The 57,671-nt window shown below is 74.2% G+C and carries 41 protein-coding genes, 1 rRNA gene and 1 pseudogene (2 of these 43 running past the window's edge); 26 read left to right on the top strand and 17 right to left on the bottom strand.

All coding sequences use genetic code 11. The annotated features are described in order from the left end of the window. Window positions 1–300, top strand: the end of a protein-coding gene (locus tag CXR04_RS07990; RefSeq protein WP_101421168.1) for an acyl-CoA dehydrogenase family protein. Its footprint begins 1,659 nt before the window's first position; only the last 300 of its 1,959 coding nucleotides appear in the window; the start codon falls outside the window, past its left edge; it ends in the stop codon at window positions 298–300. A gap of 72 nt (window positions 301–372) precedes the next feature. Here the strand turns inward: CXR04_RS07990 and CXR04_RS07985 are convergent, their stop codons facing one another. Continuing rightward, complete coding sequence (locus tag CXR04_RS07985) at window positions 373–1,164, bottom strand: ArsR/SmtB family transcription factor (protein ID WP_101421167.1); 792 nt, start codon at window positions 1,162–1,164, stop codon at window positions 373–375. 144 nt (window positions 1,165–1,308) lie between these two features. Between CXR04_RS07985 and CXR04_RS07980 the strand changes: the two genes are divergently transcribed. From CXR04_RS07980 to CXR04_RS07950, 7 genes are all read left to right on the top strand, one after another. Next, on the top strand, window positions 1,309–2,247 hold the full coding sequence (locus CXR04_RS07980) for a sulfite exporter TauE/SafE family protein (RefSeq protein WP_234380112.1): 939 nt from the start codon (window positions 1,309–1,311) through the stop codon (window positions 2,245–2,247). 17 nt (window positions 2,248–2,264) lie between these two features. Next, the gene (gene dxr / locus CXR04_RS07975) at window positions 2,265–3,524 is read left to right on the top strand and encodes a 1-deoxy-D-xylulose-5-phosphate reductoisomerase (protein WP_101421166.1); all 1,260 of its coding nucleotides are present in this window, start codon (window positions 2,265–2,267) and stop codon (window positions 3,522–3,524) included. Between the two features lie 30 nt (window positions 3,525–3,554). Continuing rightward, a complete protein-coding gene (locus tag CXR04_RS07970) occupies window positions 3,555–4,871 on the top strand; it encodes a M50 family metallopeptidase (RefSeq protein WP_101421165.1) in 1,317 nt (438 codons plus the stop codon). Window positions 4,872–5,135: 264 nt separating this feature from the next. Next, entirely contained in the window at window positions 5,136–6,290 is a 1,155-nt protein-coding gene (ispG, locus tag CXR04_RS07965; RefSeq protein WP_101421164.1) for a flavodoxin-dependent (E)-4-hydroxy-3-methylbut-2-enyl-diphosphate synthase, read from the top strand. Window positions 6,291–6,352: 62 nt separating this feature from the next. Then, window positions 6,353–7,198, top strand: coding sequence for a GNAT family N-acetyltransferase (locus tag CXR04_RS07960; RefSeq protein WP_101421163.1), 846 nt, complete (start codon window positions 6,353–6,355; stop codon window positions 7,196–7,198). Between the two features lie 133 nt (window positions 7,199–7,331). Further along, on the top strand, window positions 7,332–7,865 hold the full coding sequence (locus tag CXR04_RS07955) for a GNAT family N-acetyltransferase (RefSeq protein WP_047018391.1): 534 nt from the start codon (window positions 7,332–7,334) through the stop codon (window positions 7,863–7,865). A gap of 81 nt (window positions 7,866–7,946) precedes the next feature. After that, window positions 7,947–9,662 carry a proline--tRNA ligase gene (locus CXR04_RS07950; RefSeq protein WP_101421162.1) on the top strand — a complete coding sequence of 572 codons (1,716 nt, stop codon included), beginning with the start codon at window positions 7,947–7,949 and terminating at the stop codon, window positions 9,660–9,662. Between the two features lie 111 nt (window positions 9,663–9,773). Here the strand turns inward: CXR04_RS07950 and CXR04_RS07945 are convergent, their stop codons facing one another. From CXR04_RS07945 to CXR04_RS07930, 4 genes are all read right to left on the bottom strand, one after another. Further along, complete coding sequence (locus CXR04_RS07945) at window positions 9,774–11,717, bottom strand: penicillin-binding transpeptidase domain-containing protein (protein ID WP_101421161.1); 1,944 nt, start codon at window positions 11,715–11,717, stop codon at window positions 9,774–9,776. 92 nt (window positions 11,718–11,809) lie between these two features. After that, a complete protein-coding gene (locus CXR04_RS07940) occupies window positions 11,810–12,730 on the bottom strand; it encodes an aminoglycoside phosphotransferase family protein (protein ID WP_234380111.1) in 921 nt (306 codons plus the stop codon). A 41-nt stretch (window positions 12,731–12,771) separates the two neighbouring features. Beyond that, entirely contained in the window at window positions 12,772–13,248 is a 477-nt protein-coding gene (locus CXR04_RS07935) for a ferritin-like domain-containing protein (protein ID WP_101421159.1), read from the bottom strand. A 97-nt stretch (window positions 13,249–13,345) separates the two neighbouring features. Continuing rightward, entirely contained in the window at window positions 13,346–13,900 is a 555-nt protein-coding gene (locus CXR04_RS07930) for a hypothetical protein (RefSeq protein ID WP_234380110.1), read from the bottom strand. A gap of 103 nt (window positions 13,901–14,003) precedes the next feature. Between CXR04_RS07930 and rimP the strand changes: the two genes are divergently transcribed. From rimP to CXR04_RS07880, 9 genes and pseudogenes are all read left to right on the top strand, one after another. Further along, complete coding sequence (gene rimP / locus CXR04_RS07925; protein WP_101421157.1) at window positions 14,004–14,504, top strand: ribosome maturation factor RimP; 501 nt, start codon at window positions 14,004–14,006, stop codon at window positions 14,502–14,504. A 2-nt stretch (window positions 14,505–14,506) separates the two neighbouring features. After that, entirely contained in the window at window positions 14,507–15,493 is a 987-nt protein-coding gene (gene nusA / locus CXR04_RS07920) for a transcription termination factor NusA (protein WP_101421156.1), read from the top strand. A gap of 202 nt (window positions 15,494–15,695) precedes the next feature. Beyond that, a pseudogene (locus tag CXR04_RS07915) lies at window positions 15,696–15,962 on the top strand (YlxR family protein); the annotation flags it as partial. Window positions 15,963–16,145: 183 nt separating this feature from the next. After that, window positions 16,146–19,175: a translation initiation factor IF-2 gene (gene infB / locus CXR04_RS07910; RefSeq protein WP_101421155.1), complete on the top strand. Its 3,030-nt coding sequence runs from the start codon at window positions 16,146–16,148 to the stop codon at window positions 19,173–19,175. Between the two features lie 99 nt (window positions 19,176–19,274). Further along, window positions 19,275–19,571 (top strand): DUF503 domain-containing protein, encoded by a 297-nt coding sequence (locus CXR04_RS07905; RefSeq protein WP_101421154.1) that lies wholly within the window; start codon window positions 19,275–19,277, stop codon window positions 19,569–19,571. 25 nt (window positions 19,572–19,596) lie between these two features. After that, window positions 19,597–20,121, top strand: coding sequence for a 30S ribosome-binding factor RbfA (gene rbfA / locus CXR04_RS07900; RefSeq protein WP_101421153.1), 525 nt, complete (start codon window positions 19,597–19,599; stop codon window positions 20,119–20,121). Further along, complete coding sequence (gene truB / locus CXR04_RS07895) at window positions 20,118–21,020, top strand: tRNA pseudouridine(55) synthase TruB (protein ID WP_101421152.1); 903 nt, start codon at window positions 20,118–20,120, stop codon at window positions 21,018–21,020. Before rbfA ends, truB begins: the two co-directional genes overlap by 4 nt. 194 nt (window positions 21,021–21,214) lie before the next feature. Beyond that, the gene (locus CXR04_RS35670; RefSeq protein WP_234380109.1) at window positions 21,215–25,309 is read left to right on the top strand and encodes a trypsin-like peptidase domain-containing protein; all 4,095 of its coding nucleotides are present in this window, start codon (window positions 21,215–21,217) and stop codon (window positions 25,307–25,309) included. 185 nt (window positions 25,310–25,494) lie between these two features. Further along, entirely contained in the window at window positions 25,495–26,439 is a 945-nt protein-coding gene (locus tag CXR04_RS07880; RefSeq protein WP_101421151.1) for a bifunctional riboflavin kinase/FAD synthetase, read from the top strand. 40 nt (window positions 26,440–26,479) lie between these two features. Here CXR04_RS07880 and CXR04_RS07875 read toward each other — a convergent pair whose 3' ends face one another. The 10 genes from CXR04_RS07875 to CXR04_RS07830 all read right to left on the bottom strand — a co-directional run bounded on the left by CXR04_RS07875 (window position 26,480) and on the right by CXR04_RS07830 (window position 46,155). Further along, on the bottom strand, window positions 26,480–27,649 hold the full coding sequence (locus CXR04_RS07875) for an ABC transporter ATP-binding protein (protein ID WP_442802361.1): 1,170 nt from the start codon (window positions 27,647–27,649) through the stop codon (window positions 26,480–26,482). Further along, on the bottom strand, window positions 27,646–28,623 hold the full coding sequence (locus CXR04_RS07870) for an ABC transporter ATP-binding protein (protein WP_101421150.1): 978 nt from the start codon (window positions 28,621–28,623) through the stop codon (window positions 27,646–27,648). Before CXR04_RS07870 ends, CXR04_RS07875 begins: the two co-directional genes overlap by 4 nt. Beyond that, a complete protein-coding gene (locus tag CXR04_RS07865) occupies window positions 28,620–29,627 on the bottom strand; it encodes an ABC transporter permease (RefSeq protein ID WP_101421149.1) in 1,008 nt (335 codons plus the stop codon). The genes CXR04_RS07870 and CXR04_RS07865 overlap by 4 nt, the downstream gene beginning before the upstream one ends. Then, window positions 29,624–30,679 carry an ABC transporter permease gene (locus CXR04_RS07860; RefSeq protein ID WP_101421148.1) on the bottom strand — a complete coding sequence of 352 codons (1,056 nt, stop codon included), beginning with the start codon at window positions 30,677–30,679 and terminating at the stop codon, window positions 29,624–29,626. Before CXR04_RS07860 ends, CXR04_RS07865 begins: the two co-directional genes overlap by 4 nt. 163 nt (window positions 30,680–30,842) lie before the next feature. Next, window positions 30,843–32,729 (bottom strand): ABC transporter substrate-binding protein, encoded by a 1,887-nt coding sequence (locus CXR04_RS07855; protein WP_101421147.1) that lies wholly within the window; start codon window positions 32,727–32,729, stop codon window positions 30,843–30,845. A 332-nt stretch (window positions 32,730–33,061) separates the two neighbouring features. Continuing rightward, window positions 33,062–36,922 carry an SCO5717 family growth-regulating ATPase gene (locus CXR04_RS07850; protein WP_101421146.1) on the bottom strand — a complete coding sequence of 1,287 codons (3,861 nt, stop codon included), beginning with the start codon at window positions 36,920–36,922 and terminating at the stop codon, window positions 33,062–33,064. A 199-nt stretch (window positions 36,923–37,121) separates the two neighbouring features. Then, on the bottom strand, window positions 37,122–39,194 hold the full coding sequence (locus CXR04_RS07845) for a protein kinase domain-containing protein (protein ID WP_101421145.1): 2,073 nt from the start codon (window positions 39,192–39,194) through the stop codon (window positions 37,122–37,124). 26 nt (window positions 39,195–39,220) lie between these two features. Further along, the gene (locus CXR04_RS07840; RefSeq protein WP_101421144.1) at window positions 39,221–41,464 is read right to left on the bottom strand and encodes a protein kinase domain-containing protein; all 2,244 of its coding nucleotides are present in this window, start codon (window positions 41,462–41,464) and stop codon (window positions 39,221–39,223) included. Between the two features lie 4 nt (window positions 41,465–41,468). Then, the gene (locus CXR04_RS07835; RefSeq protein WP_101421143.1) at window positions 41,469–43,715 is read right to left on the bottom strand and encodes an outer membrane protein assembly factor BamB family protein; all 2,247 of its coding nucleotides are present in this window, start codon (window positions 43,713–43,715) and stop codon (window positions 41,469–41,471) included. Between the two features lie 28 nt (window positions 43,716–43,743). Continuing rightward, complete coding sequence (locus tag CXR04_RS07830; RefSeq protein ID WP_101421142.1) at window positions 43,744–46,155, bottom strand: outer membrane protein assembly factor BamB family protein; 2,412 nt, start codon at window positions 46,153–46,155, stop codon at window positions 43,744–43,746. A gap of 495 nt (window positions 46,156–46,650) precedes the next feature. On the opposite strand from CXR04_RS07830, the gene CXR04_RS07825 reads away from it, so the two are divergent. The 6 genes from CXR04_RS07825 (at window position 46,651) to CXR04_RS07800 (ending at window position 53,042) form a co-directional block, all read left to right on the top strand. Beyond that, a complete protein-coding gene (locus CXR04_RS07825) occupies window positions 46,651–47,169 on the top strand; it encodes a M23 family metallopeptidase (protein ID WP_101421141.1) in 519 nt (172 codons plus the stop codon). Between the two features lie 202 nt (window positions 47,170–47,371). Next, window positions 47,372–47,659, top strand: coding sequence for a 30S ribosomal protein S15 (rpsO, locus tag CXR04_RS07820; protein ID WP_027743620.1), 288 nt, complete (start codon window positions 47,372–47,374; stop codon window positions 47,657–47,659). A 409-nt stretch (window positions 47,660–48,068) separates the two neighbouring features. Further along, window positions 48,069–50,300 carry a polyribonucleotide nucleotidyltransferase gene (locus CXR04_RS07815; RefSeq protein WP_101421140.1) on the top strand — a complete coding sequence of 744 codons (2,232 nt, stop codon included), beginning with the start codon at window positions 48,069–48,071 and terminating at the stop codon, window positions 50,298–50,300. Beyond that, entirely contained in the window at window positions 50,297–51,709 is a 1,413-nt protein-coding gene (locus CXR04_RS07810; protein ID WP_101421139.1) for a M16 family metallopeptidase, read from the top strand. Before CXR04_RS07815 ends, CXR04_RS07810 begins: the two co-directional genes overlap by 4 nt. A gap of 111 nt (window positions 51,710–51,820) precedes the next feature. Then, window positions 51,821–52,576 carry a 4-hydroxy-tetrahydrodipicolinate reductase gene (dapB, locus tag CXR04_RS07805; RefSeq protein ID WP_101421138.1) on the top strand — a complete coding sequence of 252 codons (756 nt, stop codon included), beginning with the start codon at window positions 51,821–51,823 and terminating at the stop codon, window positions 52,574–52,576. A gap of 22 nt (window positions 52,577–52,598) precedes the next feature. After that, window positions 52,599–53,042, top strand: a complete 444-nt coding sequence (locus CXR04_RS07800) for a hypothetical protein (protein WP_101421137.1) — start codon at window positions 52,599–52,601, stop codon at window positions 53,040–53,042. A gap of 58 nt (window positions 53,043–53,100) precedes the next feature. Here CXR04_RS07800 and CXR04_RS07795 read toward each other — a convergent pair whose 3' ends face one another. Both CXR04_RS07795 and CXR04_RS07790 read right to left on the bottom strand, forming a co-directional pair. After that, window positions 53,101–53,667 (bottom strand): hypothetical protein, encoded by a 567-nt coding sequence (locus tag CXR04_RS07795; protein ID WP_101421136.1) that lies wholly within the window; start codon window positions 53,665–53,667, stop codon window positions 53,101–53,103. Between the two features lie 102 nt (window positions 53,668–53,769). Beyond that, a complete protein-coding gene (locus CXR04_RS07790; RefSeq protein WP_101426249.1) occupies window positions 53,770–54,000 on the bottom strand; it encodes a hypothetical protein in 231 nt (76 codons plus the stop codon). A gap of 344 nt (window positions 54,001–54,344) precedes the next feature. Between CXR04_RS07790 and dapA the strand changes: the two genes are divergently transcribed. The 3 genes from dapA to CXR04_RS07775 all read left to right on the top strand — a co-directional run. Continuing rightward, window positions 54,345–55,244 carry a 4-hydroxy-tetrahydrodipicolinate synthase gene (dapA, locus tag CXR04_RS07785; protein WP_101421135.1) on the top strand — a complete coding sequence of 300 codons (900 nt, stop codon included), beginning with the start codon at window positions 54,345–54,347 and terminating at the stop codon, window positions 55,242–55,244. A 181-nt stretch (window positions 55,245–55,425) separates the two neighbouring features. Beyond that, window positions 55,426–57,111: a ribonuclease J gene (locus CXR04_RS07780; protein WP_101421134.1), complete on the top strand. Its 1,686-nt coding sequence runs from the start codon at window positions 55,426–55,428 to the stop codon at window positions 57,109–57,111. A gap of 383 nt (window positions 57,112–57,494) precedes the next feature. After that, window positions 57,495–57,671, top strand: a 16S ribosomal RNA gene (locus CXR04_RS07775) (it continues 1,350 nt past the right edge of the window).

Raw genomic sequence — 57,671 nt, 5'->3', positions numbered from 1 at the left:
GCCGCGTGCGTACGGGCCGAGATGCTGCGCGCCGCTCCCGGCCGGGGCGGGCACGGCAAGGAGGCGTACGAGCTGGCCGACGCCTTCTGCCGGCAGGCCCGCATCCGGGTCGAGGAGCTGTTCGGCCGGCTGTGGACGAACACCGACGACCTGGACGGAAGGGTGGTCAGGCAGGTGCTGGACGACGCGTACACCTGGCTGGAGGAGGGCATCGTCGACCCGTCGGGCGACGGGCCGTGGATCGCCGAGGCCGAGCCGGGCCCGGCGAAGAGGCCGAACCTGCACCGGCCGATCACCTAGCGGCGGACGGCGGACGGCGGGCGGCGGACGGCGGTCGCGCGGACGGCGGTGCGGGCCGTCCGCGCGCCGCGGTCAGGCCGGCTGCCGCTCCAGGATCGACTTGAGCTGCGAGGCGAGCATGACCCAGCCGCCGCTGACGCTCTCCAGCATCCTGCTCTCCGCGCTGTCGAAGTGGTCGTGGGTGATGATCAGCTTCACGCCCAGCTTCGGGATCTCGGCCGGCCCGATGTCGAAGGCGACCTGCGACCGCTCCTTGCTCGCTTCGGCGAACTCCGCGTCCGACATGCCCAGCATCTCCTGGTGCATCGGCTGCAGCGTGTGCCACGTGTACACCAGCCGCTTGCCGGGCTCGGCCACCAGGACGCGCTGGCCCAGGTCCAGGGGCTCGCCCTTCTCCTCCAGCGGCCAGTAGACGGTCGAGCCCGCCTGCCAGTCGGAGCGGGGCGCCCAGCCGCCGTGGTACTGCTTGAGGAACTCCGGCGTCGTCAGCGCCTCGTAGAGCTTCTCGGCCGTGGTCTCGATGTAGATCGTGTAGACGAACGCGGGCTTCTTCAAGGGATTTCCTTCCAACGCTTGCTTGAGCGCGGACAGCGCCGTCAGGCGCCCGCGCTCGTACCGGCCGATCCAGCGGTCGGCCACCTCGTGGATCGGCACGGGGTTGAGGTAGTGCAGCTTCTCCCGGCCGTGCCGCACGGCGGTGACCAGGCCGGCGGCCTCCAGCACCGCCAGGTGCTTGCTCACCGCCTGCCTGCTCATCTCCAGTCCCGTGCACAACTCCCGCAGGGTCTGGCCGTTCCGCTCGTTGAGGCGGTCGAGCAGCTCTCTGCGGCTGCCGTCGGCGAGCGCCCGGAAGACGTCGTCCATGGTCACCACCTCGGCTGGCAGATTGGCAACCAAATGGTTGCCTGTCAAGGCGGGGCTGTCGAGTGGCGCAGCTCACGGTCGTCGGTGAAAATCGGAGAAAGCTATCCCTAGCATCCCGATAGGAAATCCCTAGTATCCATGTCTATGGACTTTTCGTGGTCGATGGTCGTGGCCGGCGCCCTCGTGGGCTGCATGGTCGGCCTCACAGGCATGGGCGGCGGCGCCCTCATGACCCCCATCATGGTGACGGTCTTCGGTGTCAACCCCACCCAGGCCATCGGCAGCGACCTCGCCACCTCGGTCTTCATGAAGCCCTTCGGCGCCGCCGTGCACCAGAAGGCGGGCACCGTCCGCTGGGACGTGGTGCGCTGGCTGCTGCCCACCGGGGTCCCGGCCGCGTTCTGCGGCGCCTTCCTGCTCCAGTTCCTCGGCGAGGGCGAGGACCTGCAGAGCCGGGTGAAGATCGTCATCGGCGCGGCGCTGCTGCTCGCCGTCACCGGCATGCTCGCCCGGATGTGGCTGGACCGGCGGCGCGCCGCGCAGGGCGAGGAGACCGAGGACGCGCACGTGCCGGTACGTCCCGTGCCCACGCTGGTCATAGGGCTCGTCGGCGGCCTCGTCGTCGGCATGACCTCGGTCGGCTCCGGCTCGCTGATCATCGTGATGCTGATGCTGGTGCACCCCCGGCTCAAGGCCAACCACCTCGTCGGCACCGACCTCGTCCAGGCCATCCCCATCGTGGCCGCCGCCGCGGTCGGCCACTTCCTCGTCGGCGACGCCAGCCTGGGGCTCGCGGCCGTGCTCCTCCTCGGCGCCATTCCCGGCGTGCTGGTCGGCGCCGTGCTCTCCACCCGCGCCCCCGGCGCCGTGCTGCGCTGGGTGCTGGCGATCATCCTGCTCGCCACCGGGCTGTCCCTGGTGCACGTGCCGGAGACCGTCATCGTCCCGGCCTGCGTCGTGCTCGCCGCGTACGCCGTGATCAGCAGCCGCCCCCGCCGCGGCGCCCCGGCAGTGGACGGCGAAGCGACGGGCGAGCCAACGGCGGACGGCATCGATAGGGCATCTGCTCGGCGCCAAGTGTGAGCCGACACAATGGGGCGATGACCGAGACCTCTGCTGCTCCGCTCGCCGATCCGCACCTGCGTCCCGCGCCCGCAGACGACGGCCCCCGCGAGATCGTCATCCTCGGCTCGACCGGATCCATCGGCACCCAGGCCATCGACATCGTGCTGCGCAACCCCGACCGGTTCCGGGTCACCGCCCTGTCCGCGGCGGGCGGCCGGGTGGAGCTGCTGGCCGAGCAGGCGCACAAGCTGCGGGTACGCCGCGTCGCGGTCGCCCGCGCCGACAAGGCCGGCGAGCTGCGCGAGGCGCTGGCCGCGCGGTACGGGGCCGGGGAGCCGCTGCCCGAGGTGCTGGCGGGTCCTGACGCCGCCACCGAGGTCGCCGCCGACGAGTGCCACACCGTGCTCAACGGCATCACCGGCTCCATCGGCCTCGCGCCCACCCTCGCCGCCCTCAAGGCGGGGCGGATGCTGGCGCTGGCCAACAAGGAGTCCCTGATCGTCGGCGGTCCGCTGGTCAAGGACGTGGCCCGGCACGGCCAGATCGTGCCCGTGGACTCCGAGCACTCCGCCCTCTACCAGGCCCTGCTCGGCGGCACCCGCGGCGAGGTGCGCAAGCTGCTCGTCACCGCCTCCGGCGGCCCGTTCCGCGGCCGGACCCGCGAGGAGCTGACGGAGGTCACCCCGGAGCAGGCCCTCGCGCACCCCACCTGGGACATGGGCCCGGTCGTCACCATCAACTCCTCCACCCTGGTCAACAAGGGCCTGGAGGTCATCGAGGCGCACCTGCTCTACGACGTCCCCTTCGACCGCATCGAGGTCGTCGTCCACCCGCAGTCCTACGTGCACTCCATGGTCGAGTTCACCGACGGCTCCACCCTGGCCCAGGCCAGCCCGCCCGACATGCGGATGCCGATCGCGCTGGCGCTCGGCTGGCCCGACCGGGTGCCGGAGGCCGCGCCCGCCTTCGACTGGTCGGCCGCCGGCACCTGGGAGTTCTTCCCGCTCGACGAGAAGGCGTTCCCCTCCGTGCCGCTGGCCTGCCACGTCGGCGCCCTCGGCGGCACCGCCCCGGCGGTCTTCAACGCGGCGAACGAGGAGTGTGTCGACGGCTTCCTCACCGGCAAGCTCCCGTTCCTTGGCATCATGGACACGGTCAGCCAGGTCGTCGCGGAACACGGCACGGACGATCCGGGAACCCGGCTGACGGTCGCGGACGTCCTCGAAGCCGAGACCTGGGCGCGCGCCCGGGCCAGGGAGCTGGCCGGGCTGCCTGCCGACCAGCACGACAAGTGACGATCGACAACTGATGACGAAGGTGCGCCCATGACGACACTCATGACGATTCTCGGCATCGTCGTCTTCGCCTTCGGGCTCCTCGTCTCCATCGCCTGGCACGAGTTCGGCCACCTCAGCACGGCCAAGATGTTCGGCATCCGCGTCCCGCAGTACATGGTCGGCTTCGGCCCCACGATGTTCTCCCGGAAGAAGGGGGACACGGAGTACGGCATCAAGTGGATCCCGCTCGGCGGCTACATCCGCATGATCGGGATGTTCCCGCCCGGCGAGGACGGGCGGGTGCAGCAGCGCTCCACCTCGCCGTTCCGCGGGATGATCGAGGACGCCAGGCAGGCGGCGTACGAGGAGTTGGAGCCCGGCGACGAGAAGCGGCTGTTCTACACGCGGGCCCCGTGGAAGCGGGTCGTCGTGATGTTCGCCGGGCCGTTCATGAACCTGGTGCTGGCCGTCGTGGTGTTCGTCGGCGTGATGATGACATTCGGCATCGCGACCCAGACCACGACCGTCGGCTCGGTCTCGGACTGCGTGATCAAGGCCGAGTCGGTCGCCGAGAACCCGGACCGCAAGTGCAACGACGCCGACCCCGCCGCGCCCGCGAAGAAGGCCGGGCTGGAGCGCGGCGACGAGATCGTGGCGTTCAACGGCCGCCCGGTCGGCGACTGGGAGACCCTGCAGAGCAGTATCCGCGAGACCATCGGCCCGGCCACCGTCACCGTCGAGCGCGACGGCAAGCGCGTCGACCTGCACCCCACGCTCACCGAGAACACGGTCAGCAAGAGCGACGGCGACGGCGGCTACGTCGACGGCGAGTACGTGAAGGCCGGCTTCCTCGGCTTCACCCCCGCCACCGGCGTGGTCAAGCAGGACTTCGGCCAGTCCGTGGACCGCATGGGCGACATGGTGGTCAACGGCTTCGACGCGCTGATCGCGCTGCCGTCGAAGGTCCCCGACCTGTGGAACGCGGCGTTCCAGGGCGAGGAGCGCAAGGAGGACTCGCCGGTCGGCGTCGTCGGCGCGGCCCGGGTCGGCGGCGAGGTGCTGAACCTCGACATCCCGCCGGAGCAGCGGGTGGCGTCGATGCTGCTGCTGGTGGCGGGCTTCAATCTGTCGCTGTTCCTGTTCAACATGCTGCCGCTGCTGCCGCTGGACGGCGGGCACATCGCGGGGGCGCTGTGGGAGTCGGTGCGGCGCGCGTTCGCGCGGGTCTTCCGGCGACCCGACCCGGGGCCCTTCGACGTCGCCAAGCTGATGCCGGTGGCGTACGTGGTCGCCGGGGTGTTCATCTGCTTCACCCTGCTCGTCCTGGTGGCGGACGTGGTGAACCCGGTGAAGCTCACGGGCTGACCCGGGCGGCGGAGCGGGGCGCGGACCACGTCGTACGCGCCCGCCCGCCGCCTGTCCGCCATGTGCCGCCGCCTGCACCGGTCCGCACGGTGCGCCCAGGTCGCAGGCCCTGCGCACCGTGCGGTAAACGTACGGTGCCGGTTTATCGACACTTCCGGTGACCACCCCGGCACCGGGCGGGGCCCGGCGCCCGGGTGCCGTAATCTCGGTAGCCGGGCCCTCATCGGCGGGGGCCATGATCCGTACAACAGGGGTTGCCGCCAGATGACTGCCGTTTCGCTGGGAATGCCGTCCGTTCCGCTGAAGATGGCCGAGCGCAGGGCGAGTCGTACGCTGCAGGTCGGGTCCGTCGCCGTCGGCGGCGAGGCACCGGTCTCCGTCCAGTCGATGACCACCACCCGCACCTCCGACATCGGCGCCACCCTCCAGCAGATCGCCGAGCTGACCGCCTCCGGCTGCCAGATCGTCCGGGTGGCCTGCCCCACGCAGGACGACGCCGACGCGCTGCCCGTGATCGCCAGGAAGTCGCAGATCCCCGTCATCGCGGACATCCACTTCCAGCCGAAGTACGTCTACGCCGCGATCGACGCCGGCTGCGCCGCGGTCCGGGTGAACCCGGGCAACATCAAGAAGTTCGACGACCAGGTCAAGCAGATCGCCCAGGCGGCCTCCGCCGCCGGCACCCCGATCCGTATCGGGGTGAACGCCGGCTCGCTCGACCGGCGGCTGCTCGCGAAGTACGGCAAGGCCACCCCGGAGGCGCTGGTCGAGTCCGCGCTGTGGGAGTGCTCGCTGTTCGAGGAGCACGGCTTCACGGACATCAAGATCTCGGTGAAGCACAACGACCCGGTCGTCATGGTCAACGCCTACCGGCAGCTCGCCGCCCAGTGCGACTACCCGCTGCACCTCGGCGTCACCGAGGCCGGACCCGCCTTCCAGGGCACCATCAAGTCCGCCGTCGCCTTCGGTTCGCTGCTCGGCGAGGGCATCGGCGACACGATCCGCGTCTCCCTCTCCGCCCCACCGGTGGAGGAGGTCAAGGTCGGCATCCAGATCCTGGAGTCCCTCGGGCTGCGCGAGCGTCGTCTCGAGATCGTCTCCTGCCCCTCCTGCGGCCGCGCCCAGGTCGACGTCTACAAGCTCGCCGACGAGGTCACCGCCGGTCTGGACGGCATGGAGGTGCCGCTGCGCGTCGCCGTCATGGGCTGCGTCGTCAACGGCCCGGGCGAGGCCCGCGAGGCCGACCTCGGCGTCGCCTCCGGCAACGGCAAGGGCCAGATCTTCGTCAAGGGAGAGGTCATCAAGACCGTCCCCGAGTCGAAGATCGTCGAGACGCTGATCGAGGAGGCGATGAAGATCGCCGACCGGATGGAGGCCGACGGCGCCGCCGCCGGCGAGCCGGAGGTCACCGTCGGCTGACCGCCGGGCACGGCGCGTACCCGCAGGAAGCGGGCAGACGCGCGCACAGGTACAGTGCCGCTGTGTTGACGACCACCACCACCCGGCTGCTGGAGCCCGCGGAGCTCGACGCCGCCCGCGCCGTGCTCGACCGGGAACCGGTCGCCAACGCGTTCGTCGCCTCCCGCGTCGCCGTCGCGGGGCTCGACCCCTGGCGGCTCGGCGGTGAACTGTGGGGCTGGTACGCGGGCGGGCGGCTGGAGTCCCTCTGCTACGCCGGCGCCAACCTCGTGCCCGTCTGCGCCACCCCCGAGGCGGTACGCGGCTTCGCCGAGCGCGCCCGGCGCGCCGGGCGGCGCTGCTCGTCGATCGTCGGCCCGGCCGAGCCCACCGCCGAGTTGTGGTCCCTGCTGGAGCCCGCCTGGGGGCCCGCGCGCGAGGTGCGGACGCGCCAGCCGCTGATGGTCACCACCTCGATGCCCGCGGAGGTCGAGCCGGACCCGCTGGTCCGCCGCATCCGCAAGGACGAGATGGACCTGATCATGCCGGCGTGCGTGGCCATGTTCACCGAGGAGGTCGGCATCTCGCCGCTCGCCGGCGACGGCGGGCTGCTGTACCAGGCCCGGGTCGCGGAACTGGTGGGCGGCGGCCGGTCCTTCGCGCGCGTGGAGGACGGCGAGGTCGTCTTCAAGGCGGAGATCGGCGCGGCGACGGCGCACGCATGCCAGATCCAGGGCGTGTGGGTGGCGCCGGAGCACCGCGGGCGCGGGCTGTCGGAGATCGGCCTCGCGGCGGTCCTGCGGTACGCGCTGCGCGAGGTGGCGCCGGTGGTCAGCCTGTACGTGAACGACTTCAACACGGTGGCGCGCGCGGCGTATCGCCGGGTGGGCTTCCGCGAGGTCGGGGCGTTCATGAGCGTGCTGTTCTGAGAGCCGGGTCCGCGGCGGCGCGGGCGGGTGCGGGCCGCGTACGGGCGTCGTCTCCGCGGCGTTCCGGCCTCGCGGCGGGGCGTGGCCAGGGGGTGGGCCGGCGGGCCGCGGGTGCAGGGTAGGGTGCGCAGCCATGGATGACGTCGTCGTCGGCCCTCTCGACCTCGCCGCCCGCGTGGACGACGCGCTTGCCGTACAGGCCGTCGCCTTCGGGCTCACCGACGACGAGATCGCCGTCCGCCGCCATGTCGTGCTGCGGCACCTGACCAACACGGGCGCCCGCGCGCTGGGCGCCACCACCGCCACCGGGCGGCTCGCCGGGTTCGTCTACGGCATGCCGAACAACCGCGTGTACTGGTGGTCCACGGTCGTCCAGCCCTATCTGCGCGCTGCCGGCGAGGACCGCTGGCTCGACGACGCCTTCGTCATCACCGAACTCCACGTGCACCCCGCGTTCCAGCAGCGGGGCATCGGCCGCGAGCTGATCACGCGGATCACCGACTCCGCCGCGGAGCCCAGGAGCCTGCTCTCGGCGATCGACGTCGAGAGCCCCGCACGCCACCTGTACCGGCAGCTCGGCTACCGCGACCTCGCCCGCCGCGTGGTCTTCCCCGGCGCCCCCAGCCCGTACGTGGTGATGGGCGCGGAGCTGCCGCTGCTGCGCTGAGTTGTCCACAACCGGCGAGTTGTCCACAGCTTCGGCGGACGAATTTCCGGCGGGCCCGCGTCCGGCGCTAGAGTCCGGGGCATGAGCCAGCACAGCCACGTTCAGCGCATGTCCCGGATGATGCTCAAGACGCTGCGCGACGACCCCGCCGACGCCGAGACCGCGAGCCACAAGCTGCTCGTCCGCGCGGGCTATGTCCGCCGCTCGTCCGCCGGGGTGTGGACGTGGCTGCCGCTCGGCAAGCGGGTCCTGGAGAACGTGGCGCGGGTCGTCCGCGAGGAGATGGACGCGATCGGCGGCCAGGAGGTGCTGCTGCCGGCCCTGCTGCCCCGCGAGCTGTACGAGACGACGGGCCGCGCCGAGGAGTACGGCGACCTGCTCTTCTCCCTCAAGGACCGCAAGGGCGTCGACTACGTGCTGGGTCCCACGCACGAGGAGCTGTTCGCCCAGGTCGTCAAGGATCAGTGCTCGTCCTACAAGGACATGCCCGTGATCCTCTACCAGATCCAGATCAAGTACCGGGACGAGGCGCGGCCCCGCTCCGGCGTGCTGCGCGGCCGCGAGTTCCACATGAAGGACTCGTACTCCTTCGACACCTCAGACGAGGGCCTGGCCGCCGCCTACGGGCTGCACCGCGAGGCGTACCAGCGGATCTTCGAGCGGCTCGGCTTCGACTTCCGGATCGTCTCCGCCGTCTCCGGCGCCATGGGCGGCTCGGCCAGCGAGGAGTTCCTGGCCCCGGCCGCCGCCGGCGAGGACACCTATGTGCAGTGCCCCTCCTGCGGATTCGCCGCGAACACCGAGGCGCTGACGACGACGGTGGCGCCCTCCCCGGTCGAGGGGCACCCGCCGGTCGAGGAGCTGGACACCCCCGACACCCCGACGATCGAGACCCTCGCGGCGCACCTGGGCATCCCCGCGTCCGCGACGCTGAAGAACCTGCTGGTGAAGGTCGACGGCGAGATCACCGCGGTCGGCGTTCCCGGCGACCGCGAGGTGGACCTGGGCAAGCTCGCCGAGCACCTGGCCCCGGCCGAGGTCGAGGTCGTCACCGCCGAGGACTTCGCCGGCCGCCCCGACCTGGTCCGGGGGTACGTCGGCCCGCAGGGCATGGCAGGCAAGGCGTTCCGCTACCTGGCCGACCCCCGGATCGCCCCGGGCACCTCGTGGGTGACCGGCGCCAACAAGCCCGACTCGCACGCGCGCCACGTGGTGTGCGGCCGCGACTTCGAGGTCGACCAGTACCTCGACGTGGTCGTCGTCGAGCCCGGCGACCCCTGCCCGCGCTGCGGCGCGGGCATCGAGCTGGACCGGGCCATCGAGATCGGCCACATCTTCCAGCTCGGCCGCAAGTACGCCGACGCCTTCGAGCTGGACGTCCTCGGCCAGAACGGCAAGCCGGTGCGGGTGACCATGGGTTCGTACGGGATCGGGGTCTCCCGGGCCGTCGCCGCGCTCGCCGAGCAGACGCACGACGAGCTGGGGCTGTGCTGGCCGCGCGAGGTGGCCCCGGCGGACGTGCACATCGTCGCGGCGGGCAAGGCCAAGCAGACGGAGCTGGCGCTGGAGCTGGCGGAGAAGCTGGGCGCGGCGGGCGTGCGGGTGCTGGTGGACGACCGGGCGTCGGTGTCGCCCGGCGTGAAGTTCACCGACGCCGAGCTGATCGGAGTGCCGCAGATCCTGGTCGCCGGGCGGCGCGCGGGCGACGGCGTGGTGGAGCTGAAGGACCGCCGCACCGGCGAGCGCGAGGAACTGCCGGTGGACGAGGCGCTGGCACGGCTGACGGCGGCGGGCTGAGCGCCGCGGCGCCGGCCGCGGAGAGCCGGCGGAGCCGACGGGCGGCGCCGGCAGAGCTGACGGGCGGCGGTGACTGTCGCCTTCGGGGTGGTACCGGGCCGGGCAGCGGCGTTACCGGCCGGAGTCGCCCTTTCCGGGCGCCGCCGCGCGGAGGAAGTCGGCGGCGACCGGGCCCGCGTCCTTGCCGCCGGAGCCGCCGTCCTCGATGAGCACGCTGAACGCGAGGTCGGCGCCCTCCAGATAGCCGGTCATCCAGGCGTGGGTGCGCGGAGGGCTCTGGGTGCCGAACTCGGCGGTGCCCGTCTTGGCGTGCGGCCGGCCCGGGAGCCCCGCGAGCGCCGAGCCCGAGCCGTCGGTGACGACGCCGCGCATCAGCGAGCGCAACTGCTCATAGGTGCGCGTGTCGAGCATCTCCGGCGCCCGGTACGGCTCGTCCACCGCGTCCGGCACCAGCACCGGCTGGCGGAACCGGCCGTCCTTCACCGTCGCCGCCACCGACGCCATCACCAGTGGGCTCGCCTCCACCCGGCCCTGCCCGATCATCGCCGCCGCCTTGTCGTTCTCACTCTCGGCCGCCGGCACGCTGCCGTCGAAGGTGGCCGCGCCCACCTGCCAGGTGCCGCCGATGCCGAAGGCGCGGGCGGTGCGCGTCAGGGTCCGCTCGTCCAACTCGTCGCGCAGGCCGACGAAGGCGGTGTTGCAGGACTGCGCGAACGCCTCCGCGAAGGTGGCGCCCGGCGGCAGGCCGAACTCGTCCTGGTTCTCGAAGCGTTGCCCCGCCACGTTCGCCGCCGCCGGGCAGGCCACCCGGTCCCCGGCGGCAAGACCGCCCTCCAGAAGCGCCGCGGCGGTGACCGTCTTGAAGGTGGAGCCGGGCGGGAAGCGGCCGGTCAGCGCGTGGCTCTCGCCGGCGTCAGGGCTGTCCGCGACGGCCAGCACCCGGCCCGTACCGGGGTCGATCGCGACGATCGAGGCGCTCTTGCCGAGCCCGCCGACCGCCTCCTCCGCGGCCTGCTGCACACCCGGGTCGATCGTCGTACGCACCGGCTTGCCCGCGCCCGGCTTCTTGCGGGCCAGGGTGCGCACCGGGGCGCCCGTCGCCCGGTCGGCGATCACCACCTCGGCGCCGGGCGCCGCGTACAGCCGCTTGTCGTAGCGGGCCTGCAGCGCCGAGGCGCCCCTGCCGGAGTCCGGCGCGACGGCGCCGACCAGGGAGCGGGCCAGGTGCGCGACGGGTCGCCGGGAGTCGACGAACTGCAGCCCGGGAACGGCCAGCAGCCGGTCGCGCTGCTGCCGGTAGACCTCGTCCCGCAGCGTGACCACCGGCACCGACTCGTCGGGGTCCGCGGCGGCCACGTGCTTCTTCAGCCGCGGGACGTCGAGGTCCGCGCCGAGCGCGGGGTCGGCGAGGGCCGCGTACGCGCGGCCGGGGTCCGACAGCTTCGCGGGCCAGATGGAGACGGCCCACACCCTGGCGTCACCGGCCAGTTCTGAGCCGTCGGCGGCGAGTATCGGGGCGCGCTCGGCGCGCCGGGTGGTGGTGACGAGGGTCTGGTGGCGGCGCAGCGCGGGGTGCACGAGCCGGGGCTCCCAGCGCACCTGCCAGCCACTGCCCGCCCCGTTGCCGCCGGTCCCCCCGTCGTCGCCCTTGCCGTGAGACGGGGGCAGGGCCACCGCGCGGGTCTCGTACTCCCAGGTGCCGAAGTCCGGCAGCCGGAGCCGGACGGAGAACGGCACGGTGTACGTGCCGTCGCCGCCCTTCTCGGCGTCGTCGAGGGAGACGAGCACGTCCTTCGGGTCCAGCCCGCGGTGTACGGAGTCCAGCAGGTCGGCGGCGGCCCGGGGCCGGTCGGTGTGGCTCGCGGCCCCCTCGCTGTCGCCGCGCGCCCAGGCGGCCACGTACGCCCGCACCTCCTCCTGCGCGTCGGCGGCGGCGTCGTCGTCACCGCCCATCACGTACGCGATGCTCCCGGCCAGCACCCCGGCCGCGACCACGACAGCCCCGGCGACCAGGGCCCACTGGGACCGTGTGCGTGAGGGCGGGGCCAGATCCATGCGGGCATCCTAGGGCGTCGCCCCCGCCGCCCAGAGGACGCCAACAGGCCGTCCGCGGACGGCTGTCGGCCACCGCCGGCGGCCCGGGGCGGTCAGAGCCAGCCCGCGTACTCCAGGTGCAGTTCGCCGCCGTTGCGGTCGCCGCGGGCCAGGGCCGTCACGCCCGTCGCGACGCAGCGGAACAGCGTCCAGCCCCGCAGCCGGTCGCGGTCGACGTCCAGCGCGTCCGCCAGCTTCGTCAGCCGCCGCCGGGTCGCCGCAGCCGCGCCCGGCGCGGCCACCAGGGTGTCGACGCGGTCCCGCGCCGGCCAGGCCAGGTCGTACGCCCGCTCGCCCACCAGCGGCCGCGGCCCCACCGCGAGCCACGGCATCCGCTCGGCGGCCAGCACGTGCCCCTGGTGGTAGTCCCCGTGCAGCAGCACGTCGGGCCCCGCCGCCGCCCGGTCGCCGAGCAGCGCCTCGCGCCGGTCCAGCGCCGCGTCGACCAGCTCCGCGTACGGCTCGGTGCGCAGCGCGCGCAGCCGGTCCGCGAGCCGCCCGGTGTGCTCGGCCACGGTCGGCAGCGGGTGGTCCGGGGGCGGCACGGTCCACAGCCGCTGCAGTGTCGCCGCCGCCTCCAACTGCGCCTTCGCCTCCGCCAGCGAACGGAGGCTGACGTCCGCCTGGAGCCGTTCCAGCAGCAGTGCCCCCGAGGCGGCCTCCGCGCGCAGCAGCCGCACGGCGCCGACGCCGTTCCAGTGTTCCAGCGCGCGCTGCTCGGCCGCGATCCGCTCCGGCTCGTACGCGACCTTGAGCGCCGCCGGAGTGCCGTCCTCCTGCCGTACGAGGACGAGGACGCTGGTCCTGCCGCCCGGCGCGTGCACCCGCTCCGGGACCAGCTCCCAGCGCCGCAGGAGCCCCTCCACCAGCCCGGACAGCCCCGCGAGCCAGGCGCGGCCCGGGTCGCCGTGGGCGGAGACGTGGCGCACCAGGCGCTCCGGCGGCTCGGCCCTGTACTGCGGTGCAGATGCCATGCGGGCGGTGTCCTCTTGCTGGGTCGGGCCGGGCGGGCGGGTCAGTCCTCGCGGCCGGCGCCCTCCTGCCGGCCCGCGGGTGCGGTGTCGGGCGTGCGTTCGGCCAGCCCAGGGAAGGCTACGCTCCCGCCGCGCCAGCGTGCCGCCCGGACCGCCGCCTCGCGCAGTGCGGCCGCCGCGTCGCGGCGCAGCTCGCCCTCCGCGGCGCGGACGAGGTCGGCGTAGCTGCCCGCGATCCGGTCCTCCAGCTCGGTCGCCAGCCGTACGGCGGCGGCCTCGTCCGGCACCTCGAACGGCAGCGCGTACGCGGCGGCGGCGGGCTGCGGCCGGTCGCCGAGGTCGCTGACGACGCGGCTGAGGGCGTCGCGGCGGGCGCGGTGGGCGTCGTAGCCGGCGCGTGCCTGGTCGGCCAGGCCGCCGGCGCGGGCGCCGACGACGCCGTAGCCGTAGACGGCGGCGTGCTCGGCGGCCAGTGCGCGCTGCGCCGCGGCGCGGGCCTCGTCGGACGGTTCGCTCACGGTGCCTCCTGGGGTACGGGACGGGGGCGGCCCGCCGCCCGGCCGCCGCGCTGGGTACGGCGCCCGCCGCGGCGCCGGAGGGCGGGCCCCGTAGCACTCACGCCATCGCCCCGAGGAGGTAGACGTGGGCCGCGCCCGCCGCAGCGACCGAGGCCAGCAGGCCCGCGAACTCCCCCGGGGCCGCGGTCAGGGCGGCGGTGTGGGCGTCGGCGGTGCGTTTCTCCGCGGTTGCCAACTCGGCGACGGCCTGCGCCGGTTCCGCGGGCACCGGCTCGCCGCCGCGCTTCTTCGCGGGCGGCGGGGGAGCGGCGTCCGCGCGGTCGCCGGGCCCTTCCGCCCCCCGTTCCGGGGACGCGGCGCGGGTGTCCGCGGGCAGGCCGCGGGCCAGGGCGGCCACGTGCTGGGCCACCTCCGCGCGCAGCGGGCCGAGCGCGTCGGCCAGGCGGGGGTGGGCCGCCGTCGTCGCGTCGTAGCGCCGCAGGAGTAAGCGCGATTCGTCCGCGGCGCGGCGCCGGAGCCGTTCGGTGCGCGCGGGGTCGGGATCCCCGTCGCCGCCGCCGTCTCCGGAACAACTCGTGGTGGTGCCTGTCGCCGCCAGCAGGGCGGCACCGGCCAGCACGGTCCTTCTCGCCGGGAGTCCCTTGATCCGCACGAGCCGAGCGTACCGGTGGGCAACGCACAGGTCGTGGAGCGGATACGCTTTGACCGGACACGTGACGTCACACAACAGCACACGCGGCCGAGGAGTCACCCGGATGAGCACCACCCAGAACGAGAGGCTGCGGGATCTGCTGGAGCCGCTCGTCAAGGAACGCGACCTCGATCTGGAGGAGATCGCGCTCACCCAGGCGGGCAGGCGGCGTGTCCTGCGGGTCGTGGTCGACGCCGACGACGGCGTGGGCCTCGACACCTGCGCCGACTTGAGCCGGCGCATCGCCGAGGAGCTGGACGCCTCCGACGCCATGGGCGACCGCCCGTACGTCCTGGAAGTCACCTCTCCCGGTACGGACCGCCCGCTGACCCTGCCGCGCCACTACCGTCGTGCCGCGGACCGTTTGGTCAAGGTGCAGCTACGGGAGGGCGGCGAGGTCGTGGGACGGATCACCGCGGTGGACGACGCGGGACTGGACCTGGAGGTGCCGGGGGTGAAGGGTCGTAAGCCCGGTGCCCGGCGACTGGAGTTCGGCGAGATCGCCACGGCCCGGGTCGAGATCGAGTTCAACCGCAAGGTGACGAAGGACGAGGAGGGTTCGTAGCAGTGGACATCGACATGAGCGCGCTGCGCGGCTTGGTGCGGGAGAAGGAGATCTCCTTCGACCTGCTGGTCGAGGCCATCGAGTCGGCCCTCCTCATCGCGTACCACCGCACCGAGGGCAGCCGCCAGCAGGCCCGCGTGGAGCTGAACCGGGAGACCGGGCACGTCACGGTGTGGGCCAAGGAGGACCCGGACGACGTGCCGGAGGGCGGGGAGGCGCGCGAGTTCGACGACACCCCGTCGGGTTTCGGCCGGATCGCCGCCACCACCGCGAAGCAGGTCATCCTGCAGCGGCTGCGGGACGCCGAGGAGGAAATCACCTTCGGTGAGTACGCGGGCCGCGAGGGTGACATCGTCACGGGCGTCGTGCAACAGGGCAAGGACCCGAACAACGTGCTGGTCGACATCGGCCGGCTGGAGGCCATCCTGCCGGTGCAGGAGCAGGTGCCGGGCGAGGAGTACAAGCACGGCACCCGGCTGCGCACGTACGTGGTGCGGGTGACCAAGGGCGTACGCGGCCCGTCCGTGACCCTGTCGCGCACACATCCGAACCTGGTGAAGAAGCTCTTCGCGCTGGAGGTGCCGGAGATCGCCGACGGCTCGGTGGAGATCGCGGCCATCGCCCGCGAGGCCGGGCACCGCACGAAGATCGCGGTACGGTCCACGCGCTCCGGGCTGAACCCGAAGGGCGCCTGTATCGGGCCGATGGGCGGCCGGGTGCGCAACGTGATGGCGGAGCTGGGCGGCGAGAAGATCGACATCGTCGACTGGTCGGACGAGCCGGGCGAGCTGGTCGCCAACGCGCTGTCGCCGGCGCGGGTGACCAAGGTCGACATCGTGGACCTGGCGGCCCGCTCGGCGCGGGTGACGGTGCCGGACTACCAGCTCTCGCTGGCGATCGGCAAGGAGGGCCAGAACGCCCGCCTGGCGGCCAGGCTGACGGGCTGGCGCATCGACATCCGCCCCGACACCGAGCAGCCGGCGGACTGACGCCGGGGTCCGGTACGCGGGCCGGGCGCCGTCCGCGCCCGGCTCCGGGGCTGGCGGCCGGCCGGCGAAAACCGGGTCGCACCGCCGGGCGTAGATCACGTATCGTCGGGCCCGCCGTGGGCTGTGCCTTGCCGTGGGCGAAAACAGCCGTTCGATCGGTACCCCGAGGCGGTGCCTGTCGGCCGTGGAGGTAGACTTGAGCGTGTCTGGCCGGACGCGCGCCCGGGGCTGCCCCGAGCGCACCTGCGTGGGGTGCCGGGTGCGTGCGACCAAAGGCGATCTGCTGCGTGTGGTGGAGGTCGGGGGCGCATGCGTCCCTGATCCCCGCGGTACGCTGCCCGGCCGGGGCGCATATCTGCACCCCGTCAAGGCATGCCTCGACCTGGCGGTCCGCCGCCGGGCGTTCGTCCGGGCCCTGCGGGCCCAGGGCCCGCTCGGCACCGCGGACGTGGACCGTTTCGTGGAGCAGCAGGCCGTGGAGGCAGACATGAGCACGAAGAACACGAGCGCCGCGCGGAACCCCGCGCAGCCAGGTACCTCGCGAGTCGGAAGTGGGTCGAGATTGCGATGAGCACTCGATGAGTACGCGATGAGTACGCCCATGCAGAAGTAGCGAAGGTCCGGCGGACACCCCCGGACCAGAAGGAGCGAAGTGGCTAAGGTCCGGGTATACGAACTCGCCAAGGAGTTCGGCGTCGAGAGCAAGGTCGTCATGGCCAAGCTCCAAGAACTTGGCGAATTCGTCCGCTCGGCGTCCTCGACCATCGAGGCGCCGGTTGTACGCAAACTGACTGACGCATTCCAGTCCGGCAACGGCTCGGCTGCGGCCAAGCCCGCCGGCAAGCCCGCAGCGCCGAAGAAGGCCGCCGCCAAGCCCGGCGTCCCCGGCGCACCCGCGGCGAAGCCCGCCCCCGTCAAGCCCGAGCAGGCCGCGGAGCGCAAGCCCGCGCCGCGCCCCGGCGCCGACGCCGGCAGGCCCGCACCCGGTCCGGGCCCCCGCCCGGCTCCGGGCCCGACCCCCCCGGCGCAGAAGGCCCCGGCGCCCGAGGCGCCGGAGTTCACCGCACCGCCTGCCGCGGACCGCGGCGGCGCCCCCAAGCCCGGCGTGAAGCCGGGCCCGCGCCCGCCCGCCCCCGCGCGTGGCGGCGGCGGCCAGGGCGGCGGCCGGCCCGACAGCGGCGGCGGCCGTCCCGGCGGCGGGCGCTCCGGTGCGCCCAGCCCGCGTCCCGGCGGCAGGCCCGCGGGCCCGCGTCCGGGTAACAACCCCTTCACGTCCAGCGGCTCCACCGGCATGGCCCGCCCGCAGGCCCCGCGCCCGCAGGCCCCCCGCCCCGGCGGCGGCGGTCAGGGCGGTGCGCAGGGCGGCGGTCCGCGCCCGCAGGCGCCGGGCGGCTCCCGGCCCACCCCGGGCGGCATGCCCCGGCCGCAGGGCGGTCAGGGCGGCGGCGCGCGTCCCGGCGGCCCGCGCCCGAACCCCGGCATGATGCCGCAGCGCCCCGCTCCCAGCGGGCGCCCCGGCGCCCCGGCCGGCGGTCGTCCCGGCGGCGGTGGCCGTCCTGGCGGCGGCGGTCCCGGCGGTCGTCCGGGCGGCGGCGGTGGCGGCGGTCGTCCCGGCGGCGGTGGCGGCGGCTTCGGCGGTCGTCCCGGTGGCGGCGGTGGCGGTGGCGGCGGCTTCGGCGGTCGTCCCGGCGGCGGTGGCGGCGGTGGCCGTCCCGGCTTCGGCGGCCGTCCCGGCGGTCCCGGTGGCCGCGGCGGCACGCAGGGCGCCTTCGGGCGTCCGGGCGGTCCGGCGCGCCGCGGTCGCAAGTCGAAGCGGCAGCGCCGCCAGGAGTACGAGCAGATGCAGGCGCCGTCCATCGGCGGCGTGATGCTCCCGCGCGGCAAGGGCGAGACGGTCCGTCTCTCCCGCGGCGCGTCGCTCACCGACTTCGCGGAGAAGATCAACGCCAACCCGGCGTCCCTGGTCCAGGTGATGTTCAACCTGGGCGAGATGGTCACCGCGACGCAGTCCGTCTCCGACGAGACGCTGAACCTCCTGGGCGAGGAGATGAACTACACCGTCCAGGTCGTCAGCCCGGAGGAGGAGGACCGCGAGCTCCTCGACTCGTTCGACATCGAGTTCGGCGAGGACGAGGGCGGCGAGGAAGCGCTCGTGGCCCGGCCCCCGGTGGTCACCGTCATGGGTCACGTCGACCACGGCAAGACGCGCCTGCTGGACGCGATCCGCAAGACCAACGTCCTGGAGGGCGAGGCCGGCGGTATCACCCAGCACATCGGCGCGTACCAGGTGGCGACCGAAGTCAACGGCGACGAGCGCCGGATCACCTTCATCGACACCCCGGGTCACGAGGCGTTCACCGCCATGCGTGCCCGCGGTGCGAAGGCGACCGACATCGCGATCCTCGTGGTCGCGGCCAACGACGGCGTGATGCCGCAGACGGTCGAGGCGCTGAACCACGCCAAGGCGGCCGACGTGCCGATCGTCGTCGCGGTCAACAAGATCGACGTCGAGGGCGCGGACCCGACGAAGGTGCGCGGCCAGCTCACCGAGTACGGGCTGGTGGCCGAGGAGTACGGCGGCGAGACGATGTTCGTCGACATCTCCGCCAAGCAGGGTCTGCACATCGAGAACCTGCTGGAGGCCGTCGTCCTCACCGCGGACGCCAGCCTGGACCTGCGCGCGAACCCGAAGCAGGACGCCGAGGGCATCGCGATCGAGGCCCACCTCGACCGCGGCCGCGGCGCCCTGGCGACCGTGCTGGTCCAGCGCGGCACGCTGCGGATCGGCGACACGATGGTCGTCGGCGACGCCTACGGCCGCGTGCGCGCCATGCTCGACGACCTGGGCAACCCCCTGGACGAGGTCGGTCCCTCGACCCCCGCCCAGGTGCTCGGTCTGACCAGCGTCCCCGGCGCCGGGGACAACTTCCTGGTGGTCGAGGAGGACCGTACGGCCCGCCAGATCGCCGAGAAGCGCGCCGCGCGCGAGCGCAACGCCGCCTTCGCCAAGCGCACCCGCAGGGTGTCGCTGGAGGACCTGGACAAGGTGCTCAAGGCCGGCGAGGTGCAGCAGCTCAACCTCATCATCAAGGGCGACGCGGCGGGTTCCGTCGAGGCGCTCGAGTCCTCGCTCATGCAACTGGACGTCGGTGAAGAGGTCGACCTGCGCGTGCTGCACCGCGGCGTCGGTGCGGTCACCGAGACCGACATCGACCTGGCCACGGGCTCGGACGCGATCGTGATCGGCTTCAACGTCCGCGCCGAGGGCCGGGCGACGCAGATGGCCGAGCGTGAGGGCGTCGACGTCCGGTACTACTCGGTGATCTACCAGGTCATCGAGGAGATCGAGGCCGCGCTGAAGGGCATGCTCAAGCCGGAGTACGAGGAGGTGGAGCTCGGCACCGCCGAGATCCGCGAGGTCTTCCGCTCCTCCAAGCTGGGCAACATCGCCGGTGTGCTCATCCGCTCCGGCGAGGTCAAGCGCAACACCAAGGCCCGGGTCATCCGCGACGGCAAGGTGGTCGCGGAGAACCTCAACATCGAGGGTCTGCGCCGCTTCAAGGACGACGTCACCGAGATCCGCGAAGGCTTCGAGGGCGGTATCAACCTCGGAAACTACAACGACATCAAGGTGGACGACGTCATCGCGACGTACGAGATGCGCGAGAAGCCGCGCGCCTGATCAGCAGCACCGCCGGCCGGGGGCGGCCCTTCACGAAGGGCCGCCCCCGCGCCGCCTTCCATCCCGTATATCCCGTACCGGCGGGTGATCCGGACACACGTGTACGTAGGGACGCTTTCCTGCGACTTCCTCCTCGGCGACGTACGGTCGCTGAAGGAGAAGCGCTCCGTCGTCCGCCCGATCGTCGCGGAGCTGATCCGCAAATACGCGGTGACCGCCGCGGAGGTCGGGCACCAGGATCTGCACCGCCGGACCGTGATCGGGCTGGCAACCATCTCCGGGGACGCCGGGCACCTCACCGACATGCTGGACCGGTGCGAGCGGATGCTCGCCGCCCGGCCGGAGGTGGAGCTGCTGTCCGTACGGCGGCGGATCCACCACGAAGACGACGAGTAGACAAAGTGGGCAAGGAGACGGACCAGTGGCCGACAACGCACGGGCGAAGCGCTTGGCGGACCTCATCCGTGAGGTCGTGGCCGAGAAGCTGCAGCGGGGGATCAAGGACCCGCGGCTCGGCTCCCGGGTGACCATCACCGACACGCGTGTGACCGGGGACCTCCGGGAGGCGACCGTCTTCTACACGGTGTACGGCGACGACGAGGAGCGGGCGCAGGCCGCGAAGGGGCTGGAGAGCGCCAAGGGCGTGCTCCGCTCGGCGGTCGGCGCCGCCGCCGGGGTGAAGTTCACCCCGACGCTCGCGTTCGTGCCGGACGCGCTGCCCGAGAACGCCAAGAACATCGACGACGTCCTGGAGCGCGCCCGGCTCCAGGACGAGCAGGTGCGCAGCACCGCCGCGGGCGCGGAGTACGCGGCGGGGGCGGACCCGTACAAGCGGGACCGCGACGAGGACGACGAGGACGACAGCGCGGACGGCAAGGCGGACCCGGGCGAGCCGGGCCCCGGCGCGGCGCGCGATGATGCGGACGGGGGCCCGGCGGGGTCATGAGGGGGAAGCCGACCGGCCCGGACGGCCTTGTCATCGTCGACAAGCCGGCCGGGCTGACCTCGCACGACGTCGTCGGCCGGCTGCGTCGGCTGGCCCGTACCCGGCGTGTGGGCCACGCCGGGACGCTGGACCCGATGGCGACGGGCGTACTCGTCCTCGGCGTGGAGAAGGCGACCCGGCTGCTGGGCCACCTCGCGCTCACCGACAAGGAGTACCGGGCCACGATCCGGCTCGGCCAGACGACGGTGACCGACGACGCCGAGGGCGACGTCACCGCCACCGCCGACGCCGGTGACCTGCCGCCGGGCGCGGTCGATGCCGGCATCGCCGGGCTGACCGGCGACATCATGCAGGTGCCGTCCGCCGTCAGCGCGATCAAGGTGGACGGCAAGCGGTCGTACAAGCGGGTGCTCGACGGCGAGGCCGTGGAACTGCCGGCGCGGCCGGTGACCGTCAGCACCTTCGTGCTGCACGACGTGCGGACGGCGACGGCCGCGGACGGCACCCGGGTGACGGACCTGGACGTCACGGTCGAGTGCTCCTCGGGCACGTACATCCGCGCCCTGGCCCGCGACCTCGGCGCAGGACTCGGCGTCGGCGGCCACCTCACCGCGCTGCGCCGCACCCGCGTCGGCCCGTACGGGCTGGACGGGGCGCGGACGCTGGAGCAGTTGGAGGAGCGGCTCGGCGTGCTGCCGATCGGGGACGCCGCGGCGGCGGCCTTCCCGCGCTGGGACGTGGACGCCGAGCAGGCGCGGCTGCTGTCGCACGGGGTGCGGGTGGTGGTGCCGGAGGGGCTGGCGGAGGGGCCGCACGCGGTGTTCGGCCCGGACGGGCGGTTCCTGGCGCTGGTGGAGCCGGCCGGGGGGCGGGCGAAGGCGCTGGCGGTGTTCGCGTAGTCAGCGGTGCCGTTCGCGTGGTCCGCCGGGCCGCGGGGCGGTCGTGCGGGGGTACGTGACCGCCGCTCCGGTCCTCCGCGGTGGCGTGGATTCCGCCGAACGGGTGTCCCGGGGGGCGCATCGCGCCATTCGTCGTTTCCCGTGATCAGGCGGTGGCAAGCCATGCCCTGGGGCTCACCCGGGGAGGCTGGCCGTTGCCGTATTCATCGCCGCCGCCGCGCGCGCCCGGCACCGTCGTCCGCATCCGCGACCTGGCCGGGCGCCCGCGGGGCACCGGATTCCTCGTGGACGCCGAGGGCACGGTGCTCACGAGTCACGAGGCCGTGGACGGACTCGCCCGGCTGGTGCTGCACGCGCCCGGCGACGCGCACACCTGGCTGGTCGAGTCCGCGGACGTCACCTCGCTGCCGGGTGCGGACCTGGCTGTCGTACGGGCCCCGGGGCTGGCCGGCGCCCGGGCCTTCGCGCTCGCCGCCGCGGTGCCCGAAGACGGCACGGAGGTGGCCGTCGCGCTGCCCCTGGCGCGGGTGCCCGGGCGGGTGGTGGCCGCGGCGGCGGCCACGTACACCGCGACCGACCGCTACCACCTCGTCGACGGAGTGCTGCAACTCGCCCTGGCCCCGCACGAGTCGCTGCGCGCGGGCGGCGAGGCGAGCGGCGCGCCGGTCGTGGACGCCGCGAGCGGGGCGGTGGTCGCCGTGGTCGGCACCGCGCTGCACGCGGACCGCGGCGGGGTGGCCCACGCGGTGCCGCTGCGCGGGGCGGCGGACGATGCGGCGGGGACGCTGGGCGCGGCGCTGGACCGGGGCGGGGCGCAGGTGGCCGCGTACGGGCGGGACTTGAACCTGGCGGGGGCGGTCGAGCTGGGGGAGGCGGGCGGTGGTGCGGCCGCGGGAGCCGGAGGCTTCTGGGGAGCCGCGGGAGCCGGGGGAGTTGCGGCTGCGGACCGGGTCGCGTGGGCCGCAGCCGCCACGGTCACTCGCGGTGCGGCGGGGCCCGGGGGAGCGGCGGTCGCGGGCGTCGCGGAGGGCCTGGGTGCCTGCGTCGGCGCGGCACTTCCGGGTGGCTCCTGCGCGCATGTGTGGGGGCCGCCGGTGGAACGGCGAGGGGTGGGGACGGAGTTCGGGCGGTTCTTCGGCGGTGGGGCGCACGTTCTCGCGCTCGCCGGCGGGCCCGGCACCGGGCGGTCGACCGAACTTGCCGGGCTCGCGGCCCGCCGCGCCGCGGAAGGCGCGCCCTCGGTGCGCCTGCGCGGCGCGGATCTGAAGGTCGCGGACGCCGGTGTACGGGATGCCGTGGCCCGGGCGCTGCGCGACGCCGCGCGGGTGGTGGCCGCGGCGGCGGGCGCCGCCGGCTGCGCGGGCGACCCGGCGTCGGCCACCGCGGAGGCGGTCGCCGCGCAAGCGCACGTCGCGGGGCGGCCGTTGCTGGTCCTGCTCGACGGTCCCGAGGAGATGCCGCCGGTGCTGGCGGCGGCGCTGGGGGAGTGGACGGCGCACACGGCGGAGTGGCTGGGCGAGCACGGCGTACGGCTGGTGCTCGCGTGCCGGCCGGAGTACTGGGAACGGGCGGGTGCGCTGTTCCCCGCGGGGATGCTGCACGCGGGGCGGTCGGGTCCCGACGCGCTGCCGCCGTGTGTCCCGCTGGGGGACTTCACCCCGGCAGAGGCGGCACGCGCCCGCACCCACTACGGCCTCCCGGCCACCGCCCTCCACGGGGCGGAGTCCCGCCACCCGCTGACGCTGCGGCTGCTGGCGGAAGTCCGCGCGGCGCTGCCGCGGGAGGGCGAGGCGGCGGAGCCGGGCGGGGGAGGGGCGGACCGGGGCGGGACGCAGGAGGCGCGCGGGGGCGCGGCGGCCCCGGCGCAGGCCCCGGGCGCGGGCGCCGGGCTGGTGCCCGCAGCGCCGTTGCCGGGTGAGCCGGGCGCGGCAGCGGGTTCCGCCGGGTACGGGACGGAGCGGACGGGTGCCGGGCAGGGAGCGGGGCCCGCGGGCGCCGGACCGGGGTCCGCGGCACCGCTGGCGGGCGGGGCGGGTCCGGACCTGGGCGATAGTGCCTCCGCGCCGGGCGGGTCCGGGGCGGCAGCGGCTTCGCCGCGGGCCGGGGTGGGAGCGGGTGCCGCAGCGGCCCCGGGGCCGGCTGCCGCTGCTGCGGGGCCGGGCCGTTCCGCTACCGCGCCGGGTGGTGCCGGGGCGCGGCGGTGGGAGGTTTTCGAGGCTTACCTTGCGCTTGTCTCTTTGCGCATCGCCTCCCGGCTCGTCCGCGGCGCCGGTCCCGGCGGGCCCCGGGGGGCCGCCGTCTCGCGGCTGGCCGTGTACGTCGCCGGGCAGGTGCATGAGGCGGCGCGGCGGTGTCTGGGGCCCGGGCAGGGGGAGTTGGAGCGGGCGGCGTTCGAGGAGCTGTTTCCCTGGCGGGTGCCGGACCATCTCGCCGGTCTCACCGGGTGGGCCTCCGCGGTGCTCGCCGAGGGGCTGCTGGTGCCCGCGGGTGCCGGGTACCGGTTCGCGCACGAGGAGTTCGCCGACTGGCTGCAGGGCGCCCACCTCGACGTCGACGCCGCCCTCGCCGTGCTCGTCCACCGCACCTCCGAGCGCTGGCGCCCCGGAGACCTGCCGTCCTCCGCGGACGGCGGCGCCGCGCGGCGCGCGCTGCCGGTGCCGCCGCACCGGATCGGGGCGTGCGTCGAGGCGCTGCTCCTGCTGGAGCGGCGGCACGGCGGTACGGAGCTGGGCCGCCGGCTGACGGACCTGCTGGGCGCCGCCGACGCCGCGGTCAGCCGCCGCACGTCGTTCCCGGAGCCGGGCCACGGTTTGCCCCCCGGGGCCGACGGCGGCTGGTGGGCCGCCCATCTGCTCGGCGAGACCCTGCTGCGGGTGCCCGACGCCCGCCCGTACCGGCGGGTGCTCCGGCGCCTCGCCGCCTGCCTCGCCGGGCACGCCGCCCGCTTCGGCGGCACCGCGCAACTCCCCGCCGTGCTCGCCCTCTTCGGCCCGTCGTTCTTCACCCGGCTGCCCCTCCCGCTCGCCGACCGCCTCGACCTGCTGCGCCGCCTCGTGCCCGCCGACACCCGCCGCCCGTCCACGTACCTGACCGCCGCCGGGGAGCTGCTGCACGCCGACCCCACCCCCGCGCAGCGGCTCCTCGTCGGCTGGTTCGACGACGAGCGCGCGCTGCCCGCCGAGGGCGCCACCGTCGCCGACGCCGCCCAGGCGCTCCTCCACACCCACCGTGCCCGCGCCGTGGACGACCTCGCCGACGCCCTCGTCGCCACCGCCCACCCTCGTGCCGGCGAACTTCTCGCCGCGCTCGCCGAGGACGAGCCGTCCGCCCTGTGCCGCGCCGTGGACCGCTGGGCCCGCGACCCCCGCCCGGAGCGGCGGGTTGCCGCCGCGGCGTACGCGCCGAAGACCGCCCGGCACGCGCGCGGCGCCGCCGACCGCGCGCTGCTGCGCTACGCCGCGCAGGCCCTGCTCGCCCACGCCGGCGACGACACCCTCCACGGCCCCGCCCTCGCCGTGCTCCTCCGCGACCCCGAGAGCCGCCCCGCGCACCTCGACCGCGCCCTCGCACTCCTCGCCGGCGACGACCCGCACCTCGCCCCCGCCGACTTCGCCCCCGCGCTCGCCACCCACCCCGGGCCCGTGCTCGACGCCTTCCGGGACCGCCTCCACCAGTCCGGCAACGGCGCCGCCGACGTGCTGCGCACCCTCGCCCGCGTCCGCGCCGACGCCCCCGCGCTGGCGCGCAGCGCCGCGGACCTCGTCCGCGAGTACGTCGGGCACCACCCCGAAGGCGCCGCGGCCGCCGCCGACTTCGTGGACCGGCGGCTGGAGCACGGGCAGGGCGACCGCGCCGTACTCCTCCCGCTCGCCGTCGAGCTGCTGACCGCGCACTCGCCGGTGGTGCGCCGCGCGCTCGCGCCCGTCGTCGCGGACCCCGGCACCCGCACCTCCGGTGCCCTGCGCAGCGAACTGCTCGCCGTGCTCCTGGACCGCGAGCGCGAGCCCGCCGTGCTCGACGCCCTGCTCGCCGCCGTCGGCCGCGCCACCGGGCGGCGCACGGAGTGCGGCACCCGGGACCTCGTCCGGCGCATCGGGCTGCTGCTGTCCCGTACCCCGGAGGGGGCGGCGGTCTTCGACCGGCGGCTGGTGGCCCTCGCCGCCGAGCTGCCCGCGTTCGCGGCGCAACTGCGCGGCTGGCTGGCCGCGGACCGGGACGGCTGGGCGGTGCTGCTGGGGCCGAGCGCGCAGCTCGCCGTGGGCACGGCGCACCCGCGGCGCGCGTCCTGAGCCCGCGGGCGTGCGGCAGAAGACGGCGGAGTCGGTACGGACCGCCCGTACCGCCGCACGAAACCGGCCGTCCCGCCGGGCGGACCGGCGCCCGGCTCCTGCGCTCGACCGCGAGCATGGCAGTCTTGTGTTCCACAATCCTGTACGGGGCAGGCACGACAACGGCGGACCGAGGAGCGGGCAGAGTGCAGCGCTGGCGTGGCTTGGAGGACATCCCCGAGGGGTGGGGGCGCAGCGTCGTCACCATCGGCTCGTTCGACGGCGTGCACCGCGGCCACCAGCTCATCATCGGCCGGACAGTGAAGCGGGCCCGGGAACTGGGCGTGCAGTCCGTCGTGGTGACCTTCGACCCGCACCCCATGGAGGTCGTCCGCCCCGGCAGCCACCCCCCGCTGCTGGCCGCGCACCACCGGCGGGCGGAGCTGATGGCGGACCTCGGCGTGGACGCGCTGCTGATCCTGCCGTTCACCGCGGAGTTCTCGAAGCTGGCGCCCGCGGACTTCGTGGTGAAGGTGCTGGTCGACAAGCTGCACGCGCGTGTGGTGGTGGAGGGCCCGAACTTCCGCTTCGGCCACAAGGCCGCCGGCGACGTCGCGTTCCTCACCTCCCTCGGCGAGACGTACGACTACACGGTGGACGTCGTCGACCTCCAGGTCAGCGGCGCCGCGGGCGGCGGCGAGCCGTTCTCCTCCACCCTCGCCCGGCGGCTGATCGCCGAGGGCGACGTCACCGGGGCGGCGGAGGTGCTGGGGCGGCCGCACCGCGTCGAGGGCGTCGTCGTACGCGGCGCGCAGCGCGGCCGCGAGCTGGGCTTCCCGACCGCCAACCTGGAGACCCTGCCGCACACCGCGATCCCCGCCGACGGGGTGTACGCGGGCTGGCTGGAGGCCGCGGGCGACCGGCTGCCCGCGGCGATCTCCGTCGGCACCAACCCGCAGTTCGACGGCACGGAGCGGACGGTGGAGGCGTACGCGCTCGACCGCGACGACCTCGACCTGTACGGGCTGCACGTGGCCGTCGACTTCCTCGCCTTCGTCCGCGGCCAGGAGCGCTTCGAGACCGTTGAGGACCTGAAGGACCAGATGCGCCGCGACGTCGACGCCTGCCGCGAGCTGACCGCGGCCCGCTGACGGCGCCCGCCCGGTGCCCCGGCAGGCGCCGCCTGCCGTCCTACGCCGGCGGGGCCGCCGCCGCCGTCCCGGCCAGGTGGCACGCCACCCCCGGCCGGGTCCCGTCCAGCACCGGCAGGTCCGTGCCGCGGCAGGCGTCCGCGACGCCCGCCGACGCCGCCTCGCCGGAGGCGAGCTGCTGGCAGCGCGCGTGGAACCGGCAGCCGCCCGGGATCCGCGCCGGGTCCGGCGGCTCGCCCGTCAGCACCACCGGCGCCGTCCCCGACTCCGGCAGCACCGACAGCAGGGCCTTCGTGTACGGGTGCCGCGGCGCCGTCAGCACCTCCTCCACCGGGCCCGCCTCCACGATCCGGCCCAGGTACATCACCGCGACCCGGTCCGCGATGTTCCACGCCAGCCCCAGGTCGTGCGTGACGACCAGTGCGGACAGCCCCAGTTGGTCGCGGAGCCGCAGCAGCAGCGCCAGGATCTCGCCGCGCACCGAGGCGTCGAGCGAGGCCACCGGCTCGTCGGCGACGATCAGCTCCGGGTCGAGCACCAGGGCCCCGGCGATGACGACGCGCTGCCGCTGGCCGCCGGACAGCTCGTGCGGGTAGCGCAGGAAGAACCGCTCCGGCGGGCGCAGCCCGGCGCGGGCGAGCGCGGAGGCCACGGCGGCGCGTTCGTCGCCGCGGTGGCCGTGGATGCGCAGGCCCTCGGCGACGGCGTCGTAGACGGTGTGCCGCGGGTTGAGCGAGCCGCTGGGGTCCTGGAGCACGAGCTGCACCCGCCGCCGGTACGCCTTGAGCGCCCGGCCGCCGTACGCCAGCGGGGAGCCGCGGAACGCGACCGTGCCCGCGGTGGGGCGGACCAGGCCGAGGAGCGCGCGGGCCAGGGTGGTCTTGCCGCATCCCGACTCGCCGACGAGGGCGACGATCTCGCCGGGGCCGATGGCGAGGTGCACGCCGTCGACGGCCCGCGCGGGGGGTGCGCCGTGCCGCCCGGGGAAGACGACCCGCAGCCCGTCGGCGGCGAGCAGCGGCCCGGCGGCGGGGGCGTCTTCGCCGCGTACGGCCGCGGGCCCGGGCTTGCGCAACCCGGGGCCTCCGGCACCGGCCGCGATCCCGTTCGCCGGCTCCTTGCCCGGGGCCGCAGGCGCCCCCGCGCGTACGTCCCCGTCCGCCCCCGGCGCCCCCGCGTCCTTTGCCTTCTCCGCCGACTCCCCGCTCACCGTGCCTCCTTGACGCTGTCCACGTGTACGCACGCGGCCCGCCGCCCCGGGCCCGCCTCCCGCAGCCGCGGGTCCGCCGTCGCGCAGGTCTCCAGCGCCACCGGGCAGCGCGGGTGGAACGCGCAGCCCGGCGGAAGCCGGGCCGGGTCCGGCGGATCGCCGGGCAGGCCCTGCGGGGCGCGGCGGTCGGCGGCGCGGCCCACGGTCGGGAACGCGGCCGCCAGCGCGCCGCTGTACGGGTGCTCCGCCGCCGTGAACACCGTCTGCGCCGGGCCCTCCTCGACGATCCGGCCCGCGTACATGACCGCCAGCCGGTCGCAGGTGTCGGAGAGCACCGCCAGGTCGTGGCTGATCATCAGCAGGCTGATGCCCTGGTCGGCGACCAGCCGCTCGATGAGCCGCAGGATCTGCGCCTGGATCATCACGTCCAGCGCCGTCGTCGGCTCGTCGGCGACGATCAGCCGCGGGTCGCACGCCAGCGCCATCGCGATCATCACCCGCTGCCGCTGGCCGCCGGACAGCTCGTGCGGGTACGCGCCGCCGCGGGCGGCCGGCAGCCCGACCTGCTCCAGCAGCCCCTCCGCCCGCCGCCGGGCCGCGCTCTGGGAGGTCTCCAGCCGGTGCAGCAGGATCGGCTCGGCGATCTGGTCGCGGATGCGGTGGACGGCGTTGAGCGAGTGCATCGCGCCCTGGAAGACGATCGACGCGCCCGCCCAGCGCACCGCGCGCAGCCGCCCCCACGACATCGTGAGCACGTCCTCGCCGTCGAGCAGGATCTCCCCGCTCAGCCGCGCGGAGTGCGGCAGCAGCCGCAGCAGTGCCAGCGCCAGGGTCGACTTGCCGCAGCCCGATTCGCCCGCCAGGCCGAGCTTCTGCCCCGCGGCCAGGCTGAGGTCCACGCCGCGGACCGCGGGGACGGCGGCGGCGCCCGTACCGTACGTCACGTGCAGGTCGCGCACGTCGAGGAGCGTCACTTCGCCACCCCCAGCTTCGGATTGAGCACGGACTCCAGCGCGCGCCCCGACAGCGTGAAACTGAGTGCGACCACCGCGATGGCGATGCCCGGCGGCACCAGGAACGACCAGTGCCCGGAGCTGATCGCCCCCGCTTCACGGGCGTCCTGGAGCATGCCGCCCCAGGAGATGACCTGCGGGTCGCCGAGGCCGAGGAACGCGAGCGTCGCCTCGGTGAGGATGGCCTCGGAGATGACCAGCGTGGTCTGGGCGAGGACCAGCGGCATCACGTTCGGCAGGACGTGCCGGAGCATGATGTGCGTGTGCCCGCCGCCGAGCGCGCGGGCGCGTTCGACGTACGGGCGGGCCTCGATGGCCAGCGTCTGCGCCCGTACCAGCCGCGCGGTCTTGGGCCAGGCGGCCACGCCGATCGCGATGATGACGGTGGTGACCGACCGGGACATCACCGTGGCCAGCACGATCGCCAGCACCAGCGTCGGCATGACGAGGAAGAAGTCGGTGACGCGCATGGTCACGCCGGAGAGCCAGCCGCCGTAGTGTCCCGCGACCATGCCGACGAGGGTGCCGATGCCGACGGTCAGCGCGGCGGCCAGCAGCCCGACGGTGAGCGAGATGCGCGCCCCGTAGACGAGGAGGTCGAGCACCGAGCGGCCGAACTGGTCGGTGCCCAGCGGGAACTCGGTGCTGGGGTCCTCCAGCGCGGTGCCCGGCGCGTCGGTCACGCTGTCGGCGTCGGAGCCGACGAGCAGCGGCGCGGCCAGTGCCACGAACGCGATGACGACGAGGGCGACGAGGCCGACGAGCCCCGCCCGCTGCTTCCGGTACGCGCGCCAGAAGCGGGCCGTGGAGCGGCGCCGGCGCGCCCGGGCCAGCGCCCGCGGGTCGGCGGCGGGAGGTCCTGCGGCCGGGGGTTCCGAGGCAGGGGGTTCCGTGGCAGGGGGTTCCGTGGCGGGCGGGATCTTGGGCTCGAAGCCCGGCTCCTCGCCCAGTGCTTCCGTACTCATCGGCCCACCCGGGGATCGAACAGCGGATAGATCAGGTCGGCGACCACGCTCGCCAGGATCATCGAGCCCGCGTAGACGATGAACAGGCCCTGGATCAGCGGCAGGTCGGGGATGCTGAGCGCCTGGTAGAAGAGCCCGCCCAGGCCGGGCCAGGAGAAGACCGTCTCCACCAGGATCGAGCCGGCCGCGATGAAGCCGAGGTTGACGAAGACGAGTGTGATCGTCGGCAGCATCGCGTTCGGCACGGCGTGCCGGCGGCGTACGAGGTCGTCGCGCAGCCCCTTGGCACGGGCGGCCGTCAGATAGTCGCTGCCCATCTCGTCGAGCAGCGAGGAGCGCATGACCAGCAGCGTCTGCGCGTAGCACGCGGCCACGAGGGTGAGCACCGGCAGGAACATGTGGTGGATCACGTCCACGACGTACGCGAGGCCGTGCTCGTCGCCCGACTCCATGCCGCCGGTGGGGAAGAGCCCGGGGACGGGGCCGATGCCGACGGAGAAGACGATGATGAGCAGCATCCCGAGCCAGAAGTGCGGCACCGACCACAGGATGAGCGCGATGCTCGTGTTGACCTTGTCGCCGAGGCCGCCGTGCCGCCAGGCCGCGCGCGTGCCGAGCCAGAGCCCGAGGGCGCTGTAGAGCACCACGGCCGTGCCGGTGAGCAGCAGGGTGGCCGGCACGCGCTCCCAGATGAGGTCGAGGACCGGCTTGTTGAACTGGTACGAGTCGCCCAGGCTGCCGGTCAGCGCGTCGCCGACGTAGTGCGTGAACTGCTCCCACAGCGGCAGGTCGAGACCGTACTGCCGGCGCAGCGCGGCGAGTTGCTCGGCGTCGACCTTGCGGCCGTGCGTCATCGTCTTGACCGGGTCGCCGGGGATGATCCGGAAGAGGAAGAAGCTGGTGACGAGGATGGCGAAGAGGGAGACCGCGGCGCCGGCGAGCTTGCCCGCCACGTAGCTGAGGTAGGCGCGGCGGGAACTGCCCGCGGAGCCGCGGGCGTCGGGCGCCGTTTTCGCGGCGGCGGGGGTGACGGATGCGTCTGCCGTAGACATGGCCCTCGCTTTGCTGGGGTGCCGTCCGGGGTGCGTGGCGCGCGTGCGGCGCGCGCGGGTGGGGTGCGACTGGGGGCGGAGGTCTCGGGCGGTGGGGTCGGGCCGGCGGGGTGTCCGGCGCCGCGGCGCCGGACACCCCCCGGGTGGCGAGGGTGCGTACGGGCTACTCGCGGTCCTCCGCGGTGGCCCGGCGGCGCAGCGTGAAGAACACGCCCGCCGCGACCACCACGACGACCGCCGCGCCGCCGCCGAGCACCACGCCCATCGCCGAGCCGCCGTCGTCAGACGCCTTGGCGGCGGGGACCGCGGTGGCCCAGCTCCAGGAGCCGTCCTGGCCCCAGATGTTGCCGTTGCCCGCGGGCATGGCGGTGATCGACTCGATGTGGTCGGTGCGGTACGCCTCCACGGAGTTCGGGTACGCCAGCACGTTCATGTACCCGGTGTCGTAGAGCACCGACTGCATCTCCCGGACTATCTCCGCGCGCTTGGCCGGGTCGTCGTACGCGGCCAACTGCTCGGCGTAGAGCCGGTCGTAGTCCTTGTTGCAGATGAAGTTGTCCGTCTGCCCCACCACGTCCTCGGACTCCGGCAGCGCGGCGCAGGTGTGGATGGCCAGGACGAAGTCCGGGTCCGGGTTGACCGACCAGCCGTCGAAGGCGAGGTCGTACTCACCGGCCACCCACGGGTCGCCCACGTTGTCCAGGCACTGCAGGTCCAGGCCGATGCCCAGCTCGCCCCACCACTCCTCCAGGAACTTGCCTGCCGCCTTGTCCTTGGGGTCGGTGGAGTGGCACAGCATCCGGAAGTTCAGCGGCTCGCCGTCCTTGCCGACGCGCTTGCCGTCCTTGAGCTTGTAGCCCGCCCGGTCCAGCAGCCGCGCCGCCTTCTCCGGGTCGTAGCCGATCTTCTGCTCGGCGGACGGCTTCCAGTGGTAGTCGGCGAACCGCGGCGGGATGTAGCCCTCGCCTTCGACGCCGTGCCCCTGGAGCACCTTGTCCACTATCGCCGTACGGTCCACCGCGAGGAACAGCGCCTCGCGCACCCGCGGGTCGAGCAGCGCCGGATGGCCGTCGCCGAACTTGCGGCCCCCGACGTCCCGCGCCCCGGGGTTGGTGGCGATGGCCCAGAAGCGCCGGCCCTGGCCGTCGTTCACCTTGATGTCGGGCTGGCCCTTGAGCGACGCGGCCTGCGCCGGCGTCAGGTCCGGCACGAAGGAGACCTCGCCCTTGCGCAGGGCGGCGACGGCGGCGTCGGTCTCCTTGTAGTACTTGAACGTCACCTCGTCGAACTTCGGCTTGCCCCGCCAGAAGTTCCCGTTCGGCTCGAAGGTGACGTGCGAGTCGGTCCTGAAGGCCGTGAGCACGTACGGGCCGCTGCCGACGACCGGGAAGTCGGAGTCGTTGTTGAACTTCCCGAGGTCGTCGACGTCCTCCCAGACGTGCTTGGGCACGATCGGCAGGTCCATCGAGTTCATCGTGGCCTGCGGCTCCTTCAGCTCCACGACGAGCGTGCGCGCGTCGGGCGCCGAGACCTTCGCGAAGTTGGCGACGTACGAGCCGTTGGCCGCGCCCGCGGCCTCGTCGGTCATCATCGTGTCGAACGTCCAGCGGGCGTCCTCCGCGGTCAGCGGCTTCCCGTCGGACCACTTCACGCCGTCGCGGATGGTGTACGTCCACGTCTTGCCCGCGTTCGAGGGCTCCCACTTCTCGGCCAGCCCCGGGACGGGCTCCTGCGTCTTGACGTCGTAGTTGACGAGCGAGTCGTACATCAGCCGGTTCAGGCTCGTGGCCACGAGGGTGACCGCGAGGAACGGGCTGAGCGAGTCGACGGACTGCGCGACGGCGGCCGTCAGGACCGTCTTGTCGCCGTCGTCGCCCCCGTCGTCCTGGGCGGAGGTCGCCGCGGCCGGTCCCGCGGTGGCGGCGCCGAGCAGCGCGAGGGCGGCGGCGCCCGCGCAGAGCGCGCGGCGCAGCCGGCGGCCGGAGCGGGCGGCGGGGGTCGGTCGGTGGAGTGGGCCGGGCGTCGGGGCGTTGTCGTCGGTGGGCTGCATGACACCTCGCGGTCTTCAGGGGGCGGGATGCCGGCTGACCGGCCTGGCGGTCGGGTCTGTCTAGCGAGGTTGGTCTAAACATGTCAACGATCGTGACCGGCCTGTACGAGGGCGATACCCCGCTGAAACGCGAATGAGGCCCGCGCCTTCAAAAAGGCTGCGGGCCTCATTGGTTCAACCCAATGGCGGCAGGCCGGGCGGGCGCCCGGCGTGGGCCGGCGGCGCGGCCGGATCTTCCGCGCGCCCGCGGGCGCGCGTCCGCGCTGGCCGGTCCGCCGGTACGGACCCGGGGAGGCCGGCGACCCGGGCCGCCGGCGGATCCGCCCGGGGCATCACCCGTACGGGCTCGGGCCGGACTGCGCCTGGGACGGGCCGGTGCCGGGCGCGCCACCCGGATAGCCGCCGCCGCCCGGGTACCCACCGCCTGCGCCGTAGCCGCCGGGGCCGCCCGCGCCGCCGCCCTGGCCGGGCAGCGGCGGCATCGCGTGCGGCGGCTGCTGGCCGCCCTCGCCGGTCCACAGGCCCTGCGCCTGCTGGGCGCGGGTGAAGTCCTCGGCGACGAGCGCGGCGAGGTTGAAGTACGCCTCCTTGGTCTTCGGCCGCATCATCGACAGGTCCAGCTCCGCGCCCGCCGACAGGTGCTCGTCGAACGGGATCACCTGCACCGCGCGGGTGCGCTGCTTGAAGTGGTTGACGATGTCGTCGATCTTGATCATCTTGGCGGTCTCGCGGACGCCGGAGATGACCGTGATGCTCCGCGAGACCAGGTCGGCGTAGCCGTGGGCGTGCAGCCAGTCCAGCGTGGTGCTGGCGCTGGACGCGCCGTCGACGGACGGCGTGGCCACGACGATGAGCTGGTCGGCGAGGTCGAGAACGCCGCGCATGGCGCTGTAGAGCAGGCCGGTGCCGGAGTCGGTGAGGATCATCGGGTACTGCTTGCCGAGCACGTCGATGACGCGGCGGTAGTCCTCGTCGTTGAACGTCGTGGAGACCGCCGGGTCGACGTCGTTGGCCAGGATCTCCAGGCCGGACGGCGCCTGCGAGGTGAACCGGCGGATGTCCATGTAGCTGTTGAGGTACGGGATCGCCGTCACCAGGTCGCGGATCGTCGCGCCCGTCTCGCGGCGCACCCGGCGGCCCAGCGTGCCGGCATCCGGGTTGGCGTCGATCGCGATGACCTTGTCCTGCCGCTCGGCGGCGAGGGTCGCGCCGAGCGCGGTGGTCGTCGTGGTCTTGCCGACGCCGCCCTTGAGGGAGATCACCGCGATGCGGTAGCAGGACAGCACCGGGGTGCGGACGAGGGCGATCTTGCGCTGCCGCTCCTCCTCGGCCGCCTTGCCGCCGAGCTTGAAGCGGGACAGGCCGCCGCGCTCCGACTTGCGCTGCGGCTTGTGCTTGTCGTGCAGCAGTTGCTCGGAGGACAGCTCGACGGCGGCGGTGTAGCCGAGCGGGGCGTTGTGCACCGGCTGGCGGCGCTGCTCGGGCGTGACGTCGGGCCAGCCGCCGGACCGCGGGTCGCCGCCGGGCTGGGCGGGGGGCGCGGGGGAGGTGGCCGGGGAGAGCGCGCCCTGGCCGGGGGCACCGGTCTGGGCGCCGCCGGCGGGCGGGAGGCCGGGAGGCTGCTGGGCGGGCTGGCCGGGGAGTTGGCCGGGCTGACCGGGCTGGGCCTGGTGGCCGGGCTGCTGGCCCGGCTGCTGGCCGGGGTGGGCCTGCTGCGGGGGCTGGGCGGGGAGGCCGGGGTAGGGGCCGGGCTGTCCGGGCTGGCTCTGCTGGCCGGGGCTGGCCTGCTGACCCGGCTGGCCCTGCTGGGCGGCGGGGGGCTGGGGCCAGCCGTAACCGCCCTGCGCGGCGCGGGAGTCGGGCTGTTGGGCGGCCGGTGCCACGGGCACGCCGGAGGGCGACGCCACGGTCCAGCCGGGCGGCGGCTCGGCGGCGGGCCCGGAGCGCGGTGCCTCGACGCCGGCGGCGGGCCCGGGCGGGGTGTGCGGGGCCGGGAGCCGGCTGCCGGGCGCGGAGTGCGCGCCGGGGGTGCCGGGCGGGGTAGCCGGAACGGGCGAGGCCGGGGCAGCGGGGGCGCCGGGCGGCTGCGCGGACGCCGCGGGGGCCTCCGGTACGGCGCCCGGAGCGGGCAGGCCCGGGTACGGCTGCTGCGGCGGGGCGGAGGGCGCCGCCGGAGGAGCCGCAGGGGGCTGCGGCGCGGACTGCTCCGGTGCGGGCTGCGGGGTGGGCGACTGCCAGGGTGCGCCCGCCGCGGGCGGCGGGCCGGACGGCAGGTCCGCGGCTGGGGGGCGCTGCGGCTCGGCGGCGGGGAACTGCGGGGGGAGCGGCGGCAGCGCCGTGGGCGAGGCGGACTCGTCGGGTACGGGCGCGGGCGCCCACGGGTTCGCGCCCGCGGGCGCGCGGTCCGTCGCGTACGGGCTGGCCTGCGGCGGCGCGTCCTGCGGCTCGTCGTCGCGGGCGGGCGCGGCGTCGGCCGGCACCCGGTCCTGCACCTCGGCGGCCGCGGGCACGGCGTCGTTGGGCTCGTCGTCCGCGGGCGTACGGTCCTGGACCTCCGCGGCCTGCGCGCGCAGCGAGGCCGGCGAGAAGCGCATGGTCGCGCCGCTCACCACGTCGCCGCTGTCCCGGTCGTCCTGCGCCGCGTCGGCGTCCTGGCCCTGCTCGCGGTCTTCCTGCGCGGCGCCGGGCGCGGCGTGGGCGACGAGCGGGGTCAGCGTGCGTGTGGCGTCGTCGCGGTACGGGGCGGGCGTACCCGCCTCGTCAGCCTCCGGCCGCGGGGGCGCCGCGAACTGCGGTGCGGGGAAGGCGGATACGCCGGCCGCGGGCGCGTCCTCGTCCGCCTCCGCGGCGGGCTGCGTACCGGGAAGGGGCGGCCATGCGGCCCCCGCCTCCGGCGCCTCGGCGCCTTCGCCGGACGCGCCGGTCCCGTCGTCCGCGGCTTCCTGCGTACCGGCGAAGGCGGGCCACGCGGACCCGGACTCGGCGGACTCGCCGGTGCCGGCCGCGCCGTCCTGCCAGTCGGTGCCGGAGGAGGCGCCGGCCGGGTCCTGCGCCTCGGCTTCCTCGTCCACCGCCGGGGAGGTGGCTGTGAACGGCCAGGCCGCGTCCGATCCGGACGCCTCGCCCGCCTCCGCGGCGGGTGCGGCGGTGCTGTGCCAGTCGGTGCCGCTCTGCCAGTCGGTGCCGGCCGCCTCGGACTCCGCCTCCGGGGTCTCGTCGGTGCCGGCCGCCGCGGCCGGTTCGTCGTCCGCCGCCCGCTCCCCGGCCGCGTCCGCGGACGGGAAGGGCCACCCCGACTCCGGCTCGCTGCTGCGCCAGGAGGTGTCGTCGGCCCGGTCGTCCTCGCCGGCCTGCGCGGCGGGTGCCGCCTCCGGAAGGGAGGGCCAGTCGGCACCGGACGGGGAGTCCTCGCCGGACGTCTCGGCGGTCGTGGCCAAGTCGGTGCCGGTGTCCCGGTCGTCGTCCGCGTCGGCGGACTCCGCCGTGGCGCCCGCGGGGTCCTCGTCCGCTTCGGGCGCGGCGGAGGCGGTGTCCTGCTCGTCGTACGTCTCGGTGCCCGCCGGCGTCGCGGAGGCGCCGCCTCCGTACCAACTCGGGGTGTTCCCCGGGGAGGACGTGAACTCCTCGGCCTCCGCCGCGGGCGCGGCGCCGGCGCCGGCGTCCCCTTCGTCGTCGGTCCCGGCCTCCGGCACCGCCGGGGTCACCGGCAGCGCGGCGAACGCCACCGCGGCCGGGTCCGTCGCCGCCGTCAGCGGCGGCGAGTCGTCCTCGTCCGCGTACGGCTCGTCCTGGTCGTCGTCCCGGTCCCGGTCCGCGGCCGGCTCGGCGGCCACCGGGGCCGCCTCCGGTGCGGGCGGCGTCGCGGGCTCCGGGGCCTGCGGCGGCTCCGGCGGCTCGTCCGGCAGCGTCAGCAGGAACGGCGGCGGCGTCATCGACTCCGGCACCGGCCCCGGAGCCGGTACGTGGGCCGCGGTGAAGCCGTTGGGCAACGGAGGCATCGCCGAGCCGGCGTGGGACGAGCCGGTGCCCGCCTCCTCGTCCTGTCCGGTGCTCGGCGGCGGCACCCCCTGCGTGTACCAGGCCGCGGGCGCCGGGCTGCTGGTGAACTCGCCCGTACCCTCCGGCTCCGTAGCGGACCGCTCGACATCGGGGCTGGTCCGGCCCGCGCCGTTCTCGTCCCGATCGCTGCTCACTGTGCCTCCCAGATCCCCTCGCACCACGGCGGTCGTGCCGGCGCCTGCCCGGTGCCGTGTGCTTCTCCCACCCTAAGGGGAGTACGGAGCGCGCCGGCAGGCCGGACTGTCGCAATCGGCAACGGATGTGTCACCGTTCAGAACACCGGCCCCGCGGCGGCCACGGCCCACCGCGCCGACCCGTCCGCCCGACTGCCGGTCAGAACACGGGGTTTGCGGTCAGCGACCCCGTGTAGAGGACGAACACCCTGTTGTTCGCGGCCGTCATGGTCCAGTCGTCCCGCTCACGCGACGTGCGGCGGTCCTCCCACGCCAGCCTTCCCTTGGCGATGTCGTAGACCTTCATCGCGTCCGGATCGACGCTCGACGACGTCCCGGCCCACAGCGAGTTCCCCTGGATCACCGGCGGGTACTTCAGCGCGACGGACGTGGCGTCCTGCGTCCACTCGATCTCCCGTGTCCCGGTGTTCCTCACGGTGAGGTTCGTGTCGTTCACGGCGTAGAGCAGGTCGCCGTCCAGTGCCGGTGCGGACCAGATGTACTCGCCCTTCGGGTCCTCGTTCCACTCCACCTTCCCGTCGCCCTTCAGCGCGTACGCCGTCAGCCCGTCGCCGCCCGCGTACACGAAGCCGCCGCCGACCGCGCACGGCAGCGCGTACGAGCTGCGCTTCGGGGTGTCCCACACCTTCCTGCCGTCCCGGGTGTCGACCACCGCGAGCTTGCCGTCCGAGCCGGAGAGCACCAGCATGCCGTCGGCCGTCGTGGCCCACGCGGGCTTGCTGACGGTCGACTTGACCGGCAGCGGGACCGTCCACCGCTCCTTGCCGTTCGTGCCGATCGCGCGCAGCTCGCCGTCCTTCGTGGTCACGTACGCGCCCTGCTTGTCGCCCGCGAGCACGACCGCCGCCCGGGCGTCCGGCGCCGACCACTGCTCGCGCCGGTCGCGGCCGCGCAGCCCGTACACGGCGCCGTCGGCGTCCGCCGCGGCGAAGGTGTTCTCGTCGAGCGCCGCCGCGCTGGACGCCGCCGCGGCGTCCTTCTGGCGCCACTTCTCCCTGCCCGTGCGGATGTCCAGGCCGGCGATGCTGCCGTCGGCCATCGCGACGACCAGCGTCTCGCGCAGCGGAAGCAGCATCGGCATATCGGAGTTGAGCCCGCCGACCGGGCCCCAGAGCGCCGCTGGGGCGTTGTCCGAGCTGTAGCTCTTCAGCGGCTGCGCCGCCCACGGGTCGCGCTTGGGCGCCGCGGTCGTGCCGCCGTCGTCCTTGCCCAGCCACCACCAGGCGGCCGTGCCCGCGCTCGCGGCCACCACCGCGCCGCCGGTGCCGAGCGCGACCAGCAGCCGCCGCCGCGAGGGCCCCGGCACCTGTGTGTCGCCGGCCGCGGGGAGCGCGGCGAGGCGGGTCGCCTCCTGCTCGCGGCCCCCGATGTCCTCGGCGAGCGGGCCGTGCTGCCAGACGGCCGCCGCGCCGGGCGGCGGGGCGAGGGCGGCGGCGATCTGCGGGGGAGTGGGCCGGTACGCGGGGTCCTTGGCCAGGCACGGGGCGATCAGCGGGTAGAGGTCGGGCGGCAGCCCTTCGAGCCGCGGCTCGCCGTGCACCACCTCGTACTGCACGGCCGCCACATGGCTGCCCTGGTACGCCGTCTGCCCCGTCGCCGCCAGCGTGAGCACCGCGCCCAGGGCGAAGACGTCCGCGGGCGGGCCCACGCGCTGCCCGAGCACCTGCTCCGGCGGCCCGTAGCCGGGCGTGACGGGGGCCTCGCCGGTGCTGGTGAGCGTCAGGCCGTGCTCGGGGCGGGCGATGCCGAAGTCGATGATGCGCGGCCCGGTCGCCGTCAGCACGATGTTGGGCGGCTTGACGTCGCGGTGGACGAGGCCCGCCGCGTGGATGTCGGTGAGCGTGTTCGCCAGCGCCGCGCCGACCGCGCGCAGTGCCGTGCCGTCCAGCGGCCCGTACCGCTCGACGGCCTCCGCAAGGGTCGGCCCGGCGAGGAACTCGCAGGCGATCCAGGGCCGGCCGCTCTCCGTCTCCGCGCCCAGCACCCGCGCCACACCGGGGCTCTGCACCGCCTGCGCGGCGTGCGCCTCGCGGACGAAGCGCTGTGCGAGGTTCGACTGGTGGGCCAGCTCGGGCCGCAGCACCTTGATCGCGGCGGGGTGGCCGGCGGAGTCCCGGCCGAGGTACACCTTGCCCATGCCGCCCGCGCCGAGCACGCCGATGAGGCGGTACGGGCCGAGGCGCAGCGGGTCTCCGGTGCCGAGGGGTTTCATGGACGTACCGCTCCTGGGGGAAGTTCCTACTGAAGGGGAAGCCCGCGCACGTCGGCCGCGGTGACGACGAGGACGACCTTGGCGTCGTCCTGGGCGAGGACCATGGGGCGCTCGTTGTCCTCGGGCCCCCGGTACGACCAGGCCGTCCGGTGCTCCTCAAGGTCGACCGCTTGCACCCAGTCGCGCCCGCCGGTGCCCACGTACGCGTACTTCTTGCCGACCACGGGCGCGACGATGAACGCCTGCGGCCCGGCCCAGTCCGCCCTGGCCTCCCACTCGACCTCGCCGCTGGCGCCGTCGATGGCGATGAGCCCGTTGCCGTTCTCGACGACGTACACCTTGCCGTCCTTGACCGCGGGGGTGCCGTACAGCCGGGTGCCCGGGCCGAGGGCGGCGCGCGCGTCGCGGCCCTCGCCGACGGACCAGCCCACCTCGCCGTCCGACAGCCGCAGCGCGGTCAGGTCGCGCAGGCCGAGGAGGACGTGGCCCTTCGCGGTCGGGAACTGCTGCAGCCCGGCCAGTGACTCGCGGTCCTCCGCCGGCGCCTTCCAGGTCCAGCGCACCTCGCCGCTCCTGGCGTCGATGCACGTCAGGGTGGACTCGACGCGGATGAGCGCCTCGTCCTTCGTCAGCGCGGTGGCGTACGAGGGGCCGGTGTCGGGGGACTTGTTGTCGTACCCCCACAGCAGCTCGCCGGTCTTCATGTCCGCCGCCACGAACTGCGAGGTCCACGGCGTCTTCTCGACGACCTTCTTCTTCGTCTTCTTGTCGCGGTAGACCCGGGTCACCCAGCGGGTGCTCGCGCGCATCAGCACGATGCCGTTCTCGGAGCCCTCGATGGCCGTGCCCTTGACGTCCGCGCCGTTGAGGACGACGTCCTCCTCGGAGTCGCCCGTCTCGGGGTCGTTGAGGAAGAGCGCGTGCGTGCCCTCGCCCGAGACGCTGCGGCTGCCGACGGAGTAGAACCCGGAGTCGTCGCCGACGATGCCGAGCGACGGGCTGAGCAACTGGCTGACGCCGCGCAGCTTGCCGTTGCGCGCGTCGACGAACTGCCCGCCGCCCGTGGTCGTGAGGAGCAGCACGTAGTTCCCGCCGGTGGCCAGGCTGAACGCGCCGCCGCCGCCGACGACCGGGCGCGTCCACAGCTCCTTCGGCGCCTTCGGCTTCTTCGCCTTGGGCTTGGCCTCCGGCTCCTTCTCGTCGTCGCGGAGGTACGCCCACGCCCCCACCCCCGCGCCGCCGACGGCCACCGCGCCCGCGCCCGCCAGCGCCAGCACCTTGCGCCGCGACGGGCCGGGGGCCGCGCCCACCTCGGTCTCCATGGCGGCCTGCTCCGGCGACGGCAGCCTCGGCGGCTGCGGCTGCCAGGCGACGGCGGCGCGGCGCAGGATGTCGGCGTGCAGCGCGTCCGGGAGCTGGTCGGCGAAGTCGGCGGCCGTGCCGTCCGGCAGTCCCTCGGCGAGCAGCAGCGCGAGCTCGTCGGTGCCGGGGCGGGTCTCGGGCTCCTTGGTCAGGCAGCGCTGGAGCAGCGGCAGCAGCCCGGCGGGCACGCCGGACAGGTCGGCTTCGCCGTAGCGCACCCGGTACAGCAGGTCCGCGGCCTGGCCGCCGCCGAAGGGGCCGTGGCCCGTACAGGCGAAGACCAGCACGCCGGCGAGCGCGAACACGTCGCCGACCGGGGTGTGTTCGACGCCGGACGCCTGCTCGGGCGACATGAAGGCGGGCGTGCCGGCGGCGGTGCCGGTACGGGTCAGGTGGTCGTCGCCCGCCGCGCGGGCGATCCCGAAGTCGATGACCTTGGGCCCCGCCGCCGTCAGCAGGATGTTCGACGGCTTCAGGTCGCGGTGGACGACGCCGGAGCGGTGCAGTTGCCCCAGCGCCTCGCAGAGCGCGGCGCCCAGCGCGCGCGTCGTGGTCTCGGGCAGCGGCCCCGACACGGCCACCGCCTCGTCGAGCGGCGGGCCGAGCACGTACTCGGTCGCCAGCCAGGGCGTCTCCGCCAGCGGGTCGGCGTCGACGACCTCGGCGCCGTAGTGGTCGCCGATGACCCGGGCGGCGTCGGTCTCCAGCCGGAAGCGGGTGCGGAACTCGGCGCCCGCGGTGCCGGCTTCGCCGCTGACGAGGTCGGCGTGCATGGTCTTGAGCGCCACGGTGCGCCCGCCCGCGGAGCGGGCGAGGTAGACGGTGCCCATGCCGCCGCTGCCGAGGCGGGCGACCAGCCGGTACGGGCCCAGTTGCTGCGGATCGTCGTGGGTGAGGGGCGTAGCCATGGGATCAGTCCACCGGGAGTGCGTAGAGGGCGTCCTTGGACAGGACGAGGGCGATGCCGTCGTCCGCGGCGAGCACGCGGCCGGAGACGCCCGTGCCGTCGCCGGAGGAGCCGCCGGCCTCGCTGACCGTGGCGAACCGCCAGAGCGGGGCGCCGTCGCGGGTGTCGAACGCCTGCACCTCGGCGTCGTTGCTGTAGAAGAGGGTGCCGCCGGTGCCGCTGAGGACGACGTTGGTGACGTCGAACCGGCCGCCGGAGTAGACCGGGGTGCGCCACACCGGCTTGCCGTTCTTCACCGACAGCGCCGTCACCTCGGCGCCCTGCGTGCCGTACAGCACGCGCGAGCGTGCGTCGGTCAGCTCCCCGGAGAAGTGCTCCTTCATCGGGTGCTCCCACACCTTCTTGGCGCCGCGCGTCTCGAACCCCCGCAGCGCGTCGGCATCGTTGCTGGGGCTGACGAGCACCCCGGACCCGGTCACGAAGGTGCTGGGGCCGTCGTAGTCCTCGATCCCGTCGAACTTCTGCTCCCACGCCTTGTCCCCGCTGCGCCGGTCGAGCGCGAGGTAGGTGAAGTCGAAGCCGGAGGTGGGGGCGCTGGGGATGAGCAGCTCGCGGCCGCGGACCTTCATCCTCTCGCCGTCGCTGAGCGGATTGTCGTTCAGGTCGCCGTAGCCCTTGGGCAGCGGCTTGTTCCACACCTCTTCGCGCTTGCGGGTGTCGTACGCGACCATGGCGAACTCCTCCGTGTCGGAGCCCCGCGTGGCCAGGAAGTAGACGATCCCGTCGACCGCGCCGACGGCCTCCTGGAAGGACAGCTTGCTGTTCAGCGAGTAGTCCTCGATGGCGCCCTTCGACTTGCCGCCGGCGAGGTCGACGACCTCCATTGCGCCGAACATCGGGATGAGGAGCACCTGGCCCCGGCCGAGGTCGATCAGCCCTCCGTCCGCGAACACGTCGGAGTCCCACGCCTTCTTGCCGGTGCGCACGTTCACGGCGGTGAGCGCGCCCATCGTCTCCACGACGGCGATCCTGCCGAGGAGGCTGACCGAGTCGGCCTCCTGGCCCTGCAGCGAGTAGTGCCACAGCGGCGTGGGCGCGGCGCCCTTCGCGGGGGTGGTGCGGTAGACCGGCGGATCCTCTTTCGTCGCCCGGCGGTACGCGTAGACGCCGCCCCCGCCGGCCGCGAGGCCGGCGGCGCCGAAGGCGAGGCCGCGCAGCAGCGCGCGGCGCCCCGGGCGCGGCGGGGGCACCGAGGTCTCCCCGGCGCCCGCCCCGGCCGACGTCTCCGGCGTCTGCCCGGGGCCTCCGGGCGCGCCCGGGCCCGGCGGGGGCGCGAGCGGGCCCTGCGCCGGCAGCGACGGCAGTTGCGCGGTCAGTGCCGCGGCGACGGCGCCGGGCACCTGCTCCTGCCCCGGCTCCGCCGGCAGGGCCTGCTGCGCCTGCTGAAGCTGCTGGAGCAGGGCGTCCGCGCGCGGGCGCTGCGCCGGGTCCTGGGCCAGGCAGCCGGCGAGGACGGAGGCCAGCGGCTCGGGCAGCGCGGCCACGTCGGGGGAGTGGGCGCCGGTGGCGGCGTACGCCAGCACCACGCCCAGCGCGTAGATGTCGCCCAGCGGCCGCGGCACCCCGCCGGCGTGCTGCTCCGGCGGCAGCCACGCGGGCGGCAGCCCCGGCACCGCCGTACGGGGCCCGTCACCCGGCGCCGCCGCGCGCACCGCGCCGTACGCCACGAGCCGCGGCCCGGCCGCCGTCAGCAGCACCGCGGCGGGCGTCAGCCCCGCGTACACCAGGCCCTGGGCGTGCGCCTGGAGCACCGCGGCGGCCAGTGACACCCCCAGCTGGCAGACGTAGGGCACCGGCAGCGGGCCGCCGTGCGCCGCCAGCGCCGCGGGCAGCGGCAGCGCGGGCGCGCAGTCGTACGCCACCCACGGCTCCTCGTCCTGCGGCGCCACCCCGGCCACCGGCGCGGCGGCCGGCCCGGCCAGCCGCGCGGACGTACCGGCCTCGGAGGCGTACCGGACCCGGAAGCCGGGGTCGGCGGCGAGCGCCGCGGGCGGCGTCATCAGCACCACGACCCGGCCCAGCGGCTCGCTGTACGCAAGCCGGAACTGCGGCCCGTCGGCGCCGGGCCCGCCTTCCGGCCCGTACGTGCCCAGCGGCGCGACGATCCGGTGCGGGCCCACTCTCTCCTGGCCGCCGACGGTGGTGCCGGTCGCGCCGCCGGTGTGACCGCCGGAGCCGGTCAACGTGTGCATACGAACAATCCCCCTTGCCGCCGCGCGCTCAGTCCAGCGGCAGCGCGTACACGCTGCTTCCGCTCGCGATCACGGCCGTGTCCTTGCCGACCGCCACCCGGCGCCGGTGTGCGTACTTCGGCTTGCCCGGCCGCATGTCGGTGAACCGCCACAGCAGGTCGCCGCCGTCCGCGTCGTACGCCAGCACCTGCGTGTCGTCGCCCGCGATCAGGAGCTTCCCGTCGGGCGTGACGTGCAGCGGCGGCGCCTGGACGAGCACCCCGACGTAGCCGAGCTGCGGGTTGCGCTTCCACTGCTCCTCGCCCGAGTCCTGCGCCACGGAGTGCACGGCGCGGAAGGTGTCGAGGGCGTGCACCATCTCGCCCTGCACGGCGGGCGGGCCGAGGTTCTGCGGGTTGGTGCTCTCCATGTCCTCGTCCCACGGCTCCGCGGTCAGGCTCCACAGCTCGTCGCCGCCGCCCGCGTCGTACCCGCGCATCGTCTTGCCGGCGGTGGCGACCAGCAGCTTCTTGCCCGCCGCGGCCCAGTGGCCGCCCGCCATCCCGGCGTACTCCTGCGCCCACCGCTCCTCGCCGCTGCCGAGGTCGAGCGCGGAGACCGCGGCCGGCTTGTCGCGGTGCCTGGCGTCCTCGTCGGCCTCGGGCACCAGGACGACCGAGCCGCCGAGGAAGAGCGCGGCGGTCGCGGCGGCCGAGCCGGGCGAGCGCCACAGCTCGCGGCGCTTGGCGAGGTCGTAGCCGACGACCGTCAGCTCGCCGCCCTCCTCGACGGTGAACGCGGCTGTGTCGCCGGCCACGCCGAGCAGCGCGCCGTACGGCGTCTTGCCGCCCCGGCGGAACTTCTCCGACGTCCACGCCACCGAGCCGTCCGCGGCGTCGAGCACCGTCAGATCCTTGCCGGGCACCAGCACCATGCCGTCGGCGAGCGGCACCGCGGGCGCCGACGCGCGGACGTCCGACTGCTCCCACAGCTCCTTGCCGGTCCGCAGGTCCAGCGCGAAGACGCCGGACTTCGCGACGACCAGCGCGGTGGTGCCCCCGGCGACGGCCGGCGGGCCGACCGGGTCCACCTTGCCCAGGCCCCTGCCCCACAGCACGGGGGGCGGGGCGCCGCTCAGCCGCTTCCTGCCGGTGGTGCGCGAGGCCAGCCGCTCCGCGGTGGTCGGCGGCGGAGGCGGGTCCTCCGTGGTCGCGGCCCAGGCCGCGGCGCCGCCGGCCGCGACGCCCACCGCCCCGCCGGCGATGCCGGCGATCAGGGCGCGGCGAGTGGCGGGACGGCCGATGACGGTGGCGCCGCCGATCAGGTCCGGCGCGCCGGGGGTGCCAGGGGCCGGCGCCGCGAGGAAGGCGGGGTCCGGCTCGGTCTCGGCGGCCAGCACGTCGGCGGCCTGGACCGCCAGCGCGGCGCTGACCCGGCGGGGCAGCCAGCCGGGGGCCAGGGCGGCACCGGAGCGGGTGGTCGCCGCGTCGAGCACGGTCCCGGGGGCGGCCGCGCCCATGCCGGGGGCCGCGGAGTGGCCGGGTGCCGCGGCGTGCAGCAGCTCGGGCAGCAGCGCGGCTGCGGTGGGGCGGCGGGCCGGGTCGGGGTGGAGACAGGGCTCCAGGACGGCGCGGAGTCCGGGCTGGAGCAGGTCCAGCGGGTTCGCGGGGGTGCCGTAGGCGCCGGTGGCGTACGGATCCGAGGCGTACGGGTCGGAGCCGTACGCGGGATCGCCGGTGAGCGGGTCCGTCAGCGGGTCGGCGAAGGCGCCCGCCTGCGGGTCCGCCGCCTGGTCGCCCGGAAGCAGCCCGGTCGCGGCGTACAGCAGCACCGCGGCCAGCGCGTACACGTCCCCCAGCGGCCGCGGCCGCCCGCCCGCCGTCTGCTCCGGCGGCAGGAACTCGGGTATCAGCCCGGCCAGGTGCTCGCGCGGGCTGCCGTCGGCGCCCGCCGCGCTCACCGTGCCGTAGCCGGTCAGCAGCGGGCCGTCACCGGTGAGCAGCACGGCCGTCGGGTCGAGCCCGCCGTGCGCCGCGCCCGCGGCGTGCAGCGCGGCCAGCGTCTCGGCCAGCGCGGCGCCCACGGCGTACACGGTGCGCTCGGGCAGCGGGCCCTGCTGGGCGTCCAGCGCGGCGGGCAGCGGCAGCGCGGGCCGGTACGGCATCGCCCACCACGGCGGTCCGGTGGCCGACAGCTCGCCCACCGGCGCCAGCCACGGGCCGCCCGTACCGCCGAGGCGCCGTGCCTCGGCCGCGGCGGCGTGGAAGCGCCCGGCGTGGCCGTGGTCGGCGGCCGTCGCCTCGGTGCTCGGTGCGGTGATCAGGACTGTGCGTTCGCCGCCCGGCGCCTGGGCGATGTAGCGCGCGGCCGGCGCGCGCATCTCGCCCGCGTCCGTATCCAGACGCCCCACCGGCCGGTACGCCCCGAACTGCTCGGGGTCGTCGAGTCGCAGCGGTTCCATACCCCCTCCTAGGAACTGGCCGCACGCAGCCTACCGGGGACGGCCGGGCTCCGTGCCAGGCGGGGGGTAATTGGTCCCGCGGGGCAGGGGAGAAAGTCCCGCGCGAGAGCCGCGGATTCTTATCGGGGAGTGGCGTGCACCACATGCCTCTGAAGGAATCCTAAAACCGGTAGTAGGTGAATCGGACGAGAGTCCGGGACTTTAGCCCCTGCGGTCGCCGGACTTTTGGCAGGGGAGCCCGCCGGACTTTTGGACACGTGCCATGCGGACCGCTCTGACCTGCATATATGATCGATGTCAGCCCTCGGGTGCGTCGTCCGGGGCCGTTCTCGCGGCCGTTCTCCGAAGGTCCGCAAGGGGTAGAAAAACCCGACTCGCCGCTACGACCCCGGCTCGTACCAAGGGTCCTTGTCCGTCCCGATCCGACGCGTTACCAAGGTGATGCGACCTCGGAGCGCAGCCGGGGTCGGAACCTTTCTGGAGGGAATTCCGAGAATGTTCAAGCACGCCAAGTTCACCGCTCCCATAGCCACGACCGCGATGCTCGCCGCCGGCGGCGGCATGGTTCTCGCCCTGGGCTCCGGGGTGGCCACGGCCGACAGCAAGCCCGACTGGGTCAAGCCCGTCACGGCCAAGTACGACGTCACCGGTCAGTACAACCAGGGCGGTGCGCGCTGGGCCGCGAAGCACAGCGGCCAGGACTTCGCCGCCCCCACGGGCACGAAGGTCAAGGCGGCCAGCGACGGCACCGTGGTCACGGCCGGCTGGGGCGGCGCCTACGGCAACAACATCGTGATCAAGCACGGTGAGGGCGTCTACACCCAGTACGCCCACCTGTCCAAGATCGATGTGAACGTCGGCGAGCAGGTCAACGCCAAGGAGCTGATCGGCAAGATCGGCACGACCGGCAACTCCACCGGTCCGCACCTGCACTTCGAGGTCCGCACCACCCCCGACTACGGCTCCGCCGTGGACCCGGTCGCGTTCCTCAGCAAGCACGGTGTCAAGATCTGACCCGCACCCCCGGCCCCGCCGGGCGGCGCCGGACGGCGGTCTTCGGGCCGCCGTACGGCTGATAGGCTGGCGGACGGTTCGCGTGAGCGCCCCCGTATCCCACGGGTGAGGCGCCGCGGCCGCCCCGCCTGCCGAGTCACCGCAGATTCCCTGTGACCAAAACCAGGGACGCTCGGCGGCGCCGATCCGAGGAGTGGGAAGCATGTCGCTCGACACCGCGACGAAGAAGAAGATCATGGCCGAGTACGCCACGAAGGAAGGCGACACCGGCTCCCCCGAGGTCCAGGTGGCGATGCTCACCCAGCGCATCAGCGACCTGACCGAGCACCTGAAGACCCACAAGCACGACCACCACTCGCGCCGCGGTCTGCTCCTGCTCGTCGGCCGCCGCCGCCGGCTGCTGCAGTACCTGGCGAAGAAGGACATCGCCCGCTTCCGTACGCTGGTCGACCGCCTCGGCATCCGCCGCGGCGCCGCCGGCGCCCGCTAGCGCCGCACGAGGGAGCGGCTCCCGCGCCGGGAGCCGCTCCCTCGGCGCATGCCCCGAGCGCTCCGGTTTCGCCCGGACGCCGGGCCGGTCCGTCCGTACGGACCCTTACCGAACGGTTGCCAGCCAGCCGTCGAGACGCCGCCAGGGGGACTTGTACTCTGGTCGGCAGGACATCAGCACAGAGTGAATACGGGGAGCAACCGCCCGCAGCCGCCGGACCAGTGCCGACAGCGGGCGCCGGTCCTCGGTAGTGGCCTTCGGAGCACGCGAGAGCGCGCACCCCGGTGGCTTCGATCGAAGACCGGCCCGGCCTACAGCCGCTCATCCGGGCCCGAGCCTGCCGCGCGGGTGCTCCACCGCTCACCGCCCACGCCACACGGGCGTGGGCGCAGACGAGGAGAATTTCCTGGTGGAGAACGAAACCCACTACAGCGAGGCCGTTATCGACAACGGCTCGTTCGGCACCCGCACCATCCGCTTCGAGACCGGCCGGCTCGCCAAGCTCGCCGCCGGCTCCGCCGTCGCGTACCTCGACGACGAGACCATGGTCCTCGCGGCGACCAGCGCCTCCAAGCAGCCCAAGGACCAGCTCGACTTCTTCCCCCTGACGGTGGACGTCGAAGAGCGCATGTACGCCATCGGCAAGATCCCCGGCTCCTTCTTCCGCCGCGAGGGCCGCCCCAGCGAGGACGCCATCCTCACCTGCCGGCTCATCGACCGGCCGCTGCGCCCCTCCTTCAGGAAGGGCCTGCGCAACGAGATCCAGATCGTCGCCACCATCGAGGCGCTCAACCCCGACCACCTCTACGACGTGGTCGCCATCAACGCCGCCTCCGCCTCCACCCAGTTGGCGGGCCTGCCGTTCTCGGGCCCCATCGGCGGCACCCGCGTCGCCCTCATCCGCGGCCAGTGGGTGGCCTTCCCCACCCACGCCGAGCTGGAGGAGGCCGTCTTCGACATGGTCGTCGCCGGCCGCGTCCTGGACGACGGCGACGTGGCGATCATGATGGTCGAGGCCGAGGCCACCGACCAGACCGTCGAGCTGGTCAAGGGCGGCGCCACCGCGCCGACCGAGGAGGTCGTCGCCGCCGGCCTGGACGCCGCCAAGCCCTTCATCAAGACCCTCTGCAAGGCGCAGGCCGACCTCGCCGCCAAGGCCGCCAAGCCCACCGGCGAGTTCCCCGTCTTCCTCGACTTCCAGGACGACGTGCTGCAGGCGCTCACCCAGGCCGTGCGCGACGAGCTGGCCCAGGCCCTCACCATCAGCAACAAGCTGGAGCGCGAGGCCGAGCTGGACCGCGTCAAGGACGTCGCCGCCGAGAAGCTGCTGCCGCAGTTCGAGGGCCGCGAGAAGGAGGTCTCCGCGGCGTACCGCGCGCTCACCAAGGAGCTGGTGCGCGAGCGCGTCATCCGCGAGAAGGTCCGTATCGACGGCCGCGGCGTGACCGACATCCGGCCGCTGGCCGTCGAGGTCGAGGCGATCCCGCGGGTGCACGGCTCGGCACTCTTCGAGCGCGGCGAGACCCAGATCATGGGCGTGACGACGCTGAACATGCTCCGCATGGAGCAGCAGCTCGACACCCTCAACCCGGTGACGCGCAAGCGCTACATGCACAACTACATCTTCCCGCCGTACTCCACCGGTGAGACCGGCCGCGTCGGCACGCCGAAGCGCCGCGAGATCGGCCACGGCGCGCTCGCCGAGCGCGCCATCGTGCCGGTGCTGCCCAGCCGCGAGGACTTCCCGTACGCGATCCGCCAGGTCTCCGAGGCCCTCGGCTCCAACGGCTCGACGTCCATGGGCTCCGTCTGCGCCTCGACGATGTCGCTGCTGAACGCCGGTGTGCCGCTGAAGGCCCCGGTCGCCGGCATCGCCATGGGCCTGATCTCCAAGGAGATCGAGGGCGAGACGCGCTACGTGACGCTGACCGACATCCTCGGCGCCGAGGACGCCTTCGGCGACATGGACTTCAAGGTCGCCGGCACCAAGGAGTTCGTCACCGCCCTGCAGCTCGACACCAAGCTCGACGGCATCCCCGCCTCCGTGCTGGCCGCGGCCCTGAAGCAGGCCCGCGACGCCCGGCTGCACATCCTCGACGTGATGATGGAGGCCATCGACCGGCCGGACGAGATGTCCCCGCACGCCCCGCGGATCATCACCATCAAGATCCCGGTGGACAAGATCGGCGAGGTCATCGGCCCCAAGGGCAAGATGATCAACCAGATCCAGGAGGACACCGGCGCCGAGATCACCATCGAGGACGACGGCACGATCTACATCGGCGCCGCCGACGGCCCGGCCGCCGAGGCCGCCCGTACGACCATCAACGGCATCGCCAACCCGACGATGCCCGAGGTCGGCGAGCGCTACCTGGGCACGGTCGTGAAGACCACCTCCTTCGGCGCCTTCGTCTCCCTGCTCCCCGGCAAGGACGGTCTGCTGCACATCTCGCAGATCCGCAAGCTCGCCGGCGGCAAGCGCGTGGAGAACGTCGAGGACGTCCTCGGCGTCGGCCAGAAGGTCCAGGTCGAGATCGCCGAGATCGACCAGCGCGGCAAGCTGTCCCTCATCCCCGTCCTGGAGGACGGGGAGAAGGACGGCGACGACGCCGGGGAGACCGAGGACGAGTCCGCGAAGTGACTCTGCCCCGCAGCAGTCGGAAGGCGGCCCGCCCCCCGTACCGGGGGCGGGCCGTCCCCCGTCCGCGCTCCACCACCGCGACGCTCCTCGAAGGCGCCGACGGCGCTGCCGGCCCGGGGGGTGCAGGCACCGTACGCAAGACGGTGCTGCCCGGCGGGCTGCGCGTGCTCACCGAGAGGCTGCCCGCCGTCCGCTCCGCGACCTTCGGCATCTGGGCGCACGTCGGCTCCCGCGACGAGACCCCCGCGCTCGGCGGCGCCACGCACTACCTGGAGCACCTGCTCTTCAAGGGCACCAGGACGCGCTCGGCCCTGGACATCTCCGCGCCCATCGACGCGGTCGGCGGCGAGATGAACGCGTTCACGGCCAAGGAGTACACCTGCTATTACGCGCGGGTCCTCGACACGGACCTGCCGCTGGCCATCGACATCGTCTGCGACATGCTCACCGGCTCCGTCATCCGCGCCGAGGACGTCGAGGCCGAACGCGGCGTCGTCCTCGAAGAGATCGCGATGACCGAGGACGACCCCGGCGACTGCGTCCACGACCTCTTCGCCGGCACGATGCTCGGCGACACCCCCCTCGGCCGTCCCGTCCTCGGCACGGTCGAGACCGTCACGGCCCTCACCCGCGACCGCGTCGCCCGCTTCTACCAGCGCCACTACGTGCCCACCCGGCTCGTCGTCGCCGCCGCGGGCAACGTCGACCACGACGACGTCGTACGCCGCGTGGCCGCCGCCTTCGACCGCGCCGGCGCCCTCGACGCCACCGACGCCGTCCCGCACGGCCCCCGCGCCGGCAGCCGCACGCTGCGCACCGCGGGCCGCTTCGAGCTGCAGGAGCGCCGCACGGAGCAGACCCACCTCGTCCTCGGCGCCCCCGGGGTCAGCCGGCACGACGAGCGCCGCTGGGCGCTCAGCGTGCTGTCCGCGGCCCTCGGCGGCGGCATGAGCTCCCGGCTCTTCCAGGAGATCCGGGAGAAGCGCGGCCTGGCCTACTCCGTGTACTCGTACACCTCGGGATTCGCCGACTGCGGCCTCTTCGGCGTCTACGCGGGCTGCCGCCCCGCACAGGCCGCCGACGTGCTGAAGCTCTGCCGCGACGAGCTGGCGCTCGTGGCGAAGAAGGGCCTGCCGGACGACGAGGTCGCGCGCGCCGTGGGCCAGTTGTGCGGCTCCCTGGTGCTGGGCCTGGAGGACACCGGCGCGCTGATGCACCGGCTCGGCAAGAGCGAGCTGTGCTGGGGCGAGCAGATGTCGGTCGACGACATCCTGGCCCGTATCCGCGCCGTCACCCCCGACGACGTCCGCGAGGTGGCCGCGACCGTCCTGGGCCGCCGCCCGTCCCTGTCCGTCATCGGCCCGGTCACGGACCGCCAGGCCACCGCGCTGCGGGCGGCGGTGGCCTGAGGGAGCGGGGCGCGGGCGCCGCGCGGCCACGGCGTACGGTGGGCGCGTGCCCGGGGCCGCGGCGCAGCCCCCTCCCGGAGCAACCCCATCGACACCGGAGGTAGTACGCGGATGACCACCCAGCTCAAGGTCGGCGTCATCGGCGCCCGCGGCCGTATCGGCTCCGAGGCCGCCAGGGCGGTCGAGGCCGCCGAGGACATGGACCTCGTCGCCGCCGTCGACCGCGACGACGACCTCGGGGAGCTGACCGGGGCCGGCGCCCAGGTCGCCGTCGAGCTGACCCACCCGGACTCCGCCCCCGCCAACGTCGACTTCTGCGTACGCAACGGAATCCACGCCGTCGTCGGTACCACCGGCTGGACCGACGACCGCCTCGACGCGCTGCGCACCCGGCTCGCGGAAAGCCCCGGCACCGGCGTGCTCATCGCCCCGAACTTCTCCCTCGGCGCCGTCCTCACCATGCACTTCGCCAGGCAGGCGGCGAGGTTCTTCGAGTCCGCCGAGGTCGTCGAGCTGCACCACCCGAACAAGGCCGACGCACCCTCCGGCACCGCCACCCGCACCGCCCGCCTCATCGCCGAGGCCCGCCGCGAGGCCGGCCTGCCGCCGCAGCCCGACGCCACCGCCACCGCCCTGCCCGGCGCCCGCGGCGCCGACGTCGACGGGGTGCCCGTGCACGCCGTACGGCTCCGGGGGCTCCTCGCCCACCAGGAGGTGCTGCTCGGCGACACGGGGGAGACCCTCACCATCCGGCACGACTCGCTGCACCACAGCAGCTTCATGCCGGGCATCCTGCTCGCCGCCCGCCGGGTGCCCGCGACCCCGGGGCTGACGGTCGGCCTGGAACACTTCCTCGACCTCGGCTGACGCCGCCGCCCGGATCCCGCTCATGCGCTCGAAGATCACGTACATCGTGCTGTCGGCCGTGCTGGTCGTGTACTTCTTCCTCGCCGGCACCCGCGGCTGGTACCTGCTGCGCGAGGGCACGCCGCTGACCGTCGCCTTCGGCGTCGCCGTGCTCGTGCTCCCCGCCATCGGCCTCTGGTTCCTGTGGCACACCACCGCCTTCGCCCGCGCCGCGAGCGCGCTGGCGCGGGAGCTCGACGCCGAGGGCGGGCTGCCGGTCGACGAGCTGGAGCGCACCCCGAGCGGCCGTATCGACCGCGACTCGGCCGACGCGGTCTTCCGCCGCCGCAAGGCGGAGACGGAGGCGGCGCCGGAGGACTGGCGGAGCTGGTTCCGGCTGGCGGTCGCGTACCACGACGCGCGCGACACCCCGCGGGCGCGCAAGGCGATGCAGCAGGCGATCAGGCTGCGCCGAGCGGCCGGCTAGCAGGCGCCGTACGCGGGCGGGCATCGGCCCAGGCGCCGGCCCCGGCGCTACGGGAGCGTCAGCGCAGCTCCGTCGCCCACGCCTCGACGGTGTCGGCCGCCCGGTCGAACGCCTCGGGGCGGCTCAGGAAGTCGGCGTTGGAGTCCGTCAGCAGCGGCCGCAGCGGCGCGCCGGCACCGCCCCGCCCCCGCCGCCCGGCAGGGACCACCAGGACCGCCTGCCCCTGCACCGTACGCGGCAGGGCGAGCCACTTCACCGGCTGCTGCACGGTCCGTACGGCGGCGATCTCGTCCCACGCCAGGGTGACGGTGTGGAGGAGGTGCACCTGCCGCAGCCCGTGCGCGCTCACCCACACGCCGACCCGCAGCAGCCGCAGCGCCGCCAGGATGAAGCCCACCGCCACGCCCGCGCAGGTCAGCGCGCCCGTGACCGAGTCCGCGAGCAGCATGATGACGGTCGCGAAGAGGAGATACGAGGCGAGCAGCAGCTCAAGGGCCGCCATGAGCACCCGCCAGGGTCCCGGACGGTACGGCCGGCGCCAGCGGTCACGGTCGGCGTAGGGGAGGGGCGCGTCGCCGGCGACGTCTCCGAAGTCGCGGTCGGCGGTCAGAAAGGGCAGTGGCACGCCTGCGAGGCTAGCGAGGCCCCGGCGGACCCACCACCCCGGGGGTGCGGACGGGGCACCCGGGGCGGCTGTGACGGCGGTGACGGGGCGCCGCGGGCGGCGTCAGGGAGTGTGCTGCGCGGACCCCGGGTCGTCGGTGAGCTGCATGGCCGGGATGCCGAACACCACCGCGCCGACGAGCCCCGCCACTATCAGCACGCCCACCAGTGCCCGCCCGGCGATCTCCCCGATCCCGGCGCGCTTCACGGGTGGCGGCACGGGGACGTCGCTGCGGAAGCGGTCGGCCTCCGCTACGAAGGCGAAGGGAACGGGCTCACGCCGACGGCGAAGCATGCGGGGCACCACCTCAGGGCTCGTGGGTTTGTCGACTTGACTCCTGCCATCCGGACAACGTCGGAACGTCCCGTAAAGTGCCCAGATCCAGGGCCATGTGCCGAATACCTCTCAAAGGTACCCGGCCGCAGCGGGAGCCCGGCGGGCCGACGGAGCCGGAGAGCGCTCGAAAGCCGCTGCGAAATGTCTGGAATGGTGGTTATCGCGAAGTTCGCCTAGGCTGAGGATACGAACCCGGTACTGCTTGAACCCCCGAGCAGGCAGTGCCGGGTTCTCCCGCGCCTGCCGCACCGCACGCCACCCAAGCGCGCACTCCGGGCATTCTTGCGAGTAGCGTGTCACTCATGGCTCCGACATCCACCCCGCAGACGCCCTTCGGACGGATGCTGACCGCCATGGTCACGCCGTTCACCCCCGACGGCGCCCTCGACCTCGACGGCGCCCAGCGACTCGCCGCCCACCTCGTCGACGCAGGCAACGACGGGCTGGTGCTCAACGGCACCACCGGTGAGTCCCCCACCACGAGCGATGCGGAGAAAGCCCAGCTCGTACGGGCCGTGGTGGACGCCGTCGGCGACCGCGCCCACGTCGTCGCCGGAGCCTCGACGAACGACACCCGGCACAGCGTCGAGCTGGCCCGCGCCGCCCAGGACGCCGGCGCCCACGGCCTGCTGGCCGTCACGCCGTACTACAGCAAGCCGCCGCAGCAGGGCCTCTACGCCCACTTCACGGCCATCGCCGACGCCACCGACCTGCCCGTGATGCTCTACGACATCCCCGGCCGCAGCGGCGTCCCGATCAACACCGAGACCATGGTCCGGCTGGCCGAGCACCCGCGGATCGTCGCCAACAAGGACGCCAAGGGCGACCTCGGCCGCGCGAGCTGGGCCATCGCCCAGACGGGCCTGGCCTGGTACTCCGGCGACGACATGCTGAACCTGCCGCTGCTGTCCGTCGGCGGCGTCGGCTTCGTCTCCGTCGTCGGCCACCTCGTCACCCCCGAACTGGTCGCCCTCGTCGAGGCGTACACCAACGGGGACGTGGCCAAGGCCATCGAACTGCACCAGCAACTGCTCCCCGTCTACACCGGCATGTTCCGCACGCAGGGCGTCATCACCGTCAAGGCGGCGCTCACCCTGCGGCAGATGCCCGGCGGCCCGCTGCGGCTGCCCCTCGTCGGACTCTCGCCGGAGGAGACCGAGCAGCTCAAGCGGGACCTCAAGGGCGGCGGCGTGCACGTATAGCCGTACGCGCCCGGCCGTACGCATCGCACCATCGCCGTCCTCACCGCCATAGAGACGTCACAACCGCATACCGAGAAATCCGCGGCGCGGCTTCAGGGAAGCCGCCGCCGCACGCATTCATGTGCGCCCCGCCCGGGCCCGCCGCCGGGACCCGGCCGGTGCGCATGGTGAGGAGAGACCTTTGAGCCATCCCCATCCCGAACTCGGCCCACCCCCCGCACTTGCGGAGGGCGCCCTGCGCGTCACGCCGCTCGGCGGACTCGGCGAGATCGGCCGCAACATGACCGTCTTCGAATACGGCGGCCGCCTGCTCATCGTCGACTGCGGCGTCCTCTTCCCCGAAGAGGAGCAGCCCGGGGTCGACCTGATCCTGCCCGACTTCTCCACCATCAGGGACCGCCTCGACGACATCGAGGGCATCGTGCTCACGCACGGCCACGAGGATCACATCGGTGCCGTGCCGTACCTGCTCCGCGAGAAGGCGGACATCCCCCTGATCGGCTCCAAGCTGACCCTCGCCCTCATCGAGGCCAAGCTCCAGGAGCACCGCATCCGCCCGTACACGCTCCAGGTCGCCGAGGGCGGCAGGGAGCGCATCGGGCCCTTCGACTGCGAGTTCGTCTCCGTCAACCACTCCATCCCGGACAGCCTGGCCGTCGCCGTCCGCACCCCCGCGGGCGTCGTCGTGCACACCGGCGACTTCAAGATGGACCAACTGCCCCTCGACGGGCGTCTCACCGACCTGCCGGCGTTCGCGCGCCTCGGCGAGGAGGGCATCGACCTGCTGCTGGTGGACTCCACCAACGCCGAGGTCCCGGGGTTCGTGGCCCCGGAGAAGGACATCTCCGGCGTGCTGCGCGGGGTGTTCGCGGCGGCGCAGCGAAGGATCATCGTCGCGAGCTTCGCGAGCCACGTGCACCGCATCCAGCAGGTCCTGGACGCGGCCCACGCCTACGGCAGGAAGGTCGCCTTCGTCGGCCGCTCCATGGTCCGCAACATGGGCATCGCCCGCGACCTCGGCTACCTGCGCGTGCCCGCGGGCCTCGTCGTCGACGTGAAGACCCTCGACGACCTGCCGGACCGCGAGGTCGTCCTCGTCTGTACGGGCTCGCAGGGCGAGCCGATGGCCGCCCTGTCCCGGATGGCCAACCGCGACCACCAGATCCGCATCGTCGCCGGCGACACCGTCATCCTCGCCTCGTCCCTGATCCCGGGGAACGAGAACGCGGTCTACCGCGTGATCAACGGCCTCACCCGGTGGGGCGCCAACGTCGTCCACAAGGGCAACGCCAAGGTCCACGTCTCGGGCCACGCCTCGGCCGGCGAACTGCTGTACTTCTACAACATCTGCAAGCCCCGCAACGTCATGCCGGTCCACGGTGAATGGCGCCACCTGCGCGCCAACGCCGAACTCGCGGCGGCGACCGGCGTCCGCGCCGACCGCATCGTCATCGCGGAGGACGGCGTGGCGGTCGACCTCGTCGACGGGGTCGCCAAGATCTCCGGCAAGGTCCAGGCGGGATACGTGTACGTCGACGGCCTCTCCGTCGGCGACGTGACGGAGTCCTCGCTCAAGGACCGCCGCATCCTCGGCGAGGAGGGCATCATCAGCGTCTTCGTCGTCGTCGACAGCACGACGGGGAAGATCGTGGGTGGCCCCCACGTCCAGAGCCGCGGCTCCGGCATCGAGGACGCGGCGTTCCGTGACGTCATCCCGAAGCTGGAGGAGGCCCTCGCCAAGTCCGCCTCGAACGGCGTCGCCGAGACGCACCAGCTCCAGCAGTTGGTCCGGCGCACGGTGGGCAAGTGGGTCTCCGACACCTTCCGCCGCCGCCCGATGATCCTCCCGGTCGTCGTGGAGGTCTGACACCCAACGGGAGCCGTCCGGTGTCCCGTTGCACCCGACCCGGCCCCCACCCCCGCCTCGGACGTTGCCCCAGGCGGGGGTTGGGGCCGGAGCCGATTTGCACGGGGGCCGAACGTCCAGTAGGTTTACGTCACCGCCCGATGAGCCCGTGGGCCGTCGTGCCCGCTCAACTGGGGCCGAGGGGCGGTCATTTCAACCCTCAGGAGCTGTTAGGGTTGGAACACACCGAAGGGAAACGCCCGGAGAGGCCCGGAAGGGTTTTGAAGGTAGTGTCCGTTCTTTGAGAACTCAACAGTGTGCCAAGTAATCGATGCCAAGTGTTTGATGTAGTGACACAGCAGTAAGCGAGGCAGACTCGTTTCTGTTTTTGCATCATGTATGCATTTACGGAGAGTTTGATCCTGGCTCAGGACGAACGCTGGCGGCGTGCTTAACACATGCAAGTCGAACGATGATCCGGTTTCGGCCGGGGATTAGTGGCGAACGGGTGAGTAACACGTGGGCAATCTGCCCTGCACTCTGGGACAAGCCCTGGAAACGGGGTCTAATACCGGATAGTA

This window comes from Streptomyces sp. CMB-StM0423, from assembly GCF_002847285.1.
Taxonomy (GTDB): Bacteria; Actinomycetota; Actinomycetes; order Streptomycetales; family Streptomycetaceae; genus Streptomyces.
The sequence above is the reverse complement of the archived record's forward strand: the minus strand, read 5'-3'. Positions and strand labels throughout refer to the sequence as shown.

Bases quoted from the DNA above. Each gene is read 5' to 3' on its own strand.
- CXR04_RS07985 (WP_101421167.1), bottom strand. From the start codon at position 1,164: ATGGACGACGTCTTCCGGGCGCTCGCCGACGGCAGCCGCAGAGAGCTG.
- CXR04_RS07980 (WP_234380112.1), top strand. From the start codon at position 1,309: ATGGACTTTTCGTGGTCGATGGTCGTGGCCGGCGCCCTCGTGGGCTGC.
- dxr (WP_101421166.1), top strand. From the start codon at position 2,265: ATGACCGAGACCTCTGCTGCTCCGCTCGCCGATCCGCACCTGCGTCCC.
- CXR04_RS07970 (WP_101421165.1), top strand. From the start codon at position 3,555: ATGACGACACTCATGACGATTCTCGGCATCGTCGTCTTCGCCTTCGGG.
- ispG (WP_101421164.1), top strand. From the start codon at position 5,136: ATGACTGCCGTTTCGCTGGGAATGCCGTCCGTTCCGCTGAAGATGGCC.
- CXR04_RS07955 (WP_047018391.1), top strand. From the start codon at position 7,332: ATGGATGACGTCGTCGTCGGCCCTCTCGACCTCGCCGCCCGCGTGGAC.
- CXR04_RS07950 (WP_101421162.1), top strand. From the start codon at position 7,947: ATGAGCCAGCACAGCCACGTTCAGCGCATGTCCCGGATGATGCTCAAG.
- CXR04_RS07945 (WP_101421161.1), bottom strand. From the start codon at position 11,717: ATGGATCTGGCCCCGCCCTCACGCACACGGTCCCAGTGGGCCCTGGTC.
- CXR04_RS07940 (WP_234380111.1), bottom strand. From the start codon at position 12,730: ATGGCATCTGCACCGCAGTACAGGGCCGAGCCGCCGGAGCGCCTGGTG.
- rimP (WP_101421157.1), top strand. From the start codon at position 14,004: ATGAGCACCACCCAGAACGAGAGGCTGCGGGATCTGCTGGAGCCGCTC.
- truB (WP_101421152.1), top strand. From the start codon at position 20,118: ATGAGGGGGAAGCCGACCGGCCCGGACGGCCTTGTCATCGTCGACAAG.
- CXR04_RS07865 (WP_101421149.1), bottom strand. From the start codon at position 29,627: ATGAGTACGGAAGCACTGGGCGAGGAGCCGGGCTTCGAGCCCAAGATC.
- CXR04_RS07860 (WP_101421148.1), bottom strand. From the start codon at position 30,679: ATGTCTACGGCAGACGCATCCGTCACCCCCGCCGCCGCGAAAACGGCG.
- CXR04_RS07855 (WP_101421147.1), bottom strand. From the start codon at position 32,729: ATGCAGCCCACCGACGACAACGCCCCGACGCCCGGCCCACTCCACCGA.
- CXR04_RS07845 (WP_101421145.1), bottom strand. From the start codon at position 39,194: ATGAAACCCCTCGGCACCGGAGACCCGCTGCGCCTCGGCCCGTACCGC.
- CXR04_RS07840 (WP_101421144.1), bottom strand. From the start codon at position 41,464: ATGGCTACGCCCCTCACCCACGACGATCCGCAGCAACTGGGCCCGTAC.
- CXR04_RS07835 (WP_101421143.1), bottom strand. From the start codon at position 43,715: ATGCACACGTTGACCGGCTCCGGCGGTCACACCGGCGGCGCGACCGGC.
- CXR04_RS07830 (WP_101421142.1), bottom strand. From the start codon at position 46,155: ATGGAACCGCTGCGACTCGACGACCCCGAGCAGTTCGGGGCGTACCGG.
- CXR04_RS07825 (WP_101421141.1), top strand. From the start codon at position 46,651: ATGTTCAAGCACGCCAAGTTCACCGCTCCCATAGCCACGACCGCGATG.
- rpsO (WP_027743620.1), top strand. From the start codon at position 47,372: ATGTCGCTCGACACCGCGACGAAGAAGAAGATCATGGCCGAGTACGCC.
- dapB (WP_101421138.1), top strand. From the start codon at position 51,821: ATGACCACCCAGCTCAAGGTCGGCGTCATCGGCGCCCGCGGCCGTATC.
- CXR04_RS07800 (WP_101421137.1), top strand. From the start codon at position 52,599: ATGCGCTCGAAGATCACGTACATCGTGCTGTCGGCCGTGCTGGTCGTG.
- CXR04_RS07790 (WP_101426249.1), bottom strand. From the start codon at position 54,000: ATGCTTCGCCGTCGGCGTGAGCCCGTTCCCTTCGCCTTCGTAGCGGAG.
- dapA (WP_101421135.1), top strand. From the start codon at position 54,345: ATGGCTCCGACATCCACCCCGCAGACGCCCTTCGGACGGATGCTGACC.